This is a genomic window from Streptomyces sp. NBC_01546 (assembly GCF_045208355.1).
Classification (GTDB): Bacteria; Actinomycetota; Actinomycetes; order Streptomycetales; family Streptomycetaceae; genus Streptomyces.
Map to the genome: position 1 here is coordinate 4,982,124 of NZ_CP109379.1, position 57,671 is coordinate 5,039,794.

The 57,671-nt window shown below is 70.6% G+C and carries 40 protein-coding genes, 3 rRNA genes and 3 pseudogenes (2 of these 46 cut by a window edge); 25 read left to right on the top strand and 21 right to left on the bottom strand.

Features of this window, described 5'->3' with window-relative positions; translation table 11 throughout:
- On the top strand, positions 1-99 hold the end of the coding sequence (locus OHA89_RS22770; RefSeq protein ID WP_266609531.1) for a DUF5719 family protein. It extends 1,392 nt beyond the left edge of the window; the window shows 99 of its 1,491 coding nt (coding positions 1,393-1,491); its start codon lies beyond the left edge, outside the window; the stop codon is at positions 97-99.
- A 34-nt stretch (positions 100-133) separates the two neighbouring features.
- Here OHA89_RS22770 and OHA89_RS22775 read toward each other — a convergent pair whose 3' ends face one another.
- A complete protein-coding gene (locus OHA89_RS22775) occupies positions 134-613 on the bottom strand; it encodes a metallopeptidase family protein (protein ID WP_406366958.1) in 480 nt (159 codons plus the stop codon).
- Positions 614-703: 90 nt separating this feature from the next.
- Here OHA89_RS22775 and OHA89_RS22780 point away from each other — a divergent pair, with 90 nt between their 5' ends.
- The 6 genes from OHA89_RS22780 to OHA89_RS22805 all read left to right on the top strand — a co-directional run bounded on the left by OHA89_RS22780 (position 704) and on the right by OHA89_RS22805 (position 6,289).
- On the top strand, positions 704-1,078 hold the full coding sequence (locus tag OHA89_RS22780; RefSeq protein ID WP_257556087.1) for a DUF3499 domain-containing protein: 375 nt from the start codon (positions 704-706) through the stop codon (positions 1,076-1,078).
- Between the two features lie 78 nt (positions 1,079-1,156).
- Complete coding sequence (locus OHA89_RS22785) at positions 1,157-2,527, top strand: phosphomannomutase/phosphoglucomutase (protein WP_266609532.1); 1,371 nt, start codon at positions 1,157-1,159, stop codon at positions 2,525-2,527.
- A gap of 217 nt (positions 2,528-2,744) precedes the next feature.
- Positions 2,745-2,930, top strand: coding sequence for a Trm112 family protein (locus tag OHA89_RS22790; protein WP_215149771.1), 186 nt, complete (start codon positions 2,745-2,747; stop codon positions 2,928-2,930).
- Positions 2,931-2,962: 32 nt separating this feature from the next.
- On the top strand, positions 2,963-4,096 hold the full coding sequence (locus OHA89_RS22795) for an SIS domain-containing protein (protein ID WP_257556089.1): 1,134 nt from the start codon (positions 2,963-2,965) through the stop codon (positions 4,094-4,096).
- A gap of 39 nt (positions 4,097-4,135) precedes the next feature.
- Positions 4,136-5,293: a mannose-6-phosphate isomerase, class I gene (manA, locus tag OHA89_RS22800; protein WP_215149769.1), complete on the top strand. Its 1,158-nt coding sequence runs from the start codon at positions 4,136-4,138 to the stop codon at positions 5,291-5,293.
- 72 nt (positions 5,294-5,365) lie between these two features.
- Entirely contained in the window at positions 5,366-6,289 is a 924-nt protein-coding gene (locus OHA89_RS22805) for a cation diffusion facilitator family transporter (protein ID WP_266609533.1), read from the top strand.
- Positions 6,290-6,366: 77 nt separating this feature from the next.
- Here OHA89_RS22805 and lepB read toward each other — a convergent pair whose 3' ends face one another.
- Positions 6,367-7,056 (bottom strand): signal peptidase I, encoded by a 690-nt coding sequence (gene lepB, locus OHA89_RS22810; RefSeq protein WP_266609534.1) that lies wholly within the window; start codon positions 7,054-7,056, stop codon positions 6,367-6,369.
- Positions 7,057-7,173: 117 nt separating this feature from the next.
- A pseudogene (locus OHA89_RS22815) lies at positions 7,174-8,980 on the bottom strand (fructose-specific PTS transporter subunit EIIC).
- Positions 8,981-9,353: 373 nt separating this feature from the next.
- Between OHA89_RS22815 and ahcY the strand changes: the two are divergent.
- Both ahcY and OHA89_RS22825 read left to right on the top strand, forming a co-directional pair.
- Positions 9,354-10,790 (top strand): adenosylhomocysteinase, encoded by a 1,437-nt coding sequence (gene ahcY, locus OHA89_RS22820; protein WP_215149765.1) that lies wholly within the window; start codon positions 9,354-9,356, stop codon positions 10,788-10,790.
- Positions 10,791-10,879: 89 nt separating this feature from the next.
- Positions 10,880-11,497 carry a hypothetical protein gene (locus tag OHA89_RS22825; RefSeq protein WP_266609535.1) on the top strand — a complete coding sequence of 206 codons (618 nt, stop codon included), beginning with the start codon at positions 10,880-10,882 and terminating at the stop codon, positions 11,495-11,497.
- Between the two features lie 4 nt (positions 11,498-11,501).
- Here OHA89_RS22825 and OHA89_RS22830 read toward each other — a convergent pair whose 3' ends face one another.
- On the bottom strand, positions 11,502-12,404 hold the full coding sequence (locus OHA89_RS22830; RefSeq protein ID WP_406366959.1) for an RDD family protein: 903 nt from the start codon (positions 12,402-12,404) through the stop codon (positions 11,502-11,504).
- A gap of 111 nt (positions 12,405-12,515) precedes the next feature.
- On the opposite strand from OHA89_RS22830, the gene OHA89_RS22835 reads away from it, so the two are divergent.
- From OHA89_RS22835 to rrf, 4 genes are all read left to right on the top strand, one after another.
- On the top strand, positions 12,516-13,523 hold the full coding sequence (locus OHA89_RS22835) for a stage II sporulation protein M (protein WP_215149762.1): 1,008 nt from the start codon (positions 12,516-12,518) through the stop codon (positions 13,521-13,523).
- Between the two features lie 599 nt (positions 13,524-14,122).
- A 16S ribosomal RNA gene (locus tag OHA89_RS22840) occupies positions 14,123-15,647 on the top strand.
- Positions 15,648-15,931: 284 nt separating this feature from the next.
- A 23S ribosomal RNA gene (locus tag OHA89_RS22845) occupies positions 15,932-19,053 on the top strand.
- Between the two features lie 77 nt (positions 19,054-19,130).
- Positions 19,131-19,247 (top strand): 5S ribosomal RNA (gene rrf / locus OHA89_RS22850).
- The 16S, 23S and 5S rRNA genes sit together here, the layout of an rRNA operon.
- A 60-nt stretch (positions 19,248-19,307) precedes the next feature.
- Here rrf and OHA89_RS22855 read toward each other — a convergent pair.
- The 6 genes from OHA89_RS22855 to OHA89_RS22880 all read right to left on the bottom strand — a co-directional run bounded on the left by OHA89_RS22855 (position 19,308) and on the right by OHA89_RS22880 (position 25,262).
- Complete coding sequence (locus OHA89_RS22855) at positions 19,308-19,733, bottom strand: nuclear transport factor 2 family protein (RefSeq protein ID WP_266612373.1); 426 nt, start codon at positions 19,731-19,733, stop codon at positions 19,308-19,310.
- Positions 19,734-19,864: 131 nt separating this feature from the next.
- Positions 19,865-21,175, bottom strand: a complete 1,311-nt coding sequence (locus tag OHA89_RS22860; RefSeq protein ID WP_406366961.1) for a DUF58 domain-containing protein — start codon at positions 21,173-21,175, stop codon at positions 19,865-19,867.
- The gene (locus tag OHA89_RS22865) at positions 21,175-22,155 is read right to left on the bottom strand and encodes a MoxR family ATPase (protein WP_257556096.1); all 981 of its coding nucleotides are present in this window, start codon (positions 22,153-22,155) and stop codon (positions 21,175-21,177) included. The genes OHA89_RS22860 and OHA89_RS22865 overlap by 1 nt, the downstream gene beginning before the upstream one ends.
- A complete protein-coding gene (locus OHA89_RS22870; RefSeq protein WP_266609538.1) occupies positions 22,152-23,342 on the bottom strand; it encodes a DUF4350 domain-containing protein in 1,191 nt (396 codons plus the stop codon). Before OHA89_RS22870 ends, OHA89_RS22865 begins: the two co-directional genes overlap by 4 nt.
- The gene (locus tag OHA89_RS22875) at positions 23,339-24,019 is read right to left on the bottom strand and encodes a DUF4129 domain-containing protein (protein WP_266609539.1); all 681 of its coding nucleotides are present in this window, start codon (positions 24,017-24,019) and stop codon (positions 23,339-23,341) included. The genes OHA89_RS22870 and OHA89_RS22875 overlap by 4 nt, the downstream gene beginning before the upstream one ends.
- A 7-nt stretch (positions 24,020-24,026) precedes the next feature.
- The gene (locus OHA89_RS22880; protein WP_406366962.1) at positions 24,027-25,262 is read right to left on the bottom strand and encodes a hypothetical protein; all 1,236 of its coding nucleotides are present in this window, start codon (positions 25,260-25,262) and stop codon (positions 24,027-24,029) included.
- Between the two features lie 234 nt (positions 25,263-25,496).
- Between OHA89_RS22880 and mtrA the strand changes: the two genes are divergently transcribed.
- The 6 genes and pseudogenes from mtrA to OHA89_RS22910 all read left to right on the top strand — a co-directional run bounded on the left by mtrA (position 25,497) and on the right by OHA89_RS22910 (position 32,771).
- The gene (gene mtrA / locus OHA89_RS22885) at positions 25,497-26,186 is read left to right on the top strand and encodes a two-component system response regulator MtrA (RefSeq protein ID WP_189747360.1); all 690 of its coding nucleotides are present in this window, start codon (positions 25,497-25,499) and stop codon (positions 26,184-26,186) included.
- Between the two features lies 1 nt (position 26,187).
- A complete protein-coding gene (gene mtrB / locus OHA89_RS22890) occupies positions 26,188-28,152 on the top strand; it encodes an MtrAB system histidine kinase MtrB (protein WP_406366963.1) in 1,965 nt (654 codons plus the stop codon).
- Positions 28,136-30,040, top strand: coding sequence for an LpqB family beta-propeller domain-containing protein (locus OHA89_RS22895; RefSeq protein WP_266609541.1), 1,905 nt, complete (start codon positions 28,136-28,138; stop codon positions 30,038-30,040). Before mtrB ends, OHA89_RS22895 begins: the two co-directional genes overlap by 17 nt.
- 65 nt (positions 30,041-30,105) lie before the next feature.
- Positions 30,106-30,821 (top strand): annotated as a pseudogene (locus OHA89_RS22900) (ComF family protein).
- Positions 30,822-31,131: 310 nt separating this feature from the next.
- On the top strand, positions 31,132-31,827 hold the full coding sequence (gene hpf / locus OHA89_RS22905; protein WP_257559426.1) for a ribosome hibernation-promoting factor, HPF/YfiA family: 696 nt from the start codon (positions 31,132-31,134) through the stop codon (positions 31,825-31,827).
- Between the two features lie 191 nt (positions 31,828-32,018).
- Complete coding sequence (locus tag OHA89_RS22910) at positions 32,019-32,771, top strand: response regulator transcription factor (RefSeq protein WP_215148979.1); 753 nt, start codon at positions 32,019-32,021, stop codon at positions 32,769-32,771.
- 36 nt (positions 32,772-32,807) lie between these two features.
- Here the strand turns inward: OHA89_RS22910 and OHA89_RS22915 are convergent, their stop codons facing one another.
- Positions 32,808-34,019: a winged helix-turn-helix domain-containing protein gene (locus OHA89_RS22915; RefSeq protein WP_406366964.1), complete on the bottom strand. Its 1,212-nt coding sequence runs from the start codon at positions 34,017-34,019 to the stop codon at positions 32,808-32,810.
- A complete protein-coding gene (locus OHA89_RS22920) occupies positions 34,000-34,584 on the bottom strand; it encodes a GNAT family N-acetyltransferase (protein ID WP_266609544.1) in 585 nt (194 codons plus the stop codon). Before OHA89_RS22920 ends, OHA89_RS22915 begins: the two co-directional genes overlap by 20 nt.
- A gap of 240 nt (positions 34,585-34,824) precedes the next feature.
- Between OHA89_RS22920 and secA the strand changes: the two genes are divergently transcribed.
- Positions 34,825-37,614 (top strand): preprotein translocase subunit SecA, encoded by a 2,790-nt coding sequence (gene secA / locus OHA89_RS22925; protein ID WP_257556106.1) that lies wholly within the window; start codon positions 34,825-34,827, stop codon positions 37,612-37,614.
- A gap of 181 nt (positions 37,615-37,795) precedes the next feature.
- Here secA and OHA89_RS22930 read toward each other — a convergent pair whose 3' ends face one another.
- Positions 37,796-38,260 (bottom strand): Rv3235 family protein, encoded by a 465-nt coding sequence (locus tag OHA89_RS22930; protein ID WP_406366965.1) that lies wholly within the window; start codon positions 38,258-38,260, stop codon positions 37,796-37,798.
- 395 nt (positions 38,261-38,655) lie between these two features.
- Here OHA89_RS22930 and OHA89_RS22935 point away from each other — a divergent pair, with 395 nt between their 5' ends.
- The 3 genes from OHA89_RS22935 to OHA89_RS22945 all read left to right on the top strand — a co-directional run bounded on the left by OHA89_RS22935 (position 38,656) and on the right by OHA89_RS22945 (position 45,148).
- Positions 38,656-39,156: a DUF6912 family protein gene (locus OHA89_RS22935; protein WP_406366966.1), complete on the top strand. Its 501-nt coding sequence runs from the start codon at positions 38,656-38,658 to the stop codon at positions 39,154-39,156.
- Entirely contained in the window at positions 39,153-39,821 is a 669-nt protein-coding gene (locus tag OHA89_RS22940; RefSeq protein ID WP_406366967.1) for an HAD family hydrolase, read from the top strand. The genes OHA89_RS22935 and OHA89_RS22940 overlap by 4 nt, the downstream gene beginning before the upstream one ends.
- 359 nt (positions 39,822-40,180) lie before the next feature.
- Entirely contained in the window at positions 40,181-45,148 is a 4,968-nt protein-coding gene (locus tag OHA89_RS22945) for an NAD-glutamate dehydrogenase (RefSeq protein ID WP_266609546.1), read from the top strand.
- Between the two features lie 71 nt (positions 45,149-45,219).
- Here the strand turns inward: OHA89_RS22945 and OHA89_RS22950 are convergent, their stop codons facing one another.
- The gene (locus OHA89_RS22950) at positions 45,220-46,002 is read right to left on the bottom strand and encodes an ABC transporter ATP-binding protein (RefSeq protein ID WP_406366968.1); all 783 of its coding nucleotides are present in this window, start codon (positions 46,000-46,002) and stop codon (positions 45,220-45,222) included.
- Positions 45,995-46,894 carry an ABC transporter permease gene (locus tag OHA89_RS22955; protein ID WP_406366969.1) on the bottom strand — a complete coding sequence of 300 codons (900 nt, stop codon included), beginning with the start codon at positions 46,892-46,894 and terminating at the stop codon, positions 45,995-45,997. The genes OHA89_RS22950 and OHA89_RS22955 overlap by 8 nt, the downstream gene beginning before the upstream one ends.
- Positions 46,895-47,041: 147 nt before the next feature.
- Between OHA89_RS22955 and OHA89_RS22960 the strand changes: the two genes are divergently transcribed.
- The gene (locus OHA89_RS22960; RefSeq protein WP_257556112.1) at positions 47,042-47,668 is read left to right on the top strand and encodes a TetR/AcrR family transcriptional regulator; all 627 of its coding nucleotides are present in this window, start codon (positions 47,042-47,044) and stop codon (positions 47,666-47,668) included.
- Positions 47,669-47,684: 16 nt separating this feature from the next.
- Here OHA89_RS22960 and OHA89_RS22965 read toward each other — a convergent pair whose 3' ends face one another.
- The 6 genes and pseudogenes from OHA89_RS22965 to OHA89_RS22990 all read right to left on the bottom strand — a co-directional run.
- Positions 47,685-49,958: a CDP-glycerol glycerophosphotransferase family protein gene (locus tag OHA89_RS22965; protein WP_406366970.1), complete on the bottom strand. Its 2,274-nt coding sequence runs from the start codon at positions 49,956-49,958 to the stop codon at positions 47,685-47,687.
- 116 nt (positions 49,959-50,074) lie between these two features.
- A complete protein-coding gene (locus OHA89_RS22970) occupies positions 50,075-50,992 on the bottom strand; it encodes a carbohydrate ABC transporter permease (protein WP_266609549.1) in 918 nt (305 codons plus the stop codon).
- Complete coding sequence (locus OHA89_RS22975) at positions 50,989-52,254, bottom strand: carbohydrate ABC transporter permease (RefSeq protein WP_266612376.1); 1,266 nt, start codon at positions 52,252-52,254, stop codon at positions 50,989-50,991. The genes OHA89_RS22970 and OHA89_RS22975 overlap by 4 nt, the downstream gene beginning before the upstream one ends.
- A gap of 92 nt (positions 52,255-52,346) precedes the next feature.
- On the bottom strand, positions 52,347-53,708 hold the full coding sequence (locus OHA89_RS22980) for an ABC transporter substrate-binding protein (protein WP_257556115.1): 1,362 nt from the start codon (positions 53,706-53,708) through the stop codon (positions 52,347-52,349).
- 128 nt (positions 53,709-53,836) lie between these two features.
- A complete protein-coding gene (locus OHA89_RS22985) occupies positions 53,837-55,654 on the bottom strand; it encodes an FtsK/SpoIIIE domain-containing protein (protein WP_406366971.1) in 1,818 nt (605 codons plus the stop codon).
- Between the two features lie 613 nt (positions 55,655-56,267).
- Positions 56,268-56,795 (bottom strand): annotated as a pseudogene (locus tag OHA89_RS22990) (FHA domain-containing protein); the annotation flags it as partial.
- Positions 56,796-57,209: 414 nt separating this feature from the next.
- On the opposite strand from OHA89_RS22990, the gene OHA89_RS22995 reads away from it, so the two are divergent.
- On the top strand, positions 57,210-57,671 hold the 5' end (the start) of the coding sequence (locus OHA89_RS22995; RefSeq protein WP_406366972.1) for a serine/threonine-protein kinase. 1,254 nt of this gene lie beyond the right edge of the window; the window shows 462 of its 1,716 coding nt (coding positions 1-462); the start codon lies at positions 57,210-57,212; its stop codon lies beyond the right edge, outside the window.

Consider the following 57,671-nt stretch of genomic DNA (forward strand, 5'->3'; position numbering starts at 1 on the left):
GAGGGCATCTCGATGTTCACCGTCCAGACCCTGTCCGACGACCACTCCACGGTCTCGGTCCCCAGGGCCGCCGAGGACCTCTCGGTCCTCACCCGCTGACCCGCGGACCGCGCTGCGGCCAGGTGCCAGGTACCTACTCCTGGCCGTAGCGCGGGTCCACCGTCTCCGGCGAGAGGCCCAGCAGCTCCGCCACCTGCTCCACCACGATCTCGTGGACCAGCAGCGCCTTCTCGTCCCGCGTCTTGGTACGGATCTCCACCGGCCGGCGGAAGACCACGACCCGGGCCGGCCGGCCCTCGCGAGGCTCCGAGACCCCGCCCAGCGGCACCGCCTCGTCGTTCCAGCCGGCGTCCGCTCCGCCCGGCGGGCCCGGCACGTCACCGACCAGGAACTCCACCTCGGCCAGCTGCGGCCAGCGCCGCTCCAGCCGCTCCACGGAGTCCCGTACGAGGTCCCCGAACAGCTCCGACCGGCTGGCCGACAGCGGCACTTGAGGCGGCGCCACCGGCCCGCGCATCCCGCGCCCGTGCCGGTCCCGCCGGCGCGGGCGCGGCTCGGCGGGAGCCCCGACGGGGGGCTGGGCAGGACGGGGAGGCAGCGGGCTGTCGGTCACCCCCGCAGGGTAGCTCTCGGCACGACACGGGGGAGTGAGCGGCGGGAGAGTCGTCGCGGCCCGGTCAAGAGTGCGGTACCGTCCAACGTCGTGAGCCTTGTACGTCGTTGTTCGCGCACCGCGTGCGGCCGCCCTGCCGTCGCGACACTGACGTACGTCTACGCCGATTCGACCGCAGTTCTCGGCCCGCTCGCCACTTACGCCGAGCCCCACTGTTACGACCTGTGCGCCGAGCACTCCGAGCGCCTGACCGCCCCGCGCGGCTGGGACGTCGTCCGCCTGTCCGACGGCTCCGGGCCGTCGCGCCCCAGCGGCGACGACCTCGAAGCCCTCGCCAACGCCGTCCGTGAAGCGGCCCGCCCGCCCGGGCGCGCGGCGGAGGCCGGGGGATCCGTCCCGGGGGGCCGGGTCACCGGCGAGACCCGTCGCGGACACCTGCGCGTTCTGAGATCGCCCGATTCCTGACGCTCCGATCGCCTGAAGAGCGGGTCCTCGTTCAAGGTAGGTTGGCCGGACCGCACAGAACCTTCAGGAGGGCACGCAGTGGCCGCAGATCTTTCGAACATCGTCAAGGCGTATGACGTGCGTGGTGTCGTGCCGGACGAGTGGGACGAGTCGTTGGCGGAGCTGTTCGGTGCCGCGTTCGTCGAGGTGGCGGGTGCTTCGGCGATCGTGATCGGTCATGACATGCGGCCGTCGTCGCCGGGTCTGTCGGCTGCTTTCGCGCGTGGTGCGGCTGCCCGTGGTGTGGACGTGACGCTGATCGGTCTGTGCTCGACGGACCAGCTGTACTACGCGTCGGGGTCGATGGATCTGCCGGGTGCGATGTTCACGGCCTCGCACAATCCGGCCAAGTACAACGGCATCAAGCTGTGCCGGGCGGGTGCGGCTCCGGTGGGTCAGGACACGGGTCTGTCGCAGATCCGTGAGCTGGTGGAGAAGTGGTCGGATGAGGGTGCTCCGGAGATCGCGGCGGGCACGGTCGCGGGCACGGTCACCGAGCGGGACTCGCTGGCCGGTTACGCGGCGCATCTGCGCGCTCTGGTGGACCTGACGGTGATCCGTCCGCTGAAGGTGGTCGTGGACGCGGGCAACGGCATGGGCGGCCACACCGTCCCCACGGTGTTCGAGGGCCTGCCGCTGGATCTGGTCCCGATGTACTTCGAGCTGGACGGGACGTTCCCCAACCACGAGGCGAACCCGCTGGATCCGAAGAACATCGTGGATCTGCAGGCCCGTGTGCTGGCGGAGGGCGCGGATCTGGGGATCGCGTTCGACGGGGACGCGGACCGCTGTTTCATCGTGGACGAGCGCGGCCAGGGTGTCTCCCCGTCGGCGATCACCGCGCTGGTGGCGGCGCGTGAGCTGGCCCGTAACGGCGGCACGGGCACGGTGATCCACAACCTGATCACCTCCTGGTCGGTGCCGGAGGTGGTCCGGGAGAACGGCGGCACCCCGGTCCGCACCCGGGTGGGGCATTCCTTCATCAAGGAGGAGATGGCGAAGACGGGTGCGATCTTCGGTGGTGAGCACTCGGCGCACTACTACTTCAAGGATTTCTGGAACGCGGACACCGGGATGCTGGCCGCGCTGCACGTGCTGGCGGCGCTGGGCGGCCAGGACGGTCCGCTGTCGGCTCTGGTGGCTTCCTATGACCGTTACGCGGGCTCGGGGGAGATCAACTCGACGGTCGCGGACCAGGCGGGCCGGCTGGCGGCGGTCAAGGCCGTCTACGGCGGCCGTGAGGACGTCAGCGTGGACGAGCTGGACGGCCTGACCGCCACCGGTGCGGACTGGTGGTTCAACGTCCGTGCCTCCAACACCGAACCGCTGCTGCGGTTGAACGTGGAGGCCCGCGACGAGGCCACCCTGGCCAAGGTCCGCGACGAAATCCTCGCGCTGATCCGCGCCTGATGCCTCGCCGGCGGGGCCGGGTCTGCCGCTGCGCGGCACTCCGGCCCCGCCAGGCGCCGGCGAGAGCCCGGCTCAGCCCGGTACCCGGCGGAGCCGGGTTCCCCTGGGGCGGAGCGCCGGCAACGGCGCCGCACACGAACCCCGTCAGGCCGCACCGCAGGTGACTCGGCGGTACGCTGACCACGGCCCACCCGCATCCCCGAAGGGAACCCGCCCCATGCCGCTCGAAGCCGGTCTTCTGGAGATCCTCGCCTGCCCCGCCTGCCACTCGCCCCTCCAGGACAAGTCGGCGGACGAGACGGCTCCCGAGCTGATCTGCACCGGCCAGGACTGCGGCCTCGCCTACCCGGTCCGTGACGGAATCCCGGTCCTCCTCGTGGACGAGGCCCGCCGCCCCGCCTGATCCCACACGCGCCGACACCGCCGGAGGCCGCCATGCTCGACGAGTCGCTCCTCGACGCACCGGACGATCTCGCCCGCGCCGACCGGCGGGGCCTGCTCCGCGGCGCCGCCGAGGCCGGGGCCAGGGTCCGCACCGCGGCCCGGCACGCGGTCGAAGCGGGCCTGGGTGACCTGAGCCCCGACGGCCGCCCACGCGCCGTTCTGATCGCCGGTGCCGGCACCGCCGCCACCGGCGTCGCCGACCTGCTCGGCGCCCTCGCCGGAGCCTCCGCGCCCGTCATCCGGCTGGATCCCACCGGTGTCGCACACGCCTCCGGCGCCCTGCGCTGGGTCCTGCCCGGCTGGGCCGGCTCCGTCGACCTGCTGCTCATCGCCACCACCGACGGCGCCGAGCCCGGCCTCGCCCTCCTCGCCGAGCAGGCCTACCGGCGCGGATGCACCGTCGTCGCCGTCGCGCCCGAGCGTTCACCGCTGAGCGAGGCCGTGGACGGGGCGCACGGGCTCCTCGTACCGATGGCCAAGGCCCCGTACCAGGAGTACGACGAGTCCGCCGCGGCCGGACCCGGCGCCCTGTGGGCCCTGCTCACGCCGCTGCTGGTGCTGCTCGACAAGGTCGGCCTGATCAGCGCCGCCCCCGACACCCTCCAGCTCGTCGCCGACCGGCTCGACCGCACCGCCGAGCGCTGCGGGCCCGCCATCGCCACGTACTCCAACCCGGCCAAGACCCTCGCCGCCGAGCTGGCCGACACCCTCCCGCTCATCTGGAGCGAGGGCACCGGCGCAGGCCCCGCGGGCCGCCGCTTCGCCGCCACCCTCGCCGAGCTCGCAGGCCGCCCCGCACTGGCCGCGGCCCTCCCCGAGGCGCTCCCCGCCCACGGCGTGCTGCTCGCCGGCTCCTTCGCCGCCGGGGCCGATCCCGAAGACTTCTTCCGCGACCGGGTCGAAGAGCCCCAGGCTCTGCGCGCCCGCATCGTCCTGCTGCGTGACCGGCCGGCCGGCGGCCTCACCGCCGCCCCCGCCGCACGCGAGCTCGCCCTCAGCCACGACACGGCCATCAGCGAGCTCGAACCGGAGGAGGGCGTGGAGCTGGAACAGCTCGCCGAACTCCTCGCCGTCACGGATTTCGCCACCGCCTACCTGGCGTTGGCTTCCGGGGGACACAGCTGAGGTACACGTCCGTGCCCGGCGCTATCCAGGAAGACGACGATGGACCGCCTGACGAACACGATCCGCCCCTACGCCTGGGGATCGACCACCGCCATCCCCACGCTGCTCGGTGTCGAACCCACCGGTGAGCCCCAGGCCGAGATGTGGATGGGCGCCCACCCGGGCGCACCGTCCCGCATCGACCGCGGAGCCGGTCAGAAGGCCCTCTCGGACGTCATCGCCGCCGACCCCGAGGGCGAACTGGGCGCCGCCACCGTCGCCAGGTTCGGCCCCCGACTGCCCTTCCTCCTCAAACTCCTCGCCGCCGGCGCCCCCCTCTCCCTCCAGGTCCACCCCGACCTCGCCCAGGCCGAGGCGGGCTTCGCGGACGAGGAGCGGCGCGGCATCCCGATAGACGCGGGCCACCGCAACTACAAGGACCCCAACCACAAGCCCGAGATGCTCTGCGCGCTCACCCCGTTCGACGGGCTGTGCGGCTTCCGGCCCCCGGAGCAGTCCGCCGATCTGCTCGAAGGCCTCGGGGTCGGTTCCCTCAAGCCGTACGCCGACCTGCTGCGCGCCCACCCCGAGGACGCCGCGCTGCGCGAGGTGCTCACCGCCGTACTGACCGCCGACCGCGAGCAGATGGCCCGTACCGTCACCGAGGCCGCGGCCGCCGCCGAGCGCCTGGGCGGCCCGTACGCCCCGTACGCCCACCTCGTCCACGACTACCCCGGAGACCCGGGCGTCATCGCGGCCATGCTGCTCAACCACTTCCGACTCCAGCCCGGCGAGGCGGTGTTCCTCGGCGCGGGCGTCCCGCACGCCTACATCGACGGCCTCGCCGTCGAGCTGCTGGCCAACTCCGACAACGTGCTGCGCGCCGGACTCACCCCCAAACACGTGGACGTGCCGGAGCTGCTGAAGATCGTGAAGTTCGAGTCCGGCGACCCGAACGTGCAGCGTCCCGAGGGCAACGGCGAGGAGGTCTACGAGACCCCCATCGACGAGTTCCGGCTCTCCCGTTTCCTCCTCGCGCCCGGCGCCGCCTCCCGCGTGCTCCCGGAGGCCACCCCGCAGATCCTGCTCTGCACGGCCGGTTCACCCCGGGTGGGCGAACTGTCCCTGGCACCCGGCGAGTCGGTCTTCGTCCCGGCGGGCGAAAAGGCCGAACTGTCCGGAAGCGGCACCGTGTTCCGCGCCACCGTGGTGGTCTGACGTAGCGTCCGCAGCGGCAGCTGCAACAATGTGCGGCCGGTAGTCAGTGGCTAGGAAGGACACCCTGCACCCATGAGCGCGTCGGGCGGTACCAAGGCGATCGTGGCGGCACTCGCCGCCAACCTCGCCATCGCTGTAGCCAAATTCGTGGCGTACGTCTTCAGCGGATCCTCGTCGATGCTCGCGGAAAGCGTCCACTCGCTGGCCGACTCCGGGAACCAGGCGCTGCTGCTCCTCGGCGGAAAGAAGGCCCAGCGCGAGGCGACGCCGCAGCACCCCTTCGGGTACGGGCGCGAGCGCTACATCTACGCGTTCCTCGTCTCCATCGTGCTCTTCACCGTCGGTGGCATGTTCGCCATCTACGAGGGCATCGAGAAGATCAACCACCCGCACGCGATCGAGGCCTGGTACTGGCCGGTCGGCGTCCTCGTCTTCGCGATCATCGCGGAGTCCTTCTCCTTCCGCACCGCGATCAAGGAGTCGAACGAGATCCGGGGCAAGCAGACCTGGACCCAGTTCGTCAGGCGGGCCAAGGCCCCCGAGCTGCCCGTTGTCCTCCTGGAGGACCTCGGCGCACTGGTCGGCCTGGTCCTGGCCCTGGCGGGCGTCGGCATCGCCCTCGCCACCGGCAACGGCGTCTGGGACGGCATCGGCACCCTGTGCATCGGCGTCCTGCTGATCATCATCGCGATCGTCCTGGCCGCGGAGACCAAGTCCCTGCTGCTCGGCGAGGCCGCGGGCACCGAAGAGGTCGAGAAGATCGCGGCCGCGCTCGTCGACGGGGACGTCGTCACCGGCGTGATCCACATGCGCACCCTGCACCTCGGCCCCGAGGAGCTGCTGGTCGCCGCCAAGATCGCCGTCGAGGGCAACGACACCGCGACGCAGGTGGCGGACGCGATCAACGCCGCCGAGGCCCGCATCCGCGAGGCCGTCCCGATCGCCCGGGTCATCTACCTCGAGCCGGACATCTACCGCCCGGTCGCCGCCAAGTAACCCACGCATGTACGGAAGGCCCCCGCGAGCCGCGCACGGCTCGCGGGGGCCTTCCGCGTTGCAGAGTCGCGTAGGACTCAGGCCGCGGGCCAGACCGGCGCGACCGGCTCCGGCCGCCGCCGGCGCAGCACCAGCGCCCAGATCCCCAGCCCGCCCCCGACCACGAACACGACCGCCCCGCCCACGAGGGCCCCGCCCGCGACCAGGAGATCCGTCGGGCGCGCGACGTCCTCGCCGATCACCGTCGACACGTCGAGAGTGCCCTGGTCCTTGTCGGGGTGCAGCGAGGAGTCGAAGGAGTTCATGCGGTTGTCGCCCATCAGGAAGATCCGCCCCTTGGGCACCGTCACGTCGAAGGGCACGCTCGACGGCCGCGACCGGTCCAGGATGTACGGCTCGTCCAGCGGCTGCCCGTTGAGCCTGAGCGTCGTCTCGCCGCGCCGGTACTCGATCCGGTCGCCGCCGATCGCCACCACCCGCGACAGCAGCGGCCCGTCCGGCACCCACTCCGGAATCTCGACGAGCACCACGTCCCCACGCGAAACCTCGAAGTTCTCGCCGTGGGTGCCCATGGAGAACCAGCCGGTGTCCCCCGGCTCGTACGTCGGCCGCATGTTTTCGCTCGGGATGGTCTTCTTGTCGTAGACCACCTCCCCGTGCTGGGCCGACACCGCCCCCCAGAACGCCCCGCCGAGCACCAGCAGTCCGCCGGTCACCAGCAGCACGATCGCCCAGATGCCGCGTCTGCGGCCCCGCCTGCGTTCCATCGGCCCGTCCCCCTCAGAAGCATCCGCGTGAGCGGGCAGCGTACGGAACGCGGTCGGGCCCCTCGCCACCAGGGTGGTGAGGGGCCCGACTTGACGGGACGGCGCGGCGCGCGAGGGCTACCGGATCTCGCTCAGCACGTCCAGGACCGCCGGCTCGTCCGGAGCGCTCTGCAGCCGTTCCCGGAAGCCGCCGTCCATCAGCTTGCGCGACAGCAGCGCCAGGATCCGCAGGTGCTCGTCTCCGGCCGCGGCCTCCGGCACCGAGATCATGAAGATCAGCCGGGACTTCGTCCCGTCCAGGGCGCCCCACTCGATGCCCGCGCCGGACCGGGCGAAGCCCACGGTGGGCCGGGTCACCGCGTCCGTCTTGGCGTGCGGGATCGCGATGGACTCGCCGAGGCCGGTCGTACCCTGCGCCTCCCGGGCGAGCGCGACCCGTACGAGTTCGTCCACGTCCCGGACGTTGCCGGTGGCGGCCAGCATCTCCGCCATCTCGCGGATCGCCGCCTCCTTGGAATCCGAGGCCAGCTCCGTCCTCACCGTCCGCTCGGTCAGGTACCCGGAGAGCACCTCCGGCCGCCCGGCCGGGGCGGCTGCCGCCGCCGAGGGCGCGGCCTGCGCCCGTACGGCCGTCCCACCTACACCGGCGCCCACACCGGCACCCACACCGGCCAGGACCGGCGCGGGGGCGAGCACCTGCGGCGCGCTCCCGCCGCTCTTGCGCTGCTTGATCTCGATCAGCGCGTTCGTGGTCAGCGCGGTGACGACAGTCCCGCTCCTGGTCGGAGTAGACCTTGCGGCGCAGCAGCGTCGCCAGGCCCTGGCCGAGCGGCATCACCGGGATCGCTGCCGCGGCCATGCCCATGACCGCGTTGTTGGTGCCGATGAGGCCCACCGCGACGAGGAAGGCCGTCTTGTTGACCGGACCGCCCATGTCGAAGGCGATCATCAGGCTGATCAGCGTGCCGAGCACGATCGCGCTGGAGCCGGTCATCCCGTTCAGCCAGTTGGTCAGGTGCGTGAACATCCAGGAGATGGGCCGGCCGATCACGTAGATGTACGCCAGGCCGAGCGCGACCGTCGACACGATCGGGATCACGATGATCGGCATGATCGGCTGGACGAACTTGGGAACCCTGACCTTCTTGATCCAGACGACCAGATAGCCCGCCAGGAAACCGGTCGCGATCGCCCCCAGGAAGCCCGCGTTGGCCTCGGCCCCGTAGATGTTGACGGCATCGGCGGCGAGGAAGCCGCCGATCATGCCGGGTACGAGGGCCGGCCGGTCACCGAGGGCGAAGGCGATGTAGCCGGAGAAGATCGGCAGCATCAGCTTGAAGCCGAGACCGCCCAGGGCGTTGACGTAGAACCAGAACGAGTTCTGGTCGAACTCGATGCCCTTGGACGTGGAATGTCCGCCGAGTGCGATCGAGACGGCCAGCAGCAGACCGCCCACGACCACGAACGGGATCATGTGCGAGACGCCGTTCATCAGCGCCTTGTAGGCGGTATTGGGCTCCCGGCCGCCGCCCGCACCGCCCCCGCCACTGCCCGCGCCCCCGGCCGTACCGGTCTGCACCGGTGCGCCCTGCACGCGCTCGATCAGCTCCTCCGGCTTGTGGATGCCGTCCGCGACACCGGTGGACAGGACCCGCTTGCCCGCGAAGCGCTCGCGGTCGACCTCCTTGTCGGCGGCGATGATGATGCCGTCCGCCTCTCTGACATCGTTGTCAGTGAGCACGTTCTCGGCCCCGATGGAGCCCTGCGTCTCCACCTTCATGTCGATACCGAGGCGATCGGCGGCCTGCTGCAGCTTCTCCGCGGCCATGTAGGTGTGCGCGATCCCGGTGGGACACGCGGTGACGGCGAGCAGCTTCAGGCGCTTCTGCCCTCTCCCGGCGGGAAGGCCTGCCGGACTGGTCACTTGAAATCTCCTTACGCCGTGGGCGGCCTTCGGCCTGCGGGATCGCGCGATCGTTCACGTGTTCCGATCCACCGGAATCCTTCCCCAGGCAAGGGATGGATCAAAAGTCCGAAAGGCCCCGAACCTGCCGGCCGGAAGACCCGAATTCCGGCCGCGACTTGCCACCCGCCGACTGGGGAGCGCTGGGCCGATCGGTGTAGATTCGTCATCAGTGTCAGGCGTCGCTGCTGATGGCGGTCGGGCGGTCCTCGTGACCGGCCGAGGGGAGAGAGGGCCCCCGACGGACTGTGCTCGGTGCGCCGCCCCCTGCTCAGGCACGGCAGACGCACGGCTCAGCCGTACCCACCCTCTCGAACCATGAGGAGCAGCACCCATGGACTTCAAGGTCGCAGACCTTTCCCTCGCCGCCTTCGGCCGCAAGGAGATCACGCTGGCCGAGCACGAGATGCCCGGCCTGATGTCGATCCGCGCCGAGTACGCGGAGGCCCAGCCCCTGGCCGGCGCCCGCATCACCGGCTCCCTGCACATGACCGTGCAGACCGCCGTCCTCATCGAGACCCTGGTCGCCCTCGGCGCCGACGTCCGCTGGGCCTCCTGCAACATCTTCTCCACCCAGGACCACGCGGCCGCCGCCATCGCGGTCGGCCCGAACGGCACCCCGGAGAACCCGCAGGGCGTCCCCGTCTTCGCCTGGAAGGGCGAGACGCTGGAGGAGTACTGGTGGTGCACGGAGCAGGCGCTGACCTGGCCGAACACCCCCACCGGCGGCCCGAACATGATCCTTGACGACGGTGGTGACGCCACCCTCCTGGTCCACAAGGGCGTCGAGTTCGAGAAGGCCGGCGCGGCCCCGGACCCGTCCACCGCGGACTCCGAGGAGTACGCCCACATCCTCACGCTCCTCAACCGCACCCTCGGCGAGGCCCCGCAGAAGTGGACGCAGCTCGCGTCCGAGATCCGCGGCGTGACGGAGGAGACCACCACCGGTGTCCACCGCCTCTACGAGATGATGGACGAGGGCAGCCTGCTCTTCCCGGCGATCAACGTGAACGACGCCGTGACGAAGTCGAAGTTCGACAACAAGTACGGCTGCCGCCACTCCCTGATCGACGGCATCAACCGTGCCACGGACGTCCTGATCGGCGGCAAGGTCGCGGTCGTCTGCGGTTACGGCGACGTCGGCAAGGGCTGCGCCGAGTCGCTGCGCGGGCAGGGTGCGCGGGTCATCGTCACCGAGATCGACCCGATCTGTGCGCTCCAGGCGGCGATGGACGGCTACCAGGTCGCCACGCTCCAGGACGTCGTGGAGACGGCGGACATCTTCATCACCACGACCGGCAACAAGGACATCATCATGGCCGCGGACATGGCCAAGATGAAGCACCAGGCGATCGTGGGCAACATCGGTCACTTCGACAACGAGATCGACATGGCCGGTCTGGCGAAGATCGAGGGCATCGTCAAGGACGAGGTCAAGCCGCAGGTCCACACGTGGAAGTTCCCCGACGGCAAGGTCCTGATCGTGCTGTCCGAGGGCCGTCTGCTGAACCTGGGCAACGCGACGGGTCACCCGTCGTTCGTGATGTCGAACTCCTTCGCGGACCAGACGCTGGCCCAGATCGAGCTGTTCACCAAGCCGTCGGAGTACCCGACCGACGTGTACGTGCTTCCCAAGCACCTGGACGAGAAGGTCGCCCGCCTCCACCTGGACGCGCTGGGCGTCAAGCTCACCACCCTGCGCCCCGAGCAGGCCGCCTACATCGGCGTCCAGGTCGAGGGCCCGTACAAGCCCGACCACTACCGCTACTGATCCCCACGCGGCAGTAGCGGCAGCACGTCACGCAGGCCCCCGGCGGAGATGCCGGGGGCCTGCCCCGTACCCATCCAAGGACCGACACGATGCCCCGCGGCCGCTACTCACTCCACGACCCGCACGACCACGCCCCCCTCGGCGAGGAGCACTTCCACTGCGCCCCCGGACCCTCCGGCTGGCGCTACGTCTCCCAGCTGACCGCCCCGAACGGCGACCACCGGGGCTCCGTGGACCTGGCCATCGACGAACTGGGCCGCCCCATCCGCCTCGAGGTGAACGCGTCGAGCTGGCAGGTCCGCGGAGCCGCCATCGACGGCGTCACCTGGGTCCGTACCGACCCCACGGGCGTCGAGGCCACCGAGGGGAACGTCCACGCCCCCGGCTTCACCGGCACCTCACCGGCCTTCCTCATCGCGACGGCCCGCCTGCTGCGCCTGACCCCCGGCGCCCCCGCCACCCGCGTCCGGCTCCTCGCCCTCACCGACCCGGTACTGGCCCCCCGTACGGTCGACCAGGCCTGGGCCCTGCTGCGCCGCGAGGAGCACCCCACCGACAGCGGCCCGCTCATGGTGGACGAGTACCAGGTCAGCGCCCTGGACACCGGCGAGGTCCACACGGTCCACATCGCGGGCGACGTGGTCCTGTCCGCGCCGGGCATCGAACTGGAACACCTGGAGACCCCGCCCTCGACCTTCGAGGAGTGACCCCTCAGGCGGGCGGCGCGAACCCACCGGCGCGCGGCGCCTCCACGGGCACCACCGGCGCGGGAGCCACCGGCACGGGAGCGACCTGCGGAAGTGGCACGGGATGGGACGCGGGCACCGGCGCGGGCCCGAACCCGGTGGCGGCCGGAACCGAAGGGGACGGGCGGAAAGCCCGGGCCGCGTCCCGCGACTGCCGCTCGTGCACCACGGCCATCAGGAACGCGGCGGCCGGCACCCCCACCGGTGCGGGCGCCCCCGTCCGCGCCACCAGATCGTCCGCGAGCCGCGCCGCCATCGCCGCGCCCACCGCCGGATCCAGCTGGTTCATCCGCGTCAGGTACTGCCGTACCGCCAGCCACAGTCCGTCCGGCACCGCCGACAGATCCAGCCCGGTGAACCGACCGGCCAGCCACGGCGGCGGCGGAGGAACCGGCATCACCCGCGCCCCCGGCACCCGTTCCCGGACCACCAGGGTCCCCGCGAACACGTCACCGAGCCGCCGCCCGCGCGCCGACACCAGCGAGGCGATGCACGCCACGGCCCCGAAGGTCATCAGCAGCTCCACGACCCCCATGGCCCCGCGCACCAGCGCGTGCCGGAACCGGATGGGCCCGCCGTCGTCCCGCACCACCCGCAGCCCGCAGGCGAGCTTGCCCAGCGACCGCCCGTGGGAGAGCGTCTCCACCGCGATCGGCACACCGACCAGCAGCAGCACGAAGGACGCCACCGTCACGGCAGCCTGAGCGGCCTCGTCGAGCGAGGCGATCGAGAACGCCAGGCCGATCGAGAGGATCAGGTACCCGGCGACGTACACGACCAGGTCGAGGACGATCGCCAGCGCCCGGCTCGGCAGCCTCGCCGGCCTCAACCCCAGGACAACCGCGTCCCCCGTCACCAGATCGCTCACCACAGCACCTTTCACGTGACCTGCCCCGCCCCTGCGGCATCCAGTCTGCCAAGCTGACCACACGAGGAATAGCCAGCAGCAGGGGCACTGGGGCAGGGGAGCGGCAACCGGATGGATCTCGACGTCTTCGTGACGGCACACCGCGCGGAATGGGACCGCCTGGAACAGCTCCTGGGCCGCGGCCGCAAGCTGACCGGCGCCGAGGCCGACGAACTCGTCGCCCTCTACCAGCGCACCTCCACCCACCTCTCCCTCGTCCAGTCCAGTGCGCCCGACCCCATGCTCACCGGCCGGCTGACCCAGCTGGTGGCCCGGGCCCGTGCCACGGTGACGGGCACCCGCCGGGCCGGCTGGCGCGACGCGGTCCTGTTCTTCACGGTGGGCTTCCCGGCCGCGGTCTACCGCAGCCGCCGCTGGTGGATACCGACCGCGCTGCTCTCCACGGCGCTCGGCGTGCTCATCGGCTGGTGGATAGCCACCCACCCGGAGGTCCAGGGCGCCATCGCGGCCCCGGAGCACCTCAAGGAGCTCACGAAGCCCGGCGGCGAGTACGAGACGTACTACTCCAGCCACCCCGCGGGCTCCTTCGCCGCCCAGGTCTGGACGAACAACGCCCAGGCGGCCGCGATCTGCCTGGTCCTGGGCGCGTTCCTGGGGATCCCGGTGCTGTGGATCCTCTTCCTGAACATGGCCAACCTCGGTGTCGGCCTCGGGCTGATGGCCTCCGCCGGCCGTCTCGACGTCTTCCTCGGCCTGATCCTCCCGCACGGCCTGCTCGAACTGACGGCGGTCTTCGTCGCCGCGGGCACCGGCCTGCGCCTGGGCTGGACGGTCATCGACCCGGGCCCCCGCACCCGCCGTACAGCCCTCGCCGAACAGGGCCGCGCGGCCCTCGGAATGGCCATCGGCCTCGCGGTGGTCCTCTTCGTCTCAGGCCTGATCGAAGGCTTCGTGACCCCGTCCGGCCTGCCCACCTGGGCCCGCATCACCATCGGCGTCGTCGCCGAGGCGGCTTTCCTGCTCTACGTCTTCATCCTGGGCGCCAGGGCCTCCCGCGCCGGTGAGGCGGGCGACGTGGAGGCAGCCGACCGCACGGCGACGCTCCCCACCGCGGCCTGATGTGCGTACAAGCCCCCTGAGCTGCTAGTCTCCCCGTTGTCCCGGAAGCCCTGTTGACACAGGGCGAACGGGGAGGTAGATTCGAACGGTTGCCTCGAACTGGACAAGTTCGGCAGCGATGGTTACAATCTCTCTCGCCCCTGCAAGGAATCGAATTCCAATGCAGGGTGCAATCGACTCCTCATTCAGGAATCCGAAGCCGGTAAATCCGGTGGAAATCTTCTGATAGAGTCGGAACCGCCGGAAAGGGAAAGCGCGAAAGCGCAGAACCTGGAAAGCGCCGAGGAAATCGGGCCCGAAAGAGTCTGATAGAGTCGGAAACGCAAGAACACAGAACGAAAGCCCGGAGGAAAGCCCGAGAGGGTGAGTACAAAGGAAGCGTCCGTTCCTTGAGAACTCAACAGCGTGCCAAAAATCAACGCCAAAAGTTGATACCCCGTCCACTTCGGTGGATGAGGTTCCTTTGAAAAAGACCTGTGAGGCTCCGTTTCGGGGTGCTTGCAGGCAATTACACAGCGAGGACGCAGTGGTCAGTCGGTCTTATTCCGACCATGACTGGCCCGCTCTACGTGATGTGTGCACCCGATTACGGGTAAACATTCATGGAGAGTTTGATCCTGGCTCAGGACGAACGCTGGCGGCGTGCTTAACACATGCAAGTCGAACGATGAAGCCCTTCGGGGTGGATTAGTGGCGAACGGGTGAGTAACACGTGGGCAATCTGCCCTTCACTCTGGGACAAGCCCTGGAAACGGGGTCTAATACCGGATACCACTCCTGCCTGCATGGGCAGGGGTTGAAAGCTCCGGCGGTGAAGGATGAGCCCGCGGCCTATCAGCTTGTTGGTGGGGTAATGGCCCACCAAGGCGACGACGGGTAGCCGGCCTGAGAGGGCGACCGGCCACACTGGGACTGAGACACGGCCCAGACTCCTACGGGAGGCAGCAGTGGGGAATATTGCACAATGGGCGAAAGCCTGATGCAGCGACGCCGCGTGAGGGATGACGGCCTTCGGGTTGTAAACCTCTTTCAGCAGGGAAGAAGCGAAAGTGACGGTACCTGCAGAAGAAGCGCCGGCTAACTACGTGCCAGCAGCCGCGGTAATACGTAGGGCGCAAGCGTTGTCCGGAATTATTGGGCGTAAAGAGCTCGTAGGCGGCTTGTCACGTCGGATGTGAAAGCCCGAGGCTTAACCTCGGGTCTGCATTCGATACGGGCTAGCTAGAGTGTGGTAGGGGAGATCGGAATTCCTGGTGTAGCGGTGAAATGCGCAGATATCAGGAGGAACACCGGTGGCGAAGGCGGATCTCTGGGCCATTACTGACGCTGAGGAGCGAAAGCGTGGGGAGCGAACAGGATTAGATACCCTGGTAGTCCACGCCGTAAACGTTGGGAACTAGGTGTTGGCGACATTCCACGTCGTCGGTGCCGCAGCTAACGCATTAAGTTCCCCGCCTGGGGAGTACGGCCGCAAGGCTAAAACTCAAAGGAATTGACGGGGGCCCGCACAAGCGGCGGAGCATGTGGCTTAATTCGACGCAACGCGAAGAACCTTACCAAGGCTTGACATATACCGGAAAGCATTAGAGATAGTGCCCCCCTTGTGGTCGGTATACAGGTGGTGCATGGCTGTCGTCAGCTCGTGTCGTGAGATGTTGGGTTAAGTCCCGCAACGAGCGCAACCCTTGTCCTGTGTTGCCAGCATGCCCTTCGGGGTGATGGGGACTCACAGGAGACCGCCGGGGTCAACTCGGAGGAAGGTGGGGACGACGTCAAGTCATCATGCCCCTTATGTCTTGGGCTGCACACGTGCTACAATGGCCGGTACAATGAGCTGCGATACCGTGAGGTGGAGCGAATCTCAAAAAGCCGGTCTCAGTTCGGATTGGGGTCTGCAACTCGACCCCATGAAGTCGGAGTCGCTAGTAATCGCAGATCAGCATTGCTGCGGTGAATACGTTCCCGGGCCTTGTACACACCGCCCGTCACGTCACGAAAGTCGGTAACACCCGAAGCCGGTGGCCCAACCCGTAAGGGAGGGAGCTGTCGAAGGTGGGACTGGCGATTGGGACGAAGTCGTAACAAGGTAGCCGTACCGGAAGGTGCGGCTGGATCACCTCCTTTCTAAGGAGCACAGTACCGATTGCAGACAAATGTTCTGCACGGTCAGCTCATGGGTGGAACGTTGATTATTTGGCACCAGACGGTCTGATGGTTCTCGAGTACTGCTTCGGCGTGGAAAGAGGAGACGGAAGACTGACTGGTGCCTGGCACGTTGTTGGGTCCTGAAGGTACGGCCGTGAGGTCATGTCTTCAGTGCCGGCCCCAGTGAACTCACTAGCTTGTCTGGTGGGGTGATGGGTGGCTGGTCGTTGTTTGAGAACTACACAGTGGACGCGAGCATCTGTGGCCAAGTTTTTAAGGGCGCACGGTGGATGCCTTGGCACCAGGAACCGATGAAGGACGTGAGAGGCCGCGATAGGCCCCGGGGAGCTGCCAACTGAGCTTTGATCCGGGGGTGTCCGAATGGGGAAACCCGGCAGTCGTCATGGGCTGTCACCCATGCCTGAACACATAGGGCATGTGGAGGGAACGCGGGGAAGTGAAACATCTCAGTACCCGCAGGAAGAGAAAACAACCGTGATTCCGGGAGTAGTGGCGAGCGAAACCGGATGAGGCCAAACCGTATGCGTGTGATACCCGGCAGGGGTTGCGCATGCGGGGTTGTGGGAATTCTTTTGATCGGTCTGCCGGCCGGTCGGCGAGTCAGAAACCGTTGATGTAGTCGAAGGACATGCGAAAGGTCCGGCGTAGAGGGTAAGACCCCCGTAGACGAAACATCAGCGGCTTGCTTAAGAATCTCCCAAGTAGCACGGGGCCCGAGAAATCCCGTGTGAATCTGGCGGGACCACCCGCTAAGCCTAAATATTCCCTGGTGACCGATAGCGGATAGTACCGTGAGGGAATGGTGAAAAGTACCGCGGGAGCGGAGTGAAATAGTACCTGAAACCGTGTGCCTACAAGCCGTGGGAGCGTCGCCGTTGTTCTTCGGAACAACGGTCGTGACTGCGTGCCTTTTGAAGAATGAGCCTGCGAGTTAGCGGTGTGTAGCGAGGTTAACCCGTGTGGGGAAGCCGTAGCGAAAGCGAGTCCGAATAGGGCGATTGAGTTGCACGCTCTAGACCCGAAGCGGAGTGATCTAGCCATGGGCAGGTTGAAGCGGAGGTAAGACTTCGTGGAGGACCGAACCCACCAGGGTTGAAAACCTGGGGGATGACCTGTGGTTAGGGGTGAAAGGCCAATCAAACTCCGTGATAGCTGGTTCTCCCCGAAATGCATTTAGGTGCAGCGTCGTGTGTTTCTTGCCGGAGGTAGAGCACTGGATAGGCGATGGGCCCTACCGGGTTACTGACCTTAGCCAAACTCCGAATGCCGGTAAGTGAGAGCACGGCAGTGAGACTGTGGGGGATAAGCTCCATGGTCGAGAGGGAAACAGCCCAGAGCATCGACTAAGGCCCCTAAGCGTACGCTAAGTGGGAAAGGATGTGGAGTCGCAGAGACAACCAGGAGGTTGGCTTAGAAGCAGCCACCCTTGAAAGAGTGCGTAATAGCTCACTGGTCAAGTGATTCCGCGCCGACAATGTAGCGGGGCTCAAGCGTACCGCCGAAGTCGTGTCATTGCAGCAATAGGGCCAACGCCCGCTGTGATGGGTAGGGGAGCGTCGTGTGCCGGGTGAAGCAGCAGCGGAAGCTAGTTGTGGACGGTTCACGAGTGAGAATGCAGGCATGAGTAGCGATACACACGTGAGAAACGTGTGCGCCGATTGACTAAGGGTTCCTGGGTCAAGCTGATCTGCCCAGGGTAAGTCGGGACCTAAGGCGAGGCCGACAGGCGTAGTCGATGGACAACCGGTTGATATTCCGGTACCCGCTTTGAAACGCCCAATATCGAATCAGGCGATGCTAAGTCCGTGAAGCCGTTCCGGACCCTTCGGGGAAAGGAAAGTGGTGGAGCCGACGAACCAGACTTGTAGTAGGTAAGCGATGGGGTGACGCAGGAAGGTAGTCCAGCCCGGGCGGTGGTAGTCCCGGGGTAAGGGTGTAGGCCGAGGGGTAGGCAAATCCGTCCCTCATTAAGGCTGAGACCTGATGCCGAGCCGATTGTGGTGAAGTGGATGATCCTATGCTGTCGAGAAAAGCCTCTAGCGAGTTTCATGGCGGCCCGTACCCTAAACCGACTCAGGTGGTCAGGTAGAGAATACCGAGGCGTTCGGGTGAACTATGGTTAAGGAACTCGGCAAAATGCCCCCGTAACTTCGGGAGAAGGGGGCCATCACTGGTGAGGGAACTTGCTTCCTGAGCTGGGGGTGGCCGCAGAGACCAGCGAGAAGCGACTGTTTACTAAAAACACAGGTCCGTGCGAAGCCGTAAGGCGATGTATACGGACTGACGCCTGCCCGGTGCTGGAACGTTAAGGGGACCGGTTAGTGCGCTTTCGGGCGTGCGAAGCTGAGAACTTAAGCGCCAGTAAACGGCGGTGGTAACTATAACCATCCTAAGGTAGCGAAATTCCTTGTCGGGTAAGTTCCGACCTGCACGAATGGCGTAACGACTTCTCGACTGTCTCAACCATAGGCCCGGTGAAATTGCACTACGAGTAAAGATGCTCGTTTCGCGCAGCAGGACGGAAAGACCCCGGGACCTTTACTATAGTTTGATATTGGTGTTCGGTTCGGCTTGTGTAGGATAGGTGGGAGACTTTGAAACCCCAACGCCAGTTGGGGTGGAGTCGCCGTTGAAATACCACTCTGGTCGTGCTGGATGTCTAACCTCGGTCCGTGATCCGGATCAGGGACAGTGTCTGATGGGTAGTTTAACTGGGGCGGTTGCCTCCCAAAGGGTAACGGAGGCGCCCAAAGGTTCCCTCAGCCTGGTTGGCAATCAGGTGTTGAGTGTAAGTGCACAAGGGAGCTTGACTGTGAGACCGACGGGTCGAGCAGGGACGAAAGTCGGGACTAGTGATCCGGCGGTGGCTTGTGGAAGCGCCGTCGCTCAACGGATAAAAGGTACCCCGGGGATAACAGGCTGATCTTCCCCAAGAGTCCATATCGACGGGATGGTTTGGCACCTCGATGTCGGCTCGTCGCATCCTGGGGCTGGAGTCGGTCCCAAGGGTTGGGCTGTTCGCCCATTAAAGCGGTACGCGAGCTGGGTTTAGAACGTCGTGAGACAGTTCGGTCCCTATCCGCTGTGCGCGTAGGAATATTGAGAAGGGCTGTCCCTAGTACGAGAGGACCGGGACGGACGAACCTCTGGTGTGCCAGTTGTCCTGCCAAGGGCATGGCTGGTTGGCTACGTTCGGGAGGGATAACCGCTGAAAGCATCTAAGCGGGAAGCCTGCTTCAAGATGAGTATTCCCACCTCCTTGAGAGGGTAAGGCTCCCAGTAGACGACTGGGTTGATAGGCCAGATGTGGAAGCCCGGTAACGGGTGAAGCTGACTGGTACTAATAGGCCGAGGGCTTGTCCTCAGTTGCTCGCGTCCACTGTGTTAGTTCTGAAATAACGAACAGCTGTGTTCATAGCCAGCGTTCAAATTTCATAGTGTTTCGGTGGTCATAGCGTTAGGGAAACGCCCGGTTACATTCCGAACCCGGAAGCTAAGCCTTTCAGCGCCGATGGTACTGCAGGGGGGACCCTGTGGGAGAGTAGGACGCCGCCGAACAATCATTGCGGGAAGCCCCGCACCAAACCCTTACGGGTTCGGTGCGGGGCTTTTCTGCGTTCAGGGGCCGGTGAATGCCTGGGCGACGGCAAGGCTGTCCTCGTACACGTGGTGGCGGGTGATCCTGCCGTTTTCGACCGTGAGGTGCAGGGCGAACCGGGCGCGATAGGAACGGCCCGTGGGGCGGGCGGTCTGACGGATCTCACCGAGTACGACCGCGTCGGCGCCGTCGATGAGGATGCGTTCGATCTCGGTGGCCGCTTTGCCGGGCACGTGGTGTTCGGCGAGCTCGCGAAAATGGGCGGCAGCGTCGGAGCGGGTGGACCGGTGCCGGATCCACGGGGTGGCGGCGCGGCCGTGTTCGGTCTCCGGCCAGGCCAGCTTCCAGTCGCCGTGCTGCGCATACAGCTCGGCGATGTGTCCGGCGTCGCCCTCGCCGATGCGGCGCAGAAGCTCTTCCACTACGGCGCGCGTGTTCGTGCGCATGGTCTCGCCCATGGCTGATCCCTCCGGTTCGGGGCCCGCGTCATGCCGACGCGGAGAGAACAGCATTCTTGGCCGGGCAGGCCGCAGGGCGCGATTACCTCGGAGGTCATCGCGCGAGGGGCTTGAAGTGCTCAGAGACGGCCGGCGGCTTTGAGGGCCAGGTAGGCGTCGGCCAGGGACGGGGCCAGGGTGTCCGGGGTGGCGTCGACCACGTGGACGCCGTGGCGGGAGAGCTGGTCGGCCGTGCGGCGGCGCTGGGACTGGGACTGGGTGCCGGCGGCGGCCTCGTAGACCGCTTCCGCGCTGCCGCGGGACGTCGTCATCTCGGCCACGTGGGGATCCGCCACCGAGGCCAGCAGGACCGTGTGGCGCTGGGTGAGGCGGGGGAGCACCGGGAGCAGGCCCTCTTCGACGGCGGCGGCGTCCAGGCTCGTCAGGAGGACCACCAGGGAGCGGCGCGGGGCGCTGCGGAGGATGGTGGAGACCAGGGTGCGGGCGTCCGTCTCGACCAGTTCCGGTTCGAGAGGGGCCATCGCGTTGACGAAGGACGGCAGGATGTCGGCCGCCGGGCGGCCCTGGACCTGGGCGCGGGGGCGGCGGTCGTGGGCCAGCAGGTCCACGCGGTCGCCGGCGCGGGTCGCCAGGGCGGCGAGGAGCAGGGCGGCGTCCATCGCGGAGTCCAGGCGGGGGGCGTCGCCGACGCGGCCCGCCGAAGTACGGCCGGTGTCCAGGCAGATCAGGATGTGCCGGTCACGCTCGGGGCGCCAGGTGCGGACGGCCACCTTTTGCTGGCGGGCCGTGGCTCGCCAGTCGATGGAACGGGTGTCGTCGCCGGGGACGTAGTCGCGCAGGCTGTCGAACTCGGTGCCCTCACCTCGCGTCAGGACGCTGGTACGGCCGTCCAGTTCGCGCAGGCGGGCCAGCCGGGACGGGAGGTGCTTGCGGCTCGTGAAGGGCGGCAGTACCCGGACCGTCCAGGGGATGGTCTGCGAGCCCTGGCGGGCCCACAGACCGAGGGGCCCGTACGAGCGGATCGTCACGCGGTCGGCCTGGCGGTCGCCGCGACGGGTGGGGAACAGACGGGTGGTCAGGCGGCGGCGTTCGCCGGCGGGGATGTCCAGCCTGTGGCGGGACGCGGCCGTTTCCGTGCCCGGGACCCAACTGCTCGGGGGCCAGGCGTCGCGCAGCTGGGCCCGGAGCCGGCGGCCGCTCGGGTTGGTGACGGTGAGGTGGACGTCGGCCGGTTCGCCGAGGCGGACCGAGGTGTCGCCCGAACGGGTGAGGCCGAGGGCACGGACGGACGCCGCCAGGGCGCAGTCGACCGCGCAGGCAAGTGCGAGCGAGCCGTTGACCGCGAGCATCCCCGTCCAGCTCGGTTCGAGGATGCCGACGGGGATGCTGCCCAGGGCCGCCAGCAGGGCGGCGCGTCCGGTGAGGGCCATTACCGCGGGACGGGGACGTGGGAGAGGATCGCGGTGATGACGGCGTCGGCCGTGACGCCCTCCATCTCCGCTTCCGGGCGCAGCTGGACGCGGTGCCGCAGCGTCGGCAGGGCCAGGGCCTTCACGTCGTCGGGGGTGACGTAGTCGCGGCCGGTGAGCCAGGCCCAGGCGCGGGCGGTGGCCAGCAGGGCGGTCGCGCCGCGGGGGGAGACGCCGAGGGTGAGGGACGGCGATTCGCGGGTGGCGCGGCAGATGTCGACGACGTAGCCGGCGATCTCCGGGGAGACGGAGACCTTGGCCACGGCCTCGCGGGCGGCTTCGAGCTGGGCCGGGCCGGCCACCGGGCGGATGCCCGCCGCGTGCAGGTCGCGGGGGTTGAAGCCGGCGGCGTGCCGGGTCAGGACACCGATCTCGTCCGCGCGGGAGGGGAGGGGCACGGTGAGCTTGAGGAGGAAGCGGTCCAGCTGGGCTTCCGGGAGGGGGTAAGTGCCCTCGTACTCGAGGGGGTTCATGGTGGCGGCGACGAGGAAGGGCTCCGGGAGCGGGCGCGGCGTGCCGTCGACGGTGACCTGGCGCTCCTCCATCGCTTCGAGGAGCGAGGACTGGGTCTTGGGCGGGGTCCGGTTGATCTCGTCCGCGAGGAGGAGGTTGGTGAAGACCGGGCCGTTCTGGAAGGAGAACTCGGCGGTGCGGGCGTCGTAGACGAGGGAGCCGGTGACATCGCTCGGCATCAGGTCCGGGGTGAACTGGACGCGCTTGGTGTCGAGTTCGAGGGATGCGGCGAGGGCCCGTACGAGGAGGGTCTTCGCGACGCCGGGGACGCCTTCGAGCAGCACGTGGCCGCGGCACAGGAGGGCGACGACGAGGCCGGTGACGGCGGAGTCCTGGCCGACCACGGCCTTGCCGATCTCGGTGCGGAGCGCTTCGAGGGAAGCGCGGGCGATGTCCGCGCCGGCGGACTCGGTGGCCGGGTACGTCATGACGTACGGACCTCTCTTTCGAGGGCGTCGAGGTGGTCGGCGAGCGCGACGAGTGCCGCGTCGTCGGAGGGTGTGGGGCCGAAGAGGGTGGTGGTCACGTCGTGGCCGCCGTCGCCGAGCCGGGTGGACACGGCGGGGACCAGGGCGACGGGGTCGTGGGCCTGGGAGGCCGGTACGCCGACCAGTGCGGCCAGGCGTTCGCGGGTGCCGGCGCGGAGCACGGTGGCGGCGCGGTCGCGGGCCCCGGCCTTGCGGTAGAGGCGGGCGCGGCCTTCGGTGGCCTCGGAGGCGCGGATGACGACCGGCAGTTTTTCGGTGACGAGGGGGCCGAGCCGGCGGGCGCGCCAGAGGGCGGCGAGGGCTGCGGCGACGAAGAGCTGGAGCAGGGCCCAGGACCAGCCGGCCGGGATGAGGTCGACGAGGCTCTTGTCCTCGGCGGGTTCGGTGCCGGGGTCGGAGTCCGCGAGGGACGGCATGTACCAGACGAGGTTCGGGCGGGAGCCGAGGAGCTGGAGGGCGAGGGAGGCGTTGCCGTCCTCGGCGAGGCTCTCGTTGAGGAGGATCGTGGTGGAGCCGAGGAGGACGGTGTCGCCGCCGGTCCCGGCCGGGAGGACGAGGAGGGTGGGGTGGCCGTCGCTGGGGTAGCAGGCGGTGGCCCGGGGCAGGGCGGTGGAGTAGCGGAGGTCGTCGCCGGTGCCGGCGCGGCCGGCGGAGGTGGCGGCGGGCAGGTCGCAGGCCGGGGCGAGGGTGTCGGCGTCGGCGGGGCCCTGGGTGCGGACGCCGGGGGCCAGGTCGGGAAGGCTGTGACTGCCGGGGGCGAGGAGGACGGTGCGGCCGCCGGAGAGGTCCATGGCCGAGCGGATGAGGCCGCGCTGGCTGGTGCCCAGGCGGTCGGGGTCGGTGACCAGGAGGGTGGTGCGGGGGCCGGCCGCGTCGGCGGCCTCGCGTGCGGTGGTGACCACGCGGGTGGTGACACCGCGCTCCTTGAGGAGCTCGGCGACGGCCCTGCTGCCGTAGGGGTCGGCGGAGCGCGGGTCGAGCAGGCCGTGGCGGGTGCCCGAGCCGAGCGCGGCGAGGGCCAGTGCGCCCGCGGCGAGCACGGCCAGTACGCCGAGGACGCGCTTGGTCCGGTGGATGCGGCGGGTCCGCGTGGCTGAGGGGGCCGTGGGCGCGGTGGGGCCGGTCATGCGGTGGGTCCCGTCAGGAGCGGCTTGGCGCGGTCCAGGGTGAGGTCGAGGGTGCGCAGGCGGGCGTACGTGTCGGCGGCGGCGGTGCGGCCGCCGTAGGTGACGTCGTCGAAGGTACGGGCGGCCGCGCGCAGGTCCCCGGCGTGGTCGGGGAGGGAGACCGCGGCTTCGGCCGCCGCCTCGTCGGCGGTGCGGCCCGGGCGCGGGTCGAGCACGGTGCGCTCCTCCAGGGAGCGGACGACGGCGCGCATGCGTTCCTGGACGGCCTCGGTCCAGCGGCCGGCGGCGGCGTGGGCCTCGGCGGCCGTGCGGTGGTCGGCGGCGCTGCGGATGCCGTCGTCGAAGAGGACGCCCGCTCCGGCGGGTATCCGGCTGGGGGCGCCGAGGCGCCACCACAGGGCGCCGGCGGCCAGGATCGCCAGGAGGACGATCACGACGAGGCCGAGCGTGCCTCCGGGGGTCGCCCCGGAGGCCGCGCCGAAGAGGTCGTCGATCCACTCGAAGAACTTGCGCAGGGCGCGGTCCAGCAGCCCCGGGTCGTTCTCGTGGTACATCGGCTTGGACAGTTCGCGCTCCGCCGCCTCCTGGGCGGGCTCGCGCGGTGTCGTGACCGGTGGTGTCTCGGCGCCCGGCAGGAGCGCCGTGGTGCGGGTGATGAGGCCCCCCGTGCTCATCATGGGTGTGTCAGCCTCCGGTCGTGCCGTAGTTCTCGATGCCGGCCGCCCGGGCGAGCTCCAGGTCGAGTCCCTCGCGGCGGATGCGCTGGTCGACGTAGAGGAGGACGGTGACGCCGGCCTGGATCGGCATCACGATGGTCTGGGCGATGATCGCGCCGATGCCGGAGAGGATGAGCGCTCCCCAGGCGGTGGCGGCGGTGCCGTCCTCGATCCCGCCCAGGCCGCCGCCGAAGACGGCCATGCCGATCATCGTGAGCGGCCAGACGATGATCGCCGCGACGATGCCCGTGATGATGTTGGTGAGCAGGGTGATGCCGAAGATGCGCCACCAGGTGCCCTTGACCAGCTTGGAGGAGCGGCCGAGGGCCTTGAAGACGGTGGTCTTCTCCAGCATCAGCGCGGGCGAGGCCAGGCTGAACTTGATCCACAGCCAGGTGATCAGCGGGATCACGGCGAAGATGCCCACGGCGATCAGACCCGCGTTCCGGGTCAGGGCGCCGGGCACGATCAGGACGGCGGCCAGGAGGACCGCGCCGAGTCCCAGCAGGAGCGTCAGGCCGAACAGGCGCAGCAGCTGGGACCGGGACTCGCGCCAGGCGCCGGAGATCGTGGAGGTGTTGCCGAGCACGGCCCGGCTGTAGATCATCGTGAGCATCGCCGTGGCCACGATGCCGCCGAGGGCCGCGATGAACGAGGCTCCGATGAGGGCCCCCATGGCGACGGCGAGGGAGTTCAGCGACTCCTCGAGGTCCGCCCCGGGCTCCGTCGCGACGGTGAGGTCCGACATCGCGTACTTCTGCGCGAGCAGGCTGAGCACCTGCACCACGGTGGCCACGACCAGCGTGATCGGCAGGACCGAGCGCCAGTGGGAGCGCATGGTGGCGACCGCGCCGTCCAGGATCTCGCCGAGGCCGAGCGGGCGCAGCGGGATCACGCCGGGCTTGGCGGCCGGGGGCTGGCCCCACTGGCCGGGGCCGCCCGGGTAGCCGTACTGGCCCCCGTACGGGCTTCCGTACTGCCCTCCCTGCGATCCCCAGCCCTGGCCCGGCTGCGGCTGCTGTGGCTGCTGCGGTGCCTGCGGAGGCGGGGTCTGGCCGGGGGTCGGGCTGGTCCACTGGCCGGGCGGCGGCTGCTCGGCGGACCACTTGGGGTCGCCGGTAACCGGCCGGTCGGTGGGCGCCCCGGGCCGCTCGCCGTCGGACGGATCGGATCCGGGCGTAGCCCAGCCCGGAGAGTCGTTCATCGTCGCTCCTTCACGTGCACCTGCTGCGGCGGGGGCGCTGGTCGCTGCCATCGTGCCACGTGGGGTACACGAACGGACCAGCGATCCCCCCGGATCATCGACAGCCCGTACCTTCAATTGTCACCCGGATCCGGGGCAGACTGGTCGACCTGATCTCCACGCAGGTCCGAGGGGCGATTTCCAGCCCTTTTGGCTGTGGGACAGCTCACCGCCAGGTAACGATTAGCTAATGGGATGATGTCAACCATGAAGGGACGCGTCCTTGTCGTCGACGACGACACCGCGCTGGCCGAGATGCTCGGCATTGTGCTGCGTGGAGAAGGTTTTGAGCCGTCGTTCGTTGCAGACGGTGACAAGGCACTTGCTGCCTTCCGGGAGGCGAAGCCGGACCTGGTACTGCTCGACCTCATGCTGCCCGGAAGGGACGGCATAGAGGTCTGCAGGCTGATCCGGGCCGAGTCCGGCGTGCCGATCGTGATGCTCACTGCCAAGAGCGACACGGTCGACGTCGTCGTGGGCCTGGAGTCCGGTGCCGACGACTACATCGTGAAGCCGTTCAAGCCGAAGGAGCTGGTGGCCCGCATCCGGGCCCGCCTGCGCCGGTCGGAAGAGCCCGCCCCCGAGCAGCTGGCCATCGGTGACCTCGTCATCGACGTGGCCGGTCACTCGGTCAAGCGGGACGGTGCTTCCATCGCCCTGACCCCGCTGGAGTTCGACCTGCTGGTCGCGCTCGCACGCAAGCCCTGGCAGGTCTTCACCCGTGAGGTGCTGCTGGAGCAGGTCTGGGGCTACCGGCACGCGGCGGACACCCGCCTGGTGAACGTGCATGTGCAGCGGCTGCGCTCCAAGGTCGAGAAGGACCCGGAGCGCCCCGAGATCGTCGTGACGGTGCGCGGTGTCGGCTACAAGGCCGGACCCAGCTGAGGTGCAGTCCGGCAAGGGCCGGGGCGGCTCCCGATGGGGGAGCCTGCGGGCCGGCCGGCTGTTCCAGGACGGAACGCCCGGTGCCTCCGTGCTGCGGCTGTGCGTACGCCTCGTGCGCCGGCCGCTGCTTCCGGCTGTCCGGCTGTGGCGGCGCAACATGCAGCTCCGGGTGGTCGCCGCCACCCTGCTGATGTCGCTCGCCGTGGTCCTCGCGCTGGGCTTCGTCGTGATCGCGCAGGTCAGCAAGGGCCTCCTGGACGCCAAGGAGGAGGCGGCGCAGAGCCAGGCCGCGGGCGGGTTCGCGGTCGCACAGGAGAAGGCCAACGCCCCCGCGACCGTGGACGGGCCCGATGCCGCCGACAACAAGGTCGGGCTCGACGCCAGTACCTGGATGAACTCCCTCGTCAAACAGCTGGCCAGTGGCGGCCAGACCGCCTTCGAGGTGGTCGCGCTCGGCGCCGGCACCGGAGAGCAGGTCCTGCCCGGCACCCAGGGGGTCAAGGGCGCCCGCGCCTCGGGCAACGTGGATCCGACCGCCAGCGTGCCCGTCAACCTGCGCCGGGCCGTCAACCACTCCGCCGGCACCTTCAAGACCTTCTCGGAGATCCGGTACACCACCGGGGCCGGGGAGAAGGCCCCCGAGCCCGCGCTGGTGGTGGGCAAGCGGCTCACCGACATCAACGGGGACCCGTACGACCTGTACTACCTCTTCCCGCTCACCCAGGAGGAGGAGTCCCTCAACCTGGTCAAGAGCACCATCGCCACGGCCGGGCTGTTCGTCGTCGTGCTGCTCAGCGCCATCGCCTGGCTCGTGGTGCGCCAGATCGTCACGCCCGTCCGGATGGCCGCCGGGATCGCCGAGCGGCTGTCGGCCGGGCGGCTCCAGGAGCGGATGAAGGTCACCGGTGAGGATGACATCGCGCGGCTGGGCGAGGCCTTCAACAAGATGGCCCAGAACCTCCAGAACAAGATCCAGCAGCTCGAGGACCTGTCGCGGATGCAGCGCCGGTTCGTCTCGGACGTCTCGCACGAGCTGCGCACCCCGCTGACGACGGTACGGATGGCCGCCGACGTCATCCACGACGCCCGGGTCGACTTCGACCCGATCACGGCGCGCTCCGCCGAGCTGCTCGCCGGGCAGCTGGACCGGTTCGAGTCGCTGCTCGCCGACCTGCTGGAGATCAGCCGGTTCGACGCGGGCGCGGCCGCCCTCGAGGCGGAGCCCATCGACCTGCGGGACGTCGTACGCCGCGTCATCGACGGGGCCGAGCCGCTCGCGGAGCACAAGGGCAGCCGGATCCGGGTGCTCGGCGACACCCAGCCCGTCATCGCCGAGGCCGACGCGCGGCGGGTGGAGCGGGTGCTGCGCAACCTGGTCGTCAACGCCGTGGAGCACGGCGAGGGACGCGATGTGGTGGTTCGGCTGGCGTCCGCGGGCGGGGCCGTCGCGGTCGCCGTACGGGACTACGGCGTCGGGCTCAAGCCCGGCGAGGCCACCCGCGTCTTCAACCGTTTCTGGCGGGCCGACCCGGCGCGGGCGAGGACGACGGGCGGCACGGGCCTGGGCCTGTCCATCGCCGTCGAGGACGCCCGGCTGCACGGCGGCTGGCTGCAGGCCTGGGGCGAGCCGGGCGGCGGCTCGCAGTTCCGCCTCACCCTGCCGCGTACGGCCGACGAGCCGCTGCGGGGCTCGCCCATCCCGCTGGAACCCGAGGATTCCCGCGCCAACCGTGCCAGGGCCGTCGCCGATGCCGCGGGCAGCGCGGCGGACCGGCAGCAGCCGGCGGACGCGGGGGACCGGTCATCGATACCGCCGCGCTCGGCGGTGGCCTCGGCGCTGTCCGTACCCGCCGACCCGACGGCCCTGCCGGGCAGCGGAGCCAGGGTCGTGGCCCGTCCGGCCGAGCAGGCACCACAGGAGGATCGAACTGATGCCGAGGGCGATGCCGATGCCGACGGACGCTGAGGGGGCCGGGCCCGGGCCCGGGAGCGTGCGCGCCGCAGGCCGCGGCAGACGGCTGCGCACCCTGCGGGCGTACGCACTCGGGGTGGCCGCGCTGCTGCTGGCCGGGTGCGCCTCGATGCCCGACCACGGCGAGATCCGCAGGGTGCAGGCCTCGCAGGGCGTCGACTCCCAGGTCCGGGTGTTCGGGGTACCGCCCGCCGACAAGGCCAGCGCGGGTGAGATCGTCGACGGTTTCCTGGAGGCGATGACCAGCGACGACCCGCAGCTGGAGACCGCCCGCAAGTACCTCACCGAGGACGCCGCGAAGAGCTGGCGGCCCGGCTCCGCCGTCACCGTGCTCGCGGCCGGCCTCGACCGGTTCCCGGTCCGCACCGAGAAGGACCCCGAGGGGCCCCGCTGGAAGGTGACCGGCGAGAAGCTCGCGACGGTGGACGAGCGCAGTGCGTACCAGCCGGAGGCCGACGGCCCGAAGTACGAGGAGTTCCTCCAGCTGGTCCAGGAGGACAAGCAGTGGCGGATCTCGAGTCCGCCGAGCAGCCTCGTGCTGAGCGAGTCGGACTTCCAGCGCATCTACATGCCGGTCAACAAGTACTACTTCGCGGGCGGCGCCCTGGTCGCCGATCCCGTGTACGTGCGCCAGCGCAGCGACCCCGATTCGCGGATGGATCCCACCACGCAGACCGTGCAGTCGCTGCTGGCCGGGCCGTCCAGGTGGCTCGGGCCGGTCGTCGAGTCCAGTTTCCCCACCGGGACGGAGCTGCGGCAGGGCACCAAGTCCCTTTCGTACGACGGCCAGAACACGTTGCGCGTGCCGCTCAACGACAAGGCCGACAACGTCGCGCAGCCGCAGTGCCAGAAGATGGCGACCCAACTCCTCTACACGGTCAAGGAGCTGACGGCCTCCCGGCTGGACCGGGTCGAACTGCTGCGCTCCGACGGCAAGTCCTCCTCGCTGTGCTCCGTGACCGAGGTGACGGCGGCCGTCATCGCCAACCGGCCCCATACGCCCGAGTACCAGTACTTCGTCGACAGCGAGAGCCGGCTGGTCCGGACGAAGCTCGACGTCACCGTCGAGGACCAGCAGCCGCGGGCCGAACAGGTGCCGGGGCCGCTGTCCACCGCTTCCGGCGCTCCCGGTTCGCCCGGCTCGCCCGGTTTCAAGGTCCTCTCCGCGGCCGTGTCCTACGACGAGCGGCGCGCGGCCGTGATCTCCGAGGACGGGCTGTACGTCGTGTCGATGACCGGGTCCGGGGCCATGCCGCAGCCCTTGCTGCCCGGCAAGGGGAAGTCGAACACGCTGACCGCGCCCAGCTGGGACGCGGCGGGCGACCTGTGGGTCGCCGACCAGGATCCGCAGCACCCGGGGCTGTGGCGGGTGCCGGGCGGGACCGGGACCCCCCAGAAGGTGCAGGTGGCCGGGCTCGACGGGCGGATCACCTCGCTGAAGGCCTCGTCCGACGGCGTGCGCATCGCGCTGCTCGTGGAGAAGGTGGGCGGCCGCAAGAACCTGTGGGTCGGGCGGATAGAACGGCCCGACGGCAAGGGGGACGTCTCGGCGGTGTCCGTGCGCGAGCTGCGCCGGGCGGCCCCGCAGATGGCGGACGTGACGGCGATGAGCTGGGCGCCGCGGGGCCGGCTGCTGGTGGTGGGCCGGGAGAGCGGCGGGGTCGTGCAGGCCCGCTACATGCTGGTGGACGGTTCGGTGGTGGCGGCGACCCTGCCCGGGGCCACCGGGCTCAGCGCGGTCGCGGTGGCCGCCTCGGAGGACGAGTCGAAGCCGAAGCCGGTGATGGGGTACTCGGCGGAGGACGGCATCGTGGTGCTGCCGCCGGGGGCGCAGTGGCGCACGGTGGCGGCGGGCGGCCGGGCCCCGGTGTACCCGGGCTGACCTGCGCGTCCGTGAGTTGTCCACAGGGCTGGCGGGTCCCGGTGAGGCCCGGCAGAGTGGGAGGCATGCGGGGGTGGTGGCAGGAGCTCGCGGGGCTGGTCCTGCCGGTGGACTGCGCGGGCTGCGGGGCCGCGCGGGTGCTGCTGTGCGCCGGCTGCCGGGAGGCGCTGAGCGGGGCCGGGGTGGTGCGGGCGCGGCTGTTTCCGCGGCCCGAGGGGCTGCCGGTGGTGCATGCCGCCGCCGCGTACGAGGGACCCGTACGAGCCGTCCTGCTGGCGCACAAGGAGCGCGGGGCGCTGCCGTTGGCCGGTGCGCTCGGCGCCGCCCTGGCGGGGGCGGTGCTGGCGGACAGGGGTGGCTCTGGGGGGCCGTGGGAGCGCGAGGTGGTCCTGGTGCCGGTCCCGTCGGCGCGGCGGCAGGTCAGGGCGCGCGGGCACGATCCCACGCGCAGGATCGCCCTGGCCGCGGCGGGGCGGCTGCGGCGGGCCGGTGTGCCCGCGCGCGTGGCGCCCGTACTGCGGCTGCGCAGGGCGGTGCGGGACCAGGCGGGGCTGGGGCGCGGCAGCGCCGGGAGAACCTCGCGGGGGCGCTGGAAGCGTGCCCGGGCGCGGCGCGGCTGACGGACGGGGCCGTGCTCGTGCTCGTCGACGACCTGATCACCACGGGAGCCACGCTGGCCGAGGCGGCCCGGGCGGTGCGGGCGGCAGGTCTGGGCCAGGGGGCAGCGCCCCGGGCCGCGGTGGTGGCCGCAACCCGGACAGACCAAAAATCTTGTGAATAGATTTGGAACTGCGTGGGAAGGCCCATCGTTGCAGGTAGTAAGAGTGGATGGCCACCGGAACGGAAGTACGTTCCGGTAGCGGGTGCCGACAACCGCCATAGAGGGATATGTTCGGTTGTGAGGACTGGCGAGCCTTCGGCCCCACGCATCGCTGTCGCTCGACTCCGAAGTCGGTGGGGTGTAGATCTTGCCGATGGGGGAGGAGGAGGTGAAAGTCGCCAAGTCCGAGGCTCCGGCCTTCACCGGAGTCTGGTGCGAAAGGGAGACGCTTCGCCCCGTCGGGCGGAGCTATCCGGGAACGGAGTTCTGCGTGGACATCGTCGTCAAGGGCCGCAAGACCGAGGTGCCCGACCGGTTCCGCAAGCACGTGGCCGAGAAGCTGAATCCGGAGCGGATCCAGAAGCTCGACGCCAAGGTGATCAGCTTGGACGTCGAGGTGTCGAAGGAGCACAACCCGCGCCAGGCCGACCGTTCCGACCGCGTGGAGATCACTCTGCATTCGCGGGGCCCGGTGATCCGTGCCGAGGCCGCCGCCGCCGACCCGTACGCGGCGCTGGACCTGGCTCAGGACAAGCTGGAGGCCCGGCTGCGCAAGCAGCACGACAAGCGCTACACCCGCAGGGGCGCGGGCCGGATCTCGGCGGCAGAGGTCGCCGACGTAGTGCCGGACGCCGCGCAGCTGAACGCGAATGGCGAGCCGTTCTCCGAGGAGAAGGCGAACGGAGTTCCGATCACCCGGATCGGTTCCATCGAAGTGCAGGGCGAAGGCCCGCTCATCGTCCGCGAGAAGACCCACTCGGCCGCACCCATGTCACTCGACCAGGCTCTGTACGAGATGGAGCTGGTCGGACACGACTTCTATCTGTTCGTCGACTCCGAGACCAAGCTGCCCAGCGTTGTCTACCGACGTCATGCGTACGACTACGGCGTGATCCACGTGAACCCCGACGGGGCCTCCAGCTCGGAGCAGCCGCGCGGTGGTGCCGGGGGCGCGCTCGGCGGCTGAGCACCTCGTTTCGTTGCCCCCGCGGGACGCTCCGGCGTCCCGCGGGGGGCCTGTGTATGGCGCGTATGCGCCAGGCGGTCACCGGCAGCCCCCCGCGCCGTGCCGCGGGCATGGAATCATGGCGGGCAGTCAACCGTCGGCGCAGCCGGTCCGGTTGGCCCAGCAGCTCGGCACATGCAGGGGGAGGAACGATGGCGGACAGCTTCGGGCCGGTGCGCGGTGACGACGGTGCGGGCTGCCGTGAGGCGGACCCGGCGGCGGAGTCCGCCGGCTCGTCGGCGGGGGAGCCCATCCGGGTCCTCGTGGTCGACGACCACGCGCTGTTCCGGCGCGGGCTGGAGATCGTCCTCGCGCAGGAGGAGGACATCCAGGTCGTCGGCGAGGCGGGGGACGGCGCGGAGGCCGTGGACAAGGCGGCCGACCTGCTGCCGGACATCGTGCTGATGGACGTACGGATGCCCAGGCGCGGCGGGATCGAGGCGTGCACCTCGATCAAGGAGGTGGCGCCCTCCGCGAAGATCATCATGCTGACGATCAGCGACGAGGAGGCGGACCTCTACGACGCGATCAAGGCGGGCGCGACCGGGTACCTCCTGAAGGAGATCTCCACGGACGAGGTGGCCACGGCCATCCGGGCGGTCGCGGACGGCCAGTCGCAGATCAGCCCGTCCATGGCGTCCAAGCTCCTCACCGAGTTCAAGTCGATGATCCAGCGGACCGACGAGCGGCGGCTGGTGCCGGCGCCGAGGCTGACGGACCGGGAGCTGGAGGTCCTGAAGCTGGTGGCCACCGGCATGAACAACCGTGACATCGCCAAGGAGTTGTTCATCTCGGAGAACACCGTGAAGAACCACGTGCGCAACATCCTGGAGAAGCTGCAGCTGCACTCCCGGATGGAGGCCGTGGTCTACGCGATGCGCGAGAAGATCCTGGAGATCCGCTAGCCGCCGCCCGCTTCCGGCCGCTGCCCGTCGCCTGTTCTACCCGCGCCGCGCCCTGAGCTCCGCCGTGACGGCCTCCGCCTCCTGCGGGGTACGGGTGCGCTCGACGCGCACCTCCTGGCACCCCACCCACCGGGCGGCCTCCCACAGGGCCTCGGCCATGGCCGAGGCGGCCCCGGGCGTCTCCAGGGAGAGCTGACGGGCCACCAGGGTGGTCCCCTCGCGGCCCGGGTCGACGCGGCCCCGCAGCTGCCCGCCCGCCAGCAGCGGCATCGCGAAGTACCCGTGTATCCGCTTCGGCTTGGGGACGTAGGCCTCCAGGCGGTGCGTGAAGCCGAAGATCCGCTCCGTGCGGGGGCGGTCCCAGACCAGCGAGTCGAAGGGGGAGAGCAGCGTCGTGCGGTGGCGGCCCCGGGGGGTCGTCGCGAGCGCCGCCGGGTCCGCCCAGGCCCGCTTCCCCCAGCCCGCCACCTCGACCGGGACCAGCCCGGAGTCCGCGATCACCGCATCGACCTGCTCCCCCTTGAGGCGGTGGTAGTCCGCGATGTCGGCGCGGGTGCCCACGCCCAGCGACTGCCCGGCCAGGGCGACCAGGCGGCGCATGCACTCGCGGTCGTCCAGGTCGTCGTGGAGCAGCGCCTCGGGCACGGCGCGCTCGGGGAGGTCGTAGACCCGTTTCCAGCCGCGGCGCTGGCTGCACACCACCTCGCCGGTGTCGAGCAGCCACTCCACCGCGATCTTGGTCTCGGACCATTCGAACCACTCGCCGCCGTTCTTGGCGCCGCCCAGCTCGCTCGAGGTCAGCGGGCCGTCGGCCCGGAGCCGGTCGAGGACCGCCTTGGTCGAGCGGTCCTTGTCCTGGAGGACGTGCCAGCGGTGCCCGCGCACCCGGTTGGCCCGGCGCCGGAAGGCGAAATGCGGCCATTCCTCGATGGGAAGGATGCAGGCCGCGTGCGACCAGTACTCAAAGGCGTGCCGGTCCGACCAGTACGCCTTCTCCACCGCGTCCCGGCCCACCGCGCCGAGGCGTGCGTACGGGATCAGCTCGTGCGAGCGGGCCAGCACCGAGATCGTGTCCAGCTGTACGGCGCCCAGGTGGCGCAGGACGCCGCGGACCCCGCCGCGCCGGTCGGGCGCGCCGAGGAAGCCCTGCGCGCGCAGGGCGATCCGGCGCGCCTCGTCGGCGGACAGGGACAGGGTCGGCTGCGGCAGGCTCGTCATGATCCGCAGCCTAGGACGCACCACTGACATCGGCGGGCAGGTACGGGAGGGCAGGGGGCAGGTCCAGGTCGGAGGGGAGCAGGGCGCCGATCCAGCAGTCGCGCGCGGTGTCGTTGCGGATCAGGCCGGCCCGCAGGACGCCCTCGAAGCGGAAGCCGACCTTCTCCGCGACCATGCGGGAGCCGGCGTTGCCGGCCTCGGCGCGCCACTCCAGCCGTACGACGCCCACCTCGGTGAAGGCCCAGCGGGCCACGGCGGCCACGGCCTCGGTCATGTAGCCCTGCCCGCGGTGTTCCTTCACCGCCCAGTAGCCGATCTCGTGCGAGTCCGTTCCGTGCACGTGCACGCCGACGGCGGCGACCAGCGGGCCGCCGGGCCCCAGGCGTACGGCGAAGGCGTACGCGGTGTTCTCGAGCCAGCCGTTCGGTACGACCTCGTTCACGAAGGCGTGCGCGTTCGCGCGCTCGTAGGGGGAGGGGACCAGCGTCCAGCGCTGGACATCGGGGTCCTGGCAGGCGGCGTACACCTCGTCCTCGTCAGAGGGGACGAAAGGCCGCAATTCCAGTCGGGCCGTGTTCAGTGTCGTGGGCTCCATGAACGGATTCTGGTCCCCGGACGCGTGCCGGGGGAACTCTTTTTCATAACCACGGGCAGGAACAGCGGCACCTTCGGCGCCCCCCGTACGTTCTCAATCCGGGCGCCCACGCCCTCGCGGCTACGGCGGACCTCCCGACGCGACCACGTCCTCGCTTACGATGGCCGTTGCGGTGGGGCCCACCTGCCGTGCCCGTGTACGAACAGTGCCCAGGCCCGACCGGCAAGGAGACAAACCTCGGTGTCCGTCTTCAACAAGCTCATGCGTGCAGGCGAAGGCAAGATCCTGCGCAAACTGCACCGCATCGCGGACCAGGTCAACTCCATCGAAGAGGACTTCGTCAACCTCTCCGACGCCGAGTTGCGGGCGCTCACGGACGAGTACAAGCAGCGGTTCCAGGACGGCGAGAGCCTGGACGACCTGCTGCCCGAGGCGTTCGCGACCGTGCGCGAGGCCGCCAAGCGCGTCCTCGGCCAGCGGCACTACGACGTCCAGATCATGGGCGGCGCGGCGCTGCACCTCGGCCACGTGGCCGAGATGAAGACCGGTGAGGGCAAGACCCTCGTCGGCACCCTGCCCGCGTACCTGAACGCGCTGTCCGGCAAGGGCGTCCACCTGATCACGGTGAACGACTACCTCGCCGAGCGCGACTCCGAGATGATGGGCCGGGTACACAAGTTCCTCGGCCTCGAGGTCGGCTGCATCCTGGCGAACATGTCGCCGGCGCAGCGCCGCGAGCAGTACAGCTGCGACATCACCTACGGCACGAACAACGAGTTCGGCTTCGACTACCTGCGCGACAACATGGCGTGGTCGCAGGACGAGCTGGTCCAGCGCGGCCACAACTTCGCCGTGGTCGACGAGGTCGACTCGATCCTCGTCGACGAGGCCCGTACCCCGCTGATCATCTCCGGTCCGGCCGACCAGGCCACGAAGTGGTACGGCGACTTCGCGAAGCTGGTCACCCGCCTGAAGAAGGGCGAGCCCGGCCAGCCGCTGAAGGGCATCGAGGAGACCGGCGACTACGAGGTCGACGAGAAGAAGCGCACGGTAGCCATCCACGAGGCCGGTGTCGCCAAGGTCGAGGACTGGCTCGGCATCGAGAACCTCTACGAGTCGGTGAACACCCCGCTCGTCGGCTACCTGAACAACGCGATCAAGGCCAAGGAGCTCTTCAAGAACGACAAGGACTACGTCGTCATCGACGGCGAAGTCATGATCGTCGACGAGCACACCGGCCGTATCCTCGCCGGCCGCCGCTACAACGAGGGCATGCACCAGGCGATCGAGGCGAAGGAAGGGGTGGACATCAAGGACGAGAACCAGACCCTCGCCACGATCACCCTGCAGAACTTCTTCCGCCTCTACTCGAAGCTGTCCGGCATGACCGGTACGGCCATGACCGAGGCCGCCGAGTTCCACCAGATCTACAAGCTCGGTGTCGTCCCGATCCCGACCAACCGCGACATGGTCCGCAAGGACCAGCCGGACCTGATCTACCGGACCGAGGTCGCGAAGTTCTCCGCCGTCGTCGACGACATCGCGGAGAAGCACGAGAAGGGCCAGCCGATCCTCGTCGGCACGACGTCGGTCGAGAAGTCCGAGTACCTCTCCCAGCAGCTCTCCAAGCGCGGCATCCCGCACGAGGTCCTCAACGCCAAGCAGCACGACCGTGAGGCGACGATCGTCGCCCAGGCCGGCCGCCGGGGCGCGGTCACCGTCGCCACGAACATGGCCGGCCGCGGTACCGACATCAAGCTCGGCGGCAACCCGGACGACCTCGCCGAGGCCGAGCTGCGCCAGCGCGGCCTGGACCCGGAGGAGCACATCGAGGAGTGGGCGCACGCCCTGCCCGAGGCGCTCACCAGGGCCGAGGCGGCCGTGAAGGCCGAGTTCGAGGAGGTCAAGGACCTCGGCGGGCTGTACGTGCTGGGCACCGAGCGCCACGAGTCGCGCCGTATCGACAACCAGCTGCGCGGCCGCTCCGGCCGTCAGGGCGACCCGGGCGAGTCCCGCTTCTACCTGTCGCTGGGCGACGACCTGATGCGCCTGTTCAAGGCGCAGATGGTCGAGCGCGTCATGGCGATGGCGAACGTGCCGGACGACGTGCCGATCGAGAACAAGATGGTCACGCGCGCGATCGCGTCGGCCCAGTCGCAGGTCGAGACCCAGAACTTCGAGACGCGCAAGAACGTCCTGAAGTACGACGAGGTCCTCAACAGCCAGCGCGAGGTCATCTACCGCGAGCGCCGCCGCGTCCTGGAGGGCGAGGACCTCCAGGAGCAGGTCCGCTTCATGATGGACGACACCATCGACGCGTACATCGCGGCCGAGACGGTCGAGGGCTTCGCCGAGGAGTGGGACCTGGAGCGCCTGTGGGGCGCCTTCAAGCAGCTCTACCCGGTGAAGGTCACCATCGAGGAGCTGGAGGAGGCCGCGGGCGACCGGGCGGGCATCACCGCCGAGTTCATCGCGGAGTCCATCAAGGACGACATCCACGAGCAGTACGAGGCGCGCGAGAAGACCCTCGGCTCCGACATCATGCGCGAGCTGGAGCGGCGCGTGGTGCTGTCGGTGCTGGACCGCAAGTGGCGCGAGCACCTCTACGAGATGGACTACCTGCAGGAGGGCATCGGCCTGCGGGCGATGGCCCAGAAGGACCCGCTGGTCGAGTACCAGCGCGAGGGCTTCGACATGTTCAACGCCATGCAGGACGGCATCAAGGAAGAGTCCGTCGGCTACCTGTTCAACCTGGAGGTCCAGGTCGAGCAGCAGGTCGAGGAGGTTCCGGTGCAGGACGCGGCGCCGTCGCTGACGAAGGAGCCGGCCCGTCCGGAGATCCGGGCGAAGGGGCTGGACGCTCCGCAGCGGCCGGACCGGCTGCACTTCTCGGCGCCGACCGTCGACGGTGAGGGCGGTGTGGTCGAGGGCGACTTCGAGTCCGAGGCCGCCGGTGACGGCGACGGCATGACGCGGGCGGAGCGCCGCAAGGCGCAGAAGGCCTCCGGCGGGCGTCGCCGCAAGAAGTAACCCCTTCGGGGCTGATCCGCCGGCCGGGGCCGGGCACCGTACGCGGTGTCCGGCCCCGGCCGCGTTGCCGGGCCCGTGCGGCGCCGTTGCTGGGGCTCCGCCCCAGACCCTCCCCCAGACTCCGTCCGGGGGGACCCCCATCTCAAACGCCGGCGGGGCTGAAAGATCGGCGGCCCGTGCCTCAACGGCCGGCGGGGCCGGAACCGCTGGGGCTCTGGATCTCGATCGCCGCGCAGCGCCAGCGCAGGTCCGGGCCCTGTTCCAGGCGGAAGGCCATCGCCGTCACCCGGTCGCCCGTGGCGATGCGGGCGAAGGCCTCGATGACGCCCGGGCCCGGGGTGAAGCGCCCGCACTGGCGGACGACCGGGCTCAGCCGGTCGCGGAGGTGCTCCGCCGGGGCCAGGGTGACCAGCTGCTGGTAGGCGGGGCCGACGGTGTGGCCGAGCAGCGAGTGGACGGGCCGCCGGCCGCTGACGACCGCCAGCAGGCGTTCGGCGAACCAGTGGTGGGGGCCGAGCCGCACGGCCCGCGGCGGGGCCGGCGGGCGCCGGGTGTCACGCCGGCCCGCAGGTCGGGTCCGGGACTGGCCGCCGGACCGGCGGCGGGCCGCCTCGCCGCCGATCGTGCCGCGCATCGTGGTGTCCATCGCGATCTGCCCCCGAACGGTCCGGGCCCGGAGCGGTACCGGGCGGTAACTTGATGGGGATCTTCTACGGTCGGCCGAACACGCTCCGCAACCGCCGGTCACTCCGTTCCGGCCCCGGCCCCGGTTCACCTATCCGAGTGTCCGGCGGGGCTGCCCAGCGCCTCGGCGGCGGCCCAGAGGGACTGGGGTGGACGGGTGCAGGCTCAGCTCCCGCACCCCGAAAGGGGACGAGGCCGTCACCCGGAGGGGCGGGGCCCACCCCCGCCGCCGGACGGAGTTCGGCGCAGCGGCCCGAAGCCCGGGAGGCCCGCCGGGGCCGAGCGGTGCGAGGGCTGCGTCGGGAAGGAGCGCAGTCGTATCCTGGGGGCGTTTCCGACTACCGAAAGCAGCCGGCCATGCGCGTGTACGTCCCCCTGACCCTCCCCGGGCTCGCCGAGGCGCACCAGGCGGGTGAGCTGGGCCCCGGCCCGCTGCGTGCGTACGCCGTCACCCCCGGGCTGCGCGAGTGGTACGTGTCGGACGACATCGAGGAGCTGGAGTACGCGGCCCTGAGCCGCGCCGCGGCCGCCTCGCTCCGGCTGATCGCCGCCGACCCGGCCGCGCCGCCCAGGCGCGTCGTCGTGGCCCTGGACGTCGCCGACAAGGCCGCCACCGCCACCCCCGGCGTGGACGAGGCCACCCTCGGCCAGGTCGCCCTCGCCGACGCCGTACGGCTCGCCGTGGCCGCCGCCGTGCACGTCGACGCCGACGACGCCGAGGCGGACGTGTCCGCCGCCGCGCGGGCCGTCGAGGCCGCCGACGGCGGGGACGGCGACGCGCAGTTCACCGTGGACGGCGCCGAGGACCACGAGCTGCTGTGGTTCGGGGTGCAGGAGATTCCGGGGCTGCTGAAGTGACCGGCCGGAGCACCCACATCGTCTGGGACTGGAACGGGACGCTGCTGCACGACATCGACGCCGTCATAGCCGCGACCAACGCCTCCTTCGCGGAGCTCGGTTTCGCGCCGATCTCCCTCGAGACCTACCGCGACCTGTACGTCGTACCGGTGCCCAAGTTCTACGAGCGCCTCATGGGGCGGCTGCCCACCGAGGACGAGTGGCTGGTCATGGACGACACCTTCCACCGGCACTACTGGGCCGCCGCCGAGGACGCCGGGCTCGCCGAGGGCGCCCGCGAGCTGCTCCAGGACTGGCAGCGCGCCGGGCTCACGCAGTCCCTGCTTTCCCTCGCGCCCCACGACAAGCTCGTACCGCTGGTCCGCTTCCACGGCATCGACGGGCACTTCCTGCGCGTCGACGGTCGGACGGGGCCATCCCACACCAGCAAGGCGGGTCACCTCGTACGGCACATGGCCGCCCTGGACGGGACGGGCGTGACGGCCGAGCGTACGGTCCTCATCGGAGACGCCGTGGACGACGCGCTCGCCGCGGCCCACGTCGGTGCCCGGGCCGTCCTCTACACGGGCGGTTCGCACAGCCGCAGCAGTCTGGAATCGGCCGGTGTGCCCGTCGTCGACACCCTGGCGGAGGCCGTCCTTACAGCTCGTGAACTGGCCGAATAGCGACTGCTCCGCCGCCTCGCCCCCGTTGCCGTCCCGTCGCTGTCCAGAACGTCAAAGTTAAACCTCAAGTTTTGTACACATCCATGACGTGTGTGGGGTGGGTGGAGATAGCCTGGTACCCGTGATCAGCGCGATAGTCATCGGGGGCACCGAAGCCTCCGGCCTGCGCCCGAGGCACCACCGTGCCCGGGCCCTCGCTGGTCCCCGCTGCCGGGACGTGGCGCCTATGGCTCATTCCCTCCCGGTCGGCTCTCTCGACGGCGTAGCGCCGATCCCGAACGGACATCCCGCCTCGCGGAGCTATGCCATTCCTTCCTTCACCTACGTCACGCAATGGCGCGCGACAGGAGCCAGAGGACATGCAGACCAAGCTGGACGAAGCAAAGGCCGAGCTGCTCGCGCGGGCGGCCCGGGTAGCTGAGAACAGCCCGGCCGGGGGGCTACTTCCGACTGGGTCCGAGCAGGGGGAGCGTCCAGATCAGGACACGGTGCTCGCCTACCTCCAGCGCTACTACCTGCACACCGCCCCCGAGGACCTGTTGGACCGGGACCCGGTCGACGTGTTCGGGGCAGCGCTCTCGCACTACCGGCTCGCGGAGAAGCGGCCGCAGGGCACCGCGAACGTGCGCGTGAACACGCCGACCGTCGAGGAGAACGGCTGGACCTCCAGCCACTCCGTCGTCGAGGTCGTCACCGACGACATGCCCTTCCTCGTGGACTCCGTCACCAACGAGCTGTCCCGCCAGGGCCGCGGCATCCACGTCGTGATCCACCCGCAGGTCGTCGTCCGCCGTGACGTCACCGGCAAGCTGATCGAGATCCTCGGCCCCGACTGCGACGCGCACGGCCCCAAGACCGCGCGCCCCCACGACTCCCTCGTCGAGTCCTGGATCCACGTCGAGATCGACCGCGAGACCGACCGGGCCGACCTCAAGCAGATCACCGGCGACCTGCTGCGCGTCCTGTCCGACGTACGCGAGTCCGTCGAGGACTGGGAGAAGATGCGCGACGCGGCGCTGCGCATCGCCGACGGCCTGCCCGACGAGCCCACCGCCCCGGACCTGCGCGAGTACGAGCTCGAAGAGGCCCGCGAGCTGCTGCGCTGGCTCGCCGACGACCACTTCACCTTCCTCGGCTACCGCGAGTACAACCTCGTCGACGGCGACGCCCTCTCGGCCATCCCCGGCACCGGCCTCGGCATCCTGCGCTCCGACCCGCACCACAGCGGCAAGGACGACGGCCACCCCGTCTCGCCGTCCTTCAACCGGCTGCCCGCCGACGCCCGCGCCAAGGCCCGCGAGCACCGTCTGCTGGTGCTGACCAAGGCCAACAGCCGCTCCACCGTGCACCGTCCCTCGTACCTCGACTACGTGGGCGTCAAGAAGTTCGACGCCGAGGGCAACGTCGTCGGCGAGCGCCGCTTCCTCGGCCTGTTCTCCTCCGCCGCGTACACCGAGTCCGTGCGCCGCGTCCCGGTGATCCGCCGCAAGGTCTCCGAGGTCCTCGAAGCCGCCGGCTTCGCGCCGTCCAGCCACGACGGCCGCGACCTGACGCAGATCCTCGAGACCTACCCGCGCGACGAGCTGTTCCAGACCCCGGTCGACAAGCTCCGCGAGATCGTCACCTCCGTCCTGTACCTCCAGGAGCGCCGCCGGCTGCGGCTGTACCTGCGCCAGGACGAGTACGGGCGCTACTACTCCGCGCTGGTCTACCTGCCGCGCGACCGCTTCACCACCGGCGTGCGGCTGCGCCTGATGGACATCCTCAAGGAGGAGCTCGACGGCATCAGCGTCGACTTCACCGCCTGGAACACCGAGTCGATCCTCTCCCGCATCCACTTCGTCGTCCGCGTCCCGCAGGGCAAGGACCTGCCGGTCCTCACCGACACCGACGTCGAGCGCATCGAGGGCCGCCTCGTCGAGGCCGCCCGCTCCTGGGCCGACGGCTTCTCCGAGGCCCTGGTCGCCGAACTCGGCGAGGAGCGCGCCGCCGAGCTGCTGCGCAAGTACGGCACGTCCTTCCCCGAGGGCTACAAGGCCGACCACTCGCCGCGCGCGGCCGTCGCCGACCTCTGCCACCTGGAGCGGCTCTCAGCCAGCGACCGCCCGTTCGCGCTCTCGCTGTACGAGCCCGTCGGCGCGGGCCCCGGCGAGCGCCGGTTCAAGATCTACCGCACGGGTGAGCAGGTCTCGCTCTCCGCGGTCCTGCCCGTGCTCCAGCGCCTGGGCGTCGAGGTCACCGACGAGCGCCCGTACGAACTGCGCCGCTCCGACCGGGTCAGCGCCTGGATCTACGACTTCGGCCTGCGGATGCCGGCCGTCGGCGCGAACGGCGACGCGTACCTCGGGGACGACGCCCGCGAGCGCTTCCAGGAGGCCTTCACGGCCGTCTGGACCGGCCAGGCGGAGAACGACAACTTCAACACCCTGGTGCTGAGCGCCGGGCTGGACTGGCGGCAGGCCGTCGTCCTGCGCGCGTACGCCAAGTACCTGCGCCAGGCGGGCTCCACCTTCAGCCAGGACTACATGGAGGACACCCTCCGCAACAACGTCCACACCACCCGGCTGCTGGTCTCCCTCTTCGAGGCGCGGCTGTCTCCCAGCCGCCAGGCCGCCGGCAGCGAGCTCGTGGACGCCATGCTGGAGGAGCTGGACGGGGCCCTGGACCAGGTCGCCTCGCTCGACGAGGACCGGATCCTGCGGGCCTTCCTCACCCTCATCAAGGCCACCCTTCGCACCAACTTCTTCCAGGAGGCGAAGGGCTTCGAGTGGCACGACTACGTGTCGATGAAGTTCGACCCGCAGGCCATCCCCGACCTGCCGGCGCCCCGCCCGGCGTACGAGATCTGGGTGTACTCGCCGCGGGTCGAGGGCGTGCACCTGCGCTTCGGCAAGGTCGCGCGCGGCGGCCTGCGCTGGTCCGACCGGCGTGAGGACTTCCGTACGGAGATCCTCGGCCTGGTCAAGGCGCAGATGGTCAAGAACACCGTGATCGTGCCGGTCGGCGCCAAGGGCGGCTTCGTCGCCAAGCAGCTCCCGGACCCCTCCGTGGACCGTGACGCCTGGCTCGCCGAGGGCATCGCCTGCTACCGCACCTTCATCTCGGCGCTGCTCGACATCACCGACAACCTGGTCGCGGGCGAGGTCGTGCCGCCGGAGGACGTGGTGCGCCACGACGAGGACGACGCGTACCTCGTCGTCGCCGCCGACAAGGGCACCGCGACGTTCTCCGACATCGCCAACGAGGTCGCCCTCAAGTACAACTTCTGGCTCGGTGACGCCTTCGCCTCGGGCGGCTCGGCCGGTTACGACCACAAGGGCATGGGCATCACCGCCCGCGGCGCGTGGGAGTCCGTCAAGCGGCACTTCCGCGAGCTCGGCCACGACAGCCAGACCCAGGACTTCACCGTCGTCGGCGTCGGCGACATGTCCGGCGACGTCTTCGGCAACGGCATGCTGCTCTCCGAGCACATCCGCCTGGTCGCGGCCTTCGACCACCGGCACATCTTCCTCGACCCGAACCCGGACGCGGCCACCTCGTACGCCGAGCGCCGGCGCCTGTTCGAGCTGCCGCGCTCCTCGTGGGCCGACTACGACACCTCGCTGATCTCGGCGGGCGGTGGCATCCACCCGCGTTCCGCGAAGGCCGTCCCGGTCACCGCGCAGGTCCGCGAGGCCCTGGGCATCGAGGCGGGCGTCACCAAGATGACCCCGGCCGAGCTGATGCAGGCGATCCTCAGGGCCCCCGTGGACCTGGTGTGGAACGGCGGCATCGGTACCTACGTCAAGGCCACGTCCGAGACGCACGCGGACGTCGGCGACAAGGCCAACGACGCCATCCGCGTCAACGGATCCGACGTACGGGCCAAGGTCATCGGCGAGGGCGGCAACCTGGGTCTGACCCAGCTCGGCCGCATCGAGTTCGCCCGGACCGGCGCGGACGGCCAGGGCGGCAAGATCAACACCGACGCCATCGACAACAGCGCCGGCGTGGACACCTCCGACCACGAGGTGAACATCAAGATCCTGCTCAACGCGGTCGTCGCGGACGGCGACATGACCGTCAAGCAGCGCAACAAGCTGCTCGCCGAGATGACCGACGAGGTCGGCTCGCTGGTGCTGCGCAACAACTACGCGCAGAACACCGCCCTCGCCAACGGCGCGGCGCAGGCCCCCAGCCTGCTCCACGCGCAGCAGCGCTTCATGCGCCGCCTGGAGCGCGAAGGGCTGCTCAACCGGGAGCTGGAGTTCCTGCCCACCGACCGGCAGATCCGTGAACTGCTGAGCAACGGCAGGGGCCTGACCCAGCCGGAGCTGGCCGTCCTGTTCGCCTACACCAAGATCACGGTGGCGGCCGAGCTCATCCACACCGAGCTGCCGGACGACCCGTACCTGCGCCGCCTGCTCTTCGCGTACTTCCCGGCCGCCCTGCGGGAGAAGTTCCCCGAGCAGGTCGACGGGCACGCGCTGCGCCGGGAGATCACCACCACGCTGCTGGTCAACGACACCGTCAACACGGGTGGTTCGACCTTCCTGCACCGCCTGCGCGAGGAGACCGGAGCCTCCACGGAGGAGATCGTCCGGGCGCAGCTCGCGGCCCGCGAGATCTTCGGCCTGGCCGAGGTGTGGGACGACGTCGAGGCCCTCGACAACAAGGTCGCGGCCAGTGTCCAGACCCGGATCCGGCTGCACTCGCGGCGCCTGGTCGAGCGCGGTACGCGCTGGCTGCTGAACAACCGGCCGCAGCCGCTCCAGATCACCGAGACCATCGACTTCTTCGCGGAGCGGGTCGCGCACGTCTGGGCCGAGCTGCCGAAGCTGGTGCGCGGCGCCGACCTCGAGTGGTACCAGTCGATCATGGACGAGCTGATCGGCGAGGGCGTGCCGGAGGAACTGGCGGCCAAGGTGGCCGGCTTCTCCTCCGCCTTCCCGACGCTCGACGTCGTCGCGATCGCGGACCGCACCGGGGTGGCCCCGCTGGACGTCGCCGAGGTCTACTACGACCTCGCCGACCGCCTGGACATCACCCAGCTGATGGACCGGATCATCGAGCTGCCGCGGTCCGACCGCTGGCAGTCGATGGCCCGCGCCTCCATCCGCGAGGACCTGTTCGCGGCGCACGGGGCCCTGACCGCCGACGTGCTGTCGGTGGGCAACGGCAGTTCGACTCCCGAGGAGCGCTTCAAGGCCTGGGAGGAGAAGAACGCGGCGATCATCGGCCGGGCCCGGACGACCCTGGACGAGATCCGCGGCTCGGACGACTTCGACCTGGCGAACCTGTCGGTGGCGATGCGGACGATGCGCTCGCTGCTGCGCGCGCACACCTGATCGGGCCGGGGAATACCGGAACGGGCCGGGCCCGGGACCACAAGGTCCCGGGCCCGGCCCGTTTCCGTTCCTCAGCGGCCCGAGGAGAAGGCCTCGTACGCGTCGCAGACCTCCGACGCGGAGCCGTCCATGCGCAGGACGCCCGCTTCAAGCCAGATCGCGCGGTCGCAGGTCTCGCGGACCGTGTTGATGCCGTGGCTGACGAGGAACACGGTGCCGGCGCGTTCGCGGAGTTCCTCGATGCGGTCCTGGCTGCGCCGCTGGAAGGCGGCGTCGCCGGTGGCCAGGGCCTCGTCGATCATCAGGACGTCGTGGTCCTTGGCGGCGGCGATGGAGAACCGGAGCCGGGCGCCCATGCCGGAGGAGTACGTGCGCATGGGCAGGGAGATGAAGTCGCCCTTCTCGTTGATGCCGGAGAAGTCGACGATGTCCTGGTAGCGCTCCTTGATCTGCTCGCGGCTCATGCCCATGGCGAGGCCGCCGAGTACGACGTTGCGCTCGCCGGTCAGGTCGTTCATCAGTGCGGCGTTCACGCCGAGCAGGGACGGCTGGCCGTGCGAGTAGACCGCGCCCCGGGCCACCGGCTGGAGGCCGGCGATGGCTTTGAGCAGCGTGGACTTGCCCGAGCCGTTGGAGCCGATGAGGCCGATGGCCTCGCCCTTGTACGCGGTGAAGCTGACGCCCCTGACGGCGTGGACCTCGCGGATGCCGGGGGCGGGCTTGCGGGAGAAGATCCGGCTGAGGGCGGCGGTGGCGCCGCCCTTGCGGCCGCCTCCGTGGACCTTGTAGACGACGTGGACCTCGTCGGCGATCACGGTGGGGGTCTTCGTCGAAGTGGTCGAAGTGTCAGCCACGGCCGTACTCCTCCTCGGCCTTCCAGAAGTAGACGAATCCGCCGACCCCGGCGAGCAGGGCCCAGCCGATGGCGATCGGCCACACGTGCTGCGGGAGCGAGTGCGCCGTGAAGCTGTCGATCAGGGAGAAGCGCATCAGGTCGATGTAGACGGCCGCCGGGTTGAGCTTGAGCAGCATCGACACCCAGTGCGGCAGCTGGTCGGTCTTGAGCATCTGGTCGATGGACCACATGACGCCCGAGGAGTACATCCAGGTGCGCAGGACGAACGGCATCAGCTGGCTGACGTCGGGGCTCTTGCTGCCGATGCGGGCCATGACCATGGCGCAGCCGGCCGCGAAGACGGCCGTCAGCAGCAGCGTCGGGACGGCCAGGAACCAGGAGAGGCTCGGCGTCTGGCCGAAGGCGAGCAGCAGGATGACCAGGGCGCCCATGGTGACGAGCAGCTGCTGGAAGAGCTGGATGACGGTGGAGAGGGGCAGGCTCGCGCGGGGGAAGTGCAGGGCGCGGACCAGGCCGAGGTTGCTGTGGACGGCACGGGTGCCGGCGTTGATGGAGCTGCCGATGAAGTCCCAGACGAAGACGCCGGTGATCAGGAACGGCACGTAGTCGGGCACGTTGTGGCTGGCCCGCATGACGAGGCCGAAGATGAAGTAGTAGACCGCCGCGTTGAGCAGCGGGGTCACCAGGTGCCAGACCTGGCCGAGCTTCGCCGTGCTGTACGTGGCCTGCATGCGGGCGGTGGCGTACGCCGTCACGAAGTGGCGCCGGTCCCAGAGCTCCGCGATGTAGCGGGGGAGGGAGGGGCGGGCGCCGCTGAGGGTCAGGCCGTGGGCGGCCGCCAGTTCCGCCGGGGTCGGCGGGGCGGTCGGGGGTGCGGTCGCGGTGGTCACAGAGGTCGCTTTCGACGGGGGTCAGGGCGTCGTAGCCGATGGGACGGGTCCGTATCGTCGCTACGGCGAGGTTAGGACCTTGCGCGTCGGAACGCAACCGTATCGTCGTGACGGCTGGGTGCTGGCGTGCGCCGCTATGCTCTGTGCATGACCACCGACCCTGCCGCCACCCCAGCCCGCCGTGCCCCCGCCGGGGCCGCCGTCCTGCGTGAGGACGTGACCGAGGCGATCAGGGAGGCGGTGGTGGAGGAGCTGGCCGCGGTCGGCTTCTCCCGGATGTCCATCGAGGGCATCGCGCGCCGGGCGGGCGTCGGGAAGACCGCGGTCTACCGGCGGTGGAAGTCGAAGCTGCACCTGGTGCTGGACCTGGTCGGCGCCTTCGCGGTGGACGGCCTGCCGGTGCCGGCGACGGGCTCGCTGTACGGAGACGTACGGGCCCTGCTGGAGGTCATGTCGCACGTACTGCGGCACCCGGTGGCCTCGGCGGTGATCCCCGACCTGCTGGTCGAGGCGGCCCGCAACCCGGAGATCGCGGACGCGGTGCGCGGCGCGCTGCTGGACGGGCAGCGGCGGATGGCCGAGGGGATCGTCTCGGACGCGGTCGCCCGCGGTGAACTCCCGGCGGACATCAGCCCGGACCACGCCCTGGACCTGCTGATCGGCCCGCTCTACTGGCGCCAGGTGGTCGTCCGGGACGCGGTGACGTCCGCCCACCTGAACACCCTGGCGCACCAGGTGGTGGCGGGCCTGAAGGCGGGCTCGGGCCCTGCCTGAGGGCCCGCCCAGGCGGCTACGGCCAGGCGGGGGTCAGGGTCGGTTCCGGGGTCGGAGCCGGGGCCGCGGGGGTGGGGCGGCGGTCTTGCAGGGGGGTGATCGCCGGGATCGGGGTGGACTGGCCCAGGAAGATCCGGCGCACCACGCGCTCCGCCGCGTGGCCGTCGTCGTACGAGCAGAAGCGCGCGCGGAACGACGCCCGGAGCTGCGCCGAGCGCGAGCCCTGCCAGTGGCCCGTGGCGAAGATGTCCACCAGTTCGTCCTCGGTCCGGGCGATCGCGCCCGGCGGGCACGAGCGCAGGTCGAAGTAGGTGCCCCGGGCCGCCTCGTACGCCTCCCAGTCGTCCGCGTGGATCACGATCGGCCGGTCCAGCGCCGCGTAGTCGAACATCAGGGACGAGTAGTCCGTCACCAACGCGTCCGAGGCCAGGCAGAGTTCCTCCACCGAAGGGTGGGAGGAGACGTCCAGGAGGCGGGAGTGGGCCTCCACCGGTGACGGCGCGTCCGCGTACGTGAGGTGGGTGCGGGTGAGGATGGTGAAGCGCGGGCCCAGGTCGCGCAGGACCCGCTCGAAGTCCAGGTGGTCCGGCCGACTGCGCCGGTAGTCGCGGTGCGTCGGCGCGTACAGGATCGCCGTCGAGCCCGCCGGGATGCCCAGGCGTTCGCGGAGTTCGAGGACGTCCGCCTGGGTGGCCCGGTGGAAGACGTCGTTGCGCGGGTAGCCGTACTCCAGCGTCGTGTACGAGGACGGGATCGCCTTCTCCCAGACCAGGGTGGAGTGCCGGTTCGCGGAGAGCAGGTAGTCCCACTGGTCGGCGCCGCGCAGCAGGCCCGCGAAATCCGTGGTCGGGGTGGCCGCCGGGCGGTCCTGGAGGTCGAGCCCGACCCGCTTGAGCGGGGTCCCGTGCTGGGTCTGGACCACGATCTGGCCCGGGCGCTTGACCAGGGTGCGCTCGAAGTTGACGTTCGTGACCAGGTACGAGGCCCTGGCCAGGGCCGTCCAGTACGCCGCCGAGCCCGGGCGCAGCGCCTTCGTCTCCCTGGGGAGGGTCGCCGCGTGCGCGGGGTCGCAGATCCAGGCCGTGCGCATCCGGGGCGCGAGCTCCCGCAGCTTCGCCTCGATCGCCGCCGGGTTGCAGGCGTAACCGCCGTGCCAGTACGCGGAGAAGACCGCGAACTCCGGGCGCAGCGGCAGCAGGCGCTGGACGCGGTAGTGGAGGCGGAGGGCCGTTTCGCGCAGCCCCCGGCCCAGGGCGGAGGCGCCGCGGCCCGTCGACAGCCCGCACGAACGCAGCGCCGACAGCAGCCGGTACGTGCGCCGGACCCCCAGCCGCATCAGGAGGTGGCGGATCCGGTCGGTCCGGGAGAGGGACAACGGCCGTGCCCCCGGGGCCCGGTAGCGGCGCAGCAGGGCGGAGGCCCGGCTGAAGAACTCGGCCCGGCTCCCGCGCGGGAGGCGGCGCGGGTCGGCGTACAGGGCGCAGAAGTGCTCGGCCATCCGCCGGTGCACGGCGGGGCGCCAGCGCTCCAGCTCGGGGCGGCCTGCGAGATAGCCGAAGACGCGGTCGTACTGCTCGAAGATGTCGAGGTGGCGGTGGCTGGAGGTGGTCAGGATCGAGCCGGTGCGGCGCTGGCGGTAGTGGACGCAGACCCGGTCCAGGACGGCGACGGACTCCGCGGCCAGCAGCGCCGGGTAGGTCCAGGGGGTGTCCTCGTAGAAGCCGGGCGGGAACTCGAAGCCCTCGCGCTCCACGTACTCGCGGCGGTACGCCTTGTTCCACACCACCATCAGCATGCCGAGCAGGGCCGGCCGGTCGGCGAGGCGGAAGCTGGCAGGGCCCTCCTCGGAGAGCCGGTGCGAGAGGCGGTTGCGCACGAGCTCGCCGGTCCAGAAGGTGCGCGCGTAGTCGTAGACCAGGACGTCGGGTGAGCCGGTGGCCTTCAGCCGGTCGGTGATGGCCTGGAGGGCGCCGGGGGCCAGGGTGTCGTCACCGTCGAGGAAGACCAGGTAGTCGCCGGTGGCCCGGGCCAGGCCCGCGTTGCGGGCCGGGCCCAGCCCCAGGTTGTGCGCTAGGTGCACGGCGGTCACGCGAGGGTCCCGGGCCGCGTACTCGTCGATGATCGAGCCGCAGGCGTCCGGGGAGGCGTCGTCGACCGCGATCAGTTCCAGATCCGGGTACGACTGCGTCAGGACCGAGTCCAGACTCTCCTGGAGGTACGCCTGGACCTTGTACGCGGGCACGATGACGCTGAACCGGGGCACGGCACATCCAGGGGTCGGCGCGGGCATATTTCTCAGGAACCCCCGGCACGGCGATCGGGTTACGCAGCGTGCGGCAATCGGGTTACGCAGCGTCAACGCCGCACGTCAACCGACCCCTCCTGCCTGATCGCCTGCTTGACCGCCTACTTGATCGCCCCCGCCATCACCCCCGAGACGAACTGCCGCTGGAAGGCGAAGAAGACGACGAGCGGAACCACCATCGACAGGAACGCGCCGGGCGCCAGCACGTCGATGTTGTTCCCGAACTGCCGCACCTGCTGCTGGAGTGCCACCGTCACCGGCGGGTTGGCGGAGTCCGCGAAGACCAGCGCCACCAGCATGTCGTTCCACACCCACAGGAACTGGAAGATGCCGAGCGAGGCGATCGCCGGGCCGCCCAGCGGCAGCACCACCCGGGTGAACAGCCGCAGTTCGCCCGCCCCGTCCAGACGGGCCGCCTCCAGCAGCTCGCGCGGGATCTCCGCGAAGAAGTTCCGCAGCAGGAACACGGCGAACGGCAGCCCGAAGGCGGTGTGGAAGAGCACCACGCCCGCGGTGGTCTCGAACAGCCCGATGGCACCGAAGAGTTCGGAGACCGGGATCAGCGCCACCTGGACCGGGACCACCAGCAGCCCGACGACGACCAGGAAGAGCCAGTCCCGCCCGGGGAACTCCAGCCAGGCGAAGGCGTAACCGGCGAAGGAGCCCAGCACCAGGACGAGCAGGGTCGTCGGGACCGCGATCGCGACGGTGTTCAGCAGCGAGCCGGTGATCGTGTCGTTCGCCAGCAGCCGCTCGTAGTTGCCGGAGGTCAGCCTCGAGGGCGCCGTCAGCATCTGCCACCAGCCGCCCTTGTTCAGGTCGGTGGGGGAGAGGAAGGAGGAGATCAGCAGACCGAGGGTGGGCAGCAGCCAGAAGAGCGCGGCCGCGACCAGGAACACCCGCACCGCTCCGCCCGCCACGCGGGCCGCCAGCCGGCCGCCGCGCGCACCGGGAGCCGCCGGGGTGCTCTTCGGGGCCTTCGCCGGGGCGCTCACCCGGGCGTTCACCGGAGCGCTCATCGGGACCCCTCCTTCCGCAGCCGACGGATGTTCACCAGCATCACCGGGACCACCAGTACCAGCAGCAGCACGGCGATGGCGCTGCCCAGGCCCGGATGGGCGTCCGTGCCGAAGGAGGTCCGGTACAGCTGGAGCGCGAGCACGTTCGCGTCGTCCTGCACCGCCCCCGGCGCGATCACGAAGACCAGGTCGAAGATCTTCATCACGTTGATGACGAGGGTGACGAGCACGACCGCCAGGACGGGAGCGAGCAGCGGGACGGTGATCCGGCGGAACACCTGCCACTCGTTCGCCCCGTCCACCCGCGCCGCCTCCAGCAGCTCCCGCGGTACGGCGGCCAGCCCGGCCCCGATCAGCACCATCGCGAAACCGGCCCACATCCATACGTACGCCCCGATGACCGCCGGGGTGACGAGGGTCGGGCCCAGCCACTGGACCCCCGAGTACGCCTCGCGGAAGTTCGCCGCCGGCAGCCGCAGCCGGGCCCCGTCGGCCTTCGCGGACAGCGTGAAGGTGCCGTCGGCGCGGGCCGTCGCCGTATCGACCACCCGGCCGTCCTTGACCGCCTCGATCCGCATCCCGGCGAAGGCCTGCTCGGCCGGGTCGACCGCGTTCGTACGGCCGCCCCCGCCACGGGTGAAGTCCTGCCAGGCCGTCCCGGTGACCTTCCCGGGCTCGGCGGCCGCCGCCCTGGCCGTACGGGTGCCCTCCGGCAGGGCCTCCGGGGCCACGCCGACCAGCGGCAGCAGCACGGGGGTGCCCGCCCGGACGGGATCACGGGTCACGAAGGCGCCGCCGCCTGCGTCCGTCAGCGGGGAGTCCCGGCCCGGGCGGGCCTTGGGGAAGGCCGAGGACTCCGCGAAGGTGTCGTGGACCCCGACCCAGACCGCGTTGGCGACGCCCCGGTCGGGGTCGTGGTCGTAGACGAGGCGGAAGATGATGCCCGCCGCCAGCATCGAGATCGCCATCGGCATGAACACCAGCAGCTTGAACGCCGTTCCCCAGCGCACCCGTTCGGTGAGCACCGCGAAGATCAGGCCGAGGGCGGTGGCCGTGGTCGGGGCGAGCACCACCCACAGCGCCGTGTTCGTCAGGGCGGTGCGGATGGTCTTGTCGCTCAGGATCTCCCGGTAGTTGTCCCCGCCGACGAAGCCGGTCCCGGGGCGGTCGAAGAAGCTGCGGTAGACCGAGTAGCCGATCGGGTGCACGACGAGCGCGCCGAGCAGCACGAGGGCCGGCAGGAGGAACGCCGCCGCGATCAGGCGGCGGCGCCTGGCCTCGGCCGAGCGGGCGGTCCTGCCCGCGGTGGCGGCCGGGGCGGCGGCCGGGGTGGTGACCTTGGCCGTCACCGGGATCAGTTCCCGTAGGCCTTGGCCGCGTCCGCCTCCAGTTTCGCCTGGGTGCCCGCCACGTCCGACGGGTTCGCCAGGAAGTCCTGGAGCGCCTTCCACTCGCCCGCGCCCGGGGTCCCGCCGAAGGCCGCCGGAGCCTGGTCGGACATGTCGAAGCGGAAGTCGTCGCCCGCCGCGATCAGCGCCTTGGCGATGTTGCGCTGGATGTCATTGGGGTACGCGGCCAGGTCGACCGCCTTGTTCGGGGAGATGAAACCGCCCTCGCGGGCCTGGATGGCGGCCGCGTCCGCCGAGGCCAGGAAGGTCAGCAGCGCCTGCGCGCCCTTCGAGGGCTTCAGCGCCACCGCCACGTCACCGCCCGAGACCACCGGTGCCTTGGCGCCGACGGCCGGGAACGGGAAGACGAGCGCGTCCTCGCCCACCTTCGCCTCGGTCTGCGCGATGTTCACCGCCACGAAGTCGCCCTCGTAGACCATCGCGGCCGCCGGACGGTCGCCGCCGGTGAAGGTCTGGGTCACCGACTTCGGGAACTCGGTGGACAGGGCCCCGCTCGGCCCGCCCGCCAGGAAGTCCTTGCGGCCGAACAGCTCGCCCAGCGTGGTCAGGGCCTGCTTGACGCTGTCGTCCGTCCACTTGATCTGGTGCTTGGCCAGCTGGTCGTACTTCACCGGACCGGCCTGGGAGAGGTAGACGTTCTCGAACCAGTCGGTGAGGGTCCAGCCGTCCGCACCGGCCACGGACACCGCCGGGGTGCCGGAGGCGGACAGGGTGTCGGCCGCGGTCAGCAGCTCCTTCCAGGTCGCCGGGGGTTTGACGCCCGCCGCCTCGAAGGCCTTCGCGTTGTACCAGATCAGCGACTTGTTGGCGGCCTTGTAGTAGACGCCGTACTGGGTGCCGTCAACGGCACCGAGCGTCTTCCATCCCGCCGAGTAGTTCTTGTCGAGCTGCGCCTGGGCCTCCGGGCCCACCGGCTGCGCCCACTTGTTCTGCACAGCCGAGACCAGCGCGCCGACCTGCGGGAGCAGCGCCACGTCCGGCGGCGCCCCGCCCGCGATCTTCGAACCGAGGAAGGTGACGATCGGGTCCTGGGCCGGTACGAAGGTGACGGAAGCCCCGGTCCGCTTCTCGAACTCCTTGAGGACCTTGGTGAAGTTCTCCTGCTCCGGTCCCGTCCAGACCGCGGCGACCTCCAGCTTCTCGCCGTTCAGCTGGGGTAACGCCACCCCCGGGGTCTGAACCGCACCGCCCGGGGCCGGCTTCTCCTTCTCGCCTTCGCCCCCGCCGCACGCGCCGAGCGTGAGCGCGCCCGCCGCGGCCAGTGCCGCCCAGCTGAGTGTCGTACGGCTCGATCCGTGCCTGCGCATGGCTGTGCCCCCGATGCCCGTGGTGTGTCCCGGACCACAAGGTCTACGCCGACCCGCGCGCCCCCGCAATACCGCGTCGGGGTGGCAGGGGTGGCGCCGGGGTGGGGCGCGCGCGGGCCGGAGCGGCCCTACGGCGCGGGCGGGAAGAGCACGGGTATCGCCGAGACCAGGTGCGAGGCCCGGTCCAGGGCGCTGGCCAGCAGCGCGAGGTCGGTCGGCCCGTTGCCCAGCTCGCGCACCGGGCGGCGGGCCGGCGGGTCGCCCATCCGCTCCCACTCCACCGGCACCACGGTGGGCCGCTGGGTCGCCGTCCTGGGGATCCGGCCGGTGACCCGGCCCGCCTGGAAGGGGACCGTCCGGCCGTCCGGGTAGCGGAGCCGGCCGCGGCCGGGGCCCGGCTGGTCGGGGGCGTCGAGCTCCACGCGCAGGGTCGACAGCCGGGCCAGGACGGTGTCGGCCGTACGGTCCGGGCGGGCGCTGGTGGCCACCAGGTGCACCCCGAGCCGGGCGCCCTCGCGGGCCACCGCCTCCAGCGCCCGGACCACCGAACCGGCGGCGGGGCGGCCCGTGCTGCCGAGCCCCGGCGCGACCAGCGCGTCGAAGTCGTCCACCAGCACCACCAGGCGGGGCAGCGGACTGGGCCCGACCGGGTCGGTACGGGCCGACAGCGAGGCACGGAGCCGCAGCGTGCCCGAACGCTGGGGTTCGAGGTCGCCGCTCAGCTCGCCCTCCGTGGGCTGGCGGGGCGAGACCATCCGGTCGGAGAGCTCGCGCCGTCCGTGCCACTCGGCGAACGGCGTCCCGTCCAGCAACTCGGCACGGCGCTTGAGCTCCGCGCCCAGCGCCTGGGCGAACTCCCGCATCCGCAGCGGATCCGAGGCGACCAGATGGGCCGAGACGTGCGGGAGCTCGGTGCAGGGCAGCAGCCCGTCGCCGCGCTCGCCGCCCGCCCCGTCGAGCAGGACCAGCCCGAGCCGGTCGGGCCGGGCGCCCGCCGACAGCGAGGCGGCCACCGAGCGCAGCAGCTCGGTCCGCCCGCTGCCGGCCGGTCCCTCGATGAGCAGGTGCGGGCCGTCGTGGACCAGCTCGGTGCCGACGGGGCCGCGCCGCCCGCTGCCCAGCACCAGCTCGGCCAGGCCGCCGACCCCCTGCCCCTGCTCGGTGGCGGCGGCCCAACGGGCCATCAGGGAGGCCGGGGTGGCCCGCGCCAGCCCCAGCTCGTCCAGCAGCCGGGCGGTGGCGGGCAGGGTGGCGGCGGCCGGCCGGTAAGGCTCGGCGGTGCCCGCGCCGTCGGCGCGCAGCGGTGCCAGCGCCCGGGCGAACCGCTCGGCCCAGGCCGCGGACACGGCGTCGGCGGTGGCCGTCTCGCCGCTCGGGGCCGGCCTGCCGCCGCTGACCGCGAAGGTCCGTACGGTCGTGGCCACGTCCCCGCTGAGCAGGGAGACCGCGCCGCAGTCCCGGAAGGCCGGGGTGCTCGCGCAGGCGGCCTCGTACGTCTCGGCGACCGGGGAGGCGGGCGTGGCGGGCGGTGCCTCGGCCAGCGCCAGCACGTGGATCCCGGCGGCCGGGCCGTGGGAGGCGAGCCGCCCGGTGATGTCGCGCAGCGCACCGGCGCCGGGATCGCCGTCCAGCACGAGGAGGGTGTACGGGCCTTCGTAGGCGTCGGCGGCCTGCCGCACCCGCTCGGGATCGGCGGCGGCCCAGTGCGTACCGAGCGGACTGTCGTCCAGGCGCCGGGTCAGCTCACCGGTACGGGCGGCCGCCTGGTCGCGGTCGTACGCGAGGAGCAGCCGGCAGTCCTGGCCGTGCGCGGGCCGTACGTGGGGCAGCCAGCCGAGCCAGCCCCAGTCGCGGCGCCGCTCGGCGAGGGCGCGCGCCCGGTCGGTGGAGACGAGCACGATCTCCAGCTGCGCCGGCGCGTGCAGCGCCGCCAGCTGCGCGACCACACAGCGGGCCACCCCCGCCAGCCGGGGCGCGGGCCGGCGATGCCGAGGGCTCCGACGGTGCGCAGCGGCACCCGGCTGCCGGCTCCGAGCCCCACGTCCAGTACCCCGTGGTGTCCGGGCGTACGGGACCACAGCCGCTCGGTGGGTCCCAGCGCGGCCAGCAGCAGCGCGGCCGGGTCGCCGGGGCCGGGTACCGCGGCGGTGGCCACGGCCGCCGGCCCGGCCGGGGCCTCGGCGGCCTCCTCGCCCCGCACCCACTTGCGGGCCCAGGCGCCGAGCCCCTTGCGGCGGCCGGCGGCCTGTTCGCCGGGTGCGCTCGCGGCGGCGGGCTCCGGTGCGGCTGGCTCCGCCGGTGCGGCCGCGGGTTCTCCGCCGGAGGAGTCGCCGGCGTAGGGGTCCGGCGCCGAGCCGGGGTGCCGGTCCAGCCCGCGCCGGGCAGGGCGGGGCGGGGTCCCGGGGGCGGGGCCGGTATGGCGGTGGAAGCGGCGGAGCCGCGGCCCCCGAGGGCGAGGTGGCCCTCCAGGTCCGGGGTCACCGGCAGGGGAGGGGCGGCCGCGGGGGCCAGCCGCAGGGTGGACTCGCCCACCCGCAGCAGCGCGCCCGGCGGCAGGGCCACCGGCTGCGGTCCCACCGGGGAGCCGTCCAGCGTGGTGCCGTTCGTCGAGTCCAGGTCGGCCACCGCCGCCCGCCCGTCCCGCATCACGGTCACCGCGCAGTGCAGCCGGGACACGTCGGGGTCGTCCAGCGGGACGTCGGCGTCGGCGGAGCGGCCCACCTTGATCTGCCCGCTGTGCAGCAGGTGCACCCCGCCCGCGTCGGGCCCGGCCACCACGTGCAGCTGGGGCGCGCCCAGGCTCTCCTCGGGCAGGACGTCCGGGACCGGGCCGTGCAGGGCCACCACCGCCCCGTCCACCAGCGGCGGTTCGCCGAGCACCCGCCGCTGGAGGTCGAGCCGCTCCGCTCCGGCGTAGAGGATCACGGCGCCCCCGGTGTCGGGTCCGCCGACGGTCGCCGCGAGCCCGGAGGCGACCGCGGCCAGCGCGGTACCGGCGGGCGCGGTGACGAGCACGTCACAGCTCACGGGGGCGGTCGAGGGCTGGTGGCCGCTGCGCGACCCAAGGACGGTCAGCCGGATCTGCATCGCCGTCAGCGGTCCCTTCTGCGCGGTGCGCGGTGCGTGCGCCCGGCAGGGGAACGTCGGCACACGGCTGCCCGACCGCCCCCCGCCCGGCACGGACGCGTCGTCCGGTCAGGTCTGCCGGAAGGCGCGGCTCCCGCCCGTGCCGTTCCGTATGGGTGCATCCTCGCACCTGTCGCCGACAACACGCCCGGCACCCGGCGACAATTGATCTTGATCGGTCGCGGCATGGCGCGGACCTCACTCGGATCGGACAGCAAGCAGGGGAAAATCGCCTCCGGCATACCCCGCAAACATCACCCTTCGTACATATGTGCGGCAACCAACCTCCGGCGCCCGACGTCCTTCATGGGGACACCCCCTAGAGTGGGTCGGAAAATCCGGACGACAGAAGACGACAGCAGGGGAGCGCGAGACGTGCGGCCAGTCGGCAGCAAGTACCTGCTCGAGGAGCCGCTCGGGCGCGGCGCCACGGGCACCGTCTGGCGTGCCCGCCAGCGTGAGACCGCGGGGGCCGAGGCGGCCGTCGCCGGGCAGCCCGGCGAGACCGTGGCCATCAAGGTCCTCAAGGAGGAGCTGGCCCAGGACGCGGACATCGTCATGCGCTTCCTGCGGGAGCGCTCCGTCCTGCTGCGCCTGACGCACCCCAACATCGTGCGCACCCGCGACCTCGTCGTCGAGGGCGATCTGCTGGCGCTGGTCATGGACCTGATCGACGGCCCGGACCTGCACAAGTACCTCCGCATGAACGGCCCCTTCACGCCCGTCGCCGCGAGCCTGCTGACCGCGCAGATCGCGGACGCGCTCGCCGCCAGCCACGCCGACGGCGTCGTCCACCGCGACCTGAAGCCCGCCAACGTGCTGCTCGACGAGCGCGAC

What these genes read in the sequence shown, in the direction of transcription:
- OHA89_RS22935 (WP_406366966.1), top strand. Translation starts at nt 38,656, where the DNA reads ATGCGCGTGTACGTCCCCCTGACCCTCCCCGGGCTCGCCGAGGCGCAC.
- OHA89_RS22910 (WP_215148979.1), top strand. Translation starts at nt 32,019, where the DNA reads ATGGCGGACAGCTTCGGGCCGGTGCGCGGTGACGACGGTGCGGGCTGC.
- ahcY (WP_215149765.1), top strand. Translation starts at nt 9,354, where the DNA reads ATGGACTTCAAGGTCGCAGACCTTTCCCTCGCCGCCTTCGGCCGCAAG.
- OHA89_RS22870 (WP_266609538.1), bottom strand. Translation starts at nt 23,342, where the DNA reads ATGACCGGCCCCACCGCGCCCACGGCCCCCTCAGCCACGCGGACCCGC.
- OHA89_RS22875 (WP_266609539.1), bottom strand. Translation starts at nt 24,019, where the DNA reads ATGATGAGCACGGGGGGCCTCATCACCCGCACCACGGCGCTCCTGCCG.
- OHA89_RS22930 (WP_406366965.1), bottom strand. Translation starts at nt 38,260, where the DNA reads ATGGACACCACGATGCGCGGCACGATCGGCGGCGAGGCGGCCCGCCGC.
- OHA89_RS22835 (WP_215149762.1), top strand. Translation starts at nt 12,516, where the DNA reads ATGGATCTCGACGTCTTCGTGACGGCACACCGCGCGGAATGGGACCGC.
- OHA89_RS22855 (WP_266612373.1), bottom strand. Translation starts at nt 19,733, where the DNA reads ATGCGCACGAACACGCGCGCCGTAGTGGAAGAGCTTCTGCGCCGCATC.
- OHA89_RS22825 (WP_266609535.1), top strand. Translation starts at nt 10,880, where the DNA reads ATGCCCCGCGGCCGCTACTCACTCCACGACCCGCACGACCACGCCCCC.
- OHA89_RS22970 (WP_266609549.1), bottom strand. Translation starts at nt 50,992, where the DNA reads ATGAGCGCTCCGGTGAACGCCCGGGTGAGCGCCCCGGCGAAGGCCCCG.
- OHA89_RS22865 (WP_257556096.1), bottom strand. Translation starts at nt 22,155, where the DNA reads ATGACGTACCCGGCCACCGAGTCCGCCGGCGCGGACATCGCCCGCGCT.
- OHA89_RS22980 (WP_257556115.1), bottom strand. Translation starts at nt 53,708, where the DNA reads ATGCGCAGGCACGGATCGAGCCGTACGACACTCAGCTGGGCGGCACTG.
- OHA89_RS22915 (WP_406366964.1), bottom strand. Translation starts at nt 34,019, where the DNA reads ATGTCAGTGGTGCGTCCTAGGCTGCGGATCATGACGAGCCTGCCGCAG.
- OHA89_RS22860 (WP_406366961.1), bottom strand. Translation starts at nt 21,175, where the DNA reads ATGGCCCTCACCGGACGCGCCGCCCTGCTGGCGGCCCTGGGCAGCATC.
- OHA89_RS22920 (WP_266609544.1), bottom strand. Translation starts at nt 34,584, where the DNA reads ATGGAGCCCACGACACTGAACACGGCCCGACTGGAATTGCGGCCTTTC.
- mtrA (WP_189747360.1), top strand. Translation starts at nt 25,497, where the DNA reads ATGATGTCAACCATGAAGGGACGCGTCCTTGTCGTCGACGACGACACC.
- OHA89_RS22880 (WP_406366962.1), bottom strand. Translation starts at nt 25,262, where the DNA reads ATGAACGACTCTCCGGGCTGGGCTACGCCCGGATCCGATCCGTCCGAC.
- manA (WP_215149769.1), top strand. Translation starts at nt 4,136, where the DNA reads ATGGACCGCCTGACGAACACGATCCGCCCCTACGCCTGGGGATCGACC.
- OHA89_RS22945 (WP_266609546.1), top strand. Translation starts at nt 40,181, where the DNA reads ATGCAGACCAAGCTGGACGAAGCAAAGGCCGAGCTGCTCGCGCGGGCG.
- OHA89_RS22895 (WP_266609541.1), top strand. Translation starts at nt 28,136, where the DNA reads ATGCCGACGGACGCTGAGGGGGCCGGGCCCGGGCCCGGGAGCGTGCGC.
- OHA89_RS22965 (WP_406366970.1), bottom strand. Translation starts at nt 49,958, where the DNA reads ATGCCCGCGCCGACCCCTGGATGTGCCGTGCCCCGGTTCAGCGTCATC.
- OHA89_RS22805 (WP_266609533.1), top strand. Translation starts at nt 5,366, where the DNA reads ATGAGCGCGTCGGGCGGTACCAAGGCGATCGTGGCGGCACTCGCCGCC.
- OHA89_RS22795 (WP_257556089.1), top strand. Translation starts at nt 2,963, where the DNA reads ATGCTCGACGAGTCGCTCCTCGACGCACCGGACGATCTCGCCCGCGCC.
- OHA89_RS22960 (WP_257556112.1), top strand. Translation starts at nt 47,042, where the DNA reads ATGACCACCGACCCTGCCGCCACCCCAGCCCGCCGTGCCCCCGCCGGG.
- OHA89_RS22790 (WP_215149771.1), top strand. Translation starts at nt 2,745, where the DNA reads ATGCCGCTCGAAGCCGGTCTTCTGGAGATCCTCGCCTGCCCCGCCTGC.
- lepB (WP_266609534.1), bottom strand. Translation starts at nt 7,056, where the DNA reads ATGGAACGCAGGCGGGGCCGCAGACGCGGCATCTGGGCGATCGTGCTG.